This window comes from Methylobacterium sp. WL69 (genome assembly GCF_008039485.1).
GTDB lineage: Bacteria > Pseudomonadota > Alphaproteobacteria > Rhizobiales > Beijerinckiaceae > Methylobacterium.
Map to the genome: position 1 here is coordinate 1 of NZ_VRUZ01000012.1, position 55,433 is coordinate 55,433.

Below are 55,433 nucleotides of genomic sequence, written 5' to 3' on the forward strand. Positions count from 1 at the left end.
GATCTCCAGCTTCTCGGGGGCCGGGTACCTCATGCCTCGTCGCCCCCAGCCCCGCTCATGCTTTTTTTAAGCAGACGGTTCTCCAGGACAAGATCAGCTACGACCTCTTTGAGCGCCCCCGTCTCGCGGCGCAGATCCCGCACCTCGTCCGCCGTTGCCGCACGAGCCGTGTCGCCGGACAGGCGCTTCTTGCCAGCCTCCAGGAACTCCTTGGACCAGCCGTAGTACATCGAGGCGGCGATCCCCTCACGTCGACACAACTCGGCGATGCTGTCCTCGCCACGCAAGCCTTCGAGCACCACGCGGATCTTCTCCTCGGAGGAGAACTGCCGACGTGTGGCCCGACGGATGTCCTTGATCACCGCTTCTGCCGGCTTCTTGGCCGGTCCGGATGTCTGCTTCATCTTCGCTCCTCAGGGGCTACGATGAACCAGCCATCCTCCGTTCGTGAAGACCCTCATTCTGTCCCACAGGTGCTGACGTCGGACACCGAAGCGGACGGGGTCACCTGTTGAATCGCTCAGGAAAGTAAGAACGAGGCTTTATCGTCTCCTGCATGGGGGCGTTTCAACAGCCTGTACAAATCGCTGCGCGGATGGCGCGGCTCAGACGCATGTCGGCCGTCGCTCAGTGCAGCGAGGTACCAAGGCGCTGATCCACGGGCGCGCCCAGCGGCTTGGTGGTTCCATTGGCAGCCACGTGTTGGAACAGGGTCGTTGCCGTGGGAAGGAAGGTGCACGCGGATGGAACGGCCGCCTCCGGTGTGCGGGCCATGGCGAAGGGCGCTGAGCTCGTCAGGATTAGCGCGACGACGACGGGGCGAAGGATGGTGAGCATGGCGGGTCTCCAAGTACCGATGCTTGGAATTCGTGGCCCACCACGATGCGTTACCTGATCGACGGCCGCTTCGTGTGATCCCGCACCGTCATTATGCCCGCCCTGAGAGGGTGAGGACGGTGGCGTGCCGGCGAAACATCGCGTTCTCCACGTTTCCACCGCGTTCCGGCGTCATGCGTTCCCCGACACGATGCCCGAGATCCGAATGCCGAGACTCTCGGGACCACGCAGGGAGGCTCCAGGCCTGTAGGGCGGCGGGTCGACCATGAGCCGAGGGGCGACAAGGCGGCGGCAGAGTGCGACCAGGGCGATCTCCGCTTCGATTCGCGCAAGTGGGGCCCCCATGCAGTAGTGCAACCCGCCGCCGAAACCGAAATGCTGATTGTCGTCCCGATCCGGGTCGAAACGATCCGGATCGTCGAAGCGGGCCGGGTCGCGGTTCGCGGCAGCGAAGAGCAGGATGACCGGCGCGCCCTTCGGAATGGTTCGGCCGGCAATCTCGATGGCCCCGAGGGCTTTGCGGGTCCGGAAATGCACGGGCGGCTCGTAGCGGAGCAGCTCCTCGATCACGCGCGGCGCCCGCTCTGGATCGACGCGCAGGCGCTCCAACTCCCCGGGATGGCGCAGCAGGGTCAGCATGCCGTTGGTGATCAGGTTCACCGTGGTCTCGTGGCCCGCCACCAGCAGCAGGATCGCCGTCGAGATCAGGTCGAAATCGCCCATCACGGCCTTGCCATCGGGGCCCGGCGCGGCAAGGGCGCCGAGCAGGTCGGCGGTCGGGCGTCGGCGCTTCTCGCGGATCAGGGCGCGCATGTAGGCGGAGATCGCGTCGAAGGCCGCGACCGTCCGGTGCCGGCCGGCTTCGTCGTGGCGGGCATCGGGCTCGAGGGCGGTGGCAAGCTGCGTCGCCCAGGCCTGGAACTGCGGCTCGTCCGCCTCCGGCACGCCGAGCAGGTCGCAGATCACCGAGACCGGGAGCGGATAGGACAGGTCCTCGACGAGGCAGACTTCCTCGCGTCCGGCACAGGCGTCGATGAGGGCGTCCACGTCCCGCACCACGCGCTGCCGCAGCGCCTGCACCCGCGCCACCGAGAACTCGCGCATCACGGCATGCCGCAGGGTGTCGTGGTCGGGCGGGTCGCGGAAGATCAGAGGGCGGTGAGCCGTGGCGATCCGGTCCTTGATCGGATTGAGGAGCCAATCCTTGAGCGGGTTGCCGGTGCGCGGGCGGCGGGAGGGCGGCAGGTCCTCGGAGCTGAGGCGCGGGTCGAAGATCAGGCTGCGGATCGCCGCATGCGTGCTCACCACCACGCTGCCGTCGCGCTGGCGCGCCACCGGGTTCTCGCGAAGCCGCGCGTAGATCGGGTAGGGATCGGCCCGGTTGGCGGGGTCTAGGACCTCGGAAAACAGCGTGTCCTCAGCCATGGCGAGCCTCAATGGGGGTGGACGCGGCGCGCGGTGGCGGAAAGCCCGGTGGCATGGCGAGGAAGCCACCCTGGTCGCTCGCCTCGCGGATCGGCGGAAACGCCTGGCCGGCCGTGATCGCCTCGGCATAGGCGGGGAGCCAGCGCGCCTGATCGAACGACACGGCCGCGATGCTGCGTCCGGCGCGGCCATAGACGGCGAGGAAGCGCCGCGACGCGCGCGAGCCCTGCACGATCGCGACGGCGTCGGCGCCCTCGCTCAGGCCCACGGCCTTGATGTTGATCCCGAACTGGCTCGACCAGAAGGCCGGCAGGTGGTGGTAGGGCTGCTGGTCCTCGGCCGGCGCCAGCATGTTGCGTGCGGCGTGCGCGGCCTGCGCGACGGCGTTACCCCAATGCTCCACCGACATCAGCCGGCCGCCGTAGAGGGGGTTCGGCCAGCGCGCGACGTCCCCGGCGGCGGAGATGTCCGGGCACGGCGTCCCATCGGCGCCGAGCGCCCGGCAGGCACCGTCGCAGGTCACACCGCCGGAATCGGCCAACAGGTCCGCGCCCGAGAGCCAGTCCGTGGCGCGCGTCGCGCCGAGGGCCACGATCACGAGATCGGCTTCGACCGCGCGCCCGTCCGCGAGATGGGCGCGAACCACCCGGCCCGAGGCGTCGCCCTCGAAGCGGAGTACCTTTGCGCCCCCATGAAAGCTAACGCCGGCATCCCGCAAGCACTCGGCGATCACGCCGCCGATCCAGGTGCCCAGCGAGCGGGCGAGCGGCGTCGGGTTGGGATCGACCAGCGTGACGGGCAGTCCGAGATCGCGGCAGCAGGAGGCCGCCTCGCAGCCGATCAGGCCGGCGCCGACGATGAGGACGCGGGCGGGCCCCTCGGCCAACGCGGTGCGCAGGCGGGTGGCATCATCCTGGCCGCGTAGGGTGAAGATCCCGGCGAGCCCACCGCCCGAGGCGGCGGGCCAGGGGCGCGCCTGCGCGCCGGTGGCCACGAGGAGGCGCTCGTAGGCGAGCCCCGTGCCGTCCGCGAGGGTGATCGAGCGTGCAACCCGGTCGAGGGCGACCGCCGCATGACCCAGCCGCCAGTGGGCATCGAGGGTGACCAGTTCCGGCAGCGCGGTGGCATCCGCCGCCAGTTCGCCCGATAGCACGTGCTTCGACAGGGGCGGTCGGTCGTAGGGGCGATGCGGTTCGTCGCCTACGATCGTGAGCCGGCCGGCGTAGCCGTGGCGGCGCAGGGCCTCCGCGCCCCGAAGGCCGGCGAGCGACGCGCCGACCACGACGATCCCGGCCGCTTCCCCGGCGCTCACGGGGTTTCTCCACGATCGGCCTGGAGGCTGATGGCACGGACGGGGCAGGCCTGGACGGCCCGCTCGATCTCACCCCGCCGCGCGCGCGGTGGTGCGGGATCGTAGAACAGGATCTCGTGGCCCCGGACCTCGAAGGCACTGGGGGCCGCGTAGCAGCACTGGGCGTAGCCCTGACACCGGTTGAGGTCGACCACCACGCGGAGCGGCGCGGCCATGCCAGGAACGGGTTCGTTGGGGTCGGTCATGACGGTCCCTCGCCGATGGTCAGAGGCCGCGGAACGAATCGGCCGGATCGTCCGCCTGCGGCATCAGGTTGGCGACAGACGCCAGGGGCAGGCCGGTGACGGCGGCGAGCACGAGCGTGGCGACGAACGCCAGCGCTTGCCCGCCGTCGCGGTCCCGGCGGTTCCAGGGCGCCGTCGGTCTCGCTCGGACCCAGTCACGGCCGAAGATCGGGATGGCGGTCATGCGGCGATCCCCCGGATGCCGGCGCGGGTGCGAACCGCATCGTCGATGCCGGCCAGCACCACCGACCCGGCGTCCAGCCCAGCGAAGGCGCGCGCCAGGGATGCGGCACGTGCGCGGTAACGGGATTGGGCCAGCACCGTATCGATCGCCTCCCGCAGCGCCGGGATCGCCGGCGTGTTGGTCGCCAGATTGATCCCCGCGCCCGACCAGCCGATGCGCGCGCCGATCTCCGCCTTGTCCTCCGTCAGCCCGGCCGAGACGATCGGCACGCCGGCCGCGAGGGCCTGCGAGACGCTGCCGTACCCGCCATTCGTCACGAGCAGGGAAACCTCCGGCAGCATCGCGTCGAAGGGCAGGAACGGTGACACCCGGGCATTCGCCGGCAGGGCTCCGCGCAGGGCCGCGACGGGGCGCCCGCCCGTGGTCGCCACCACGAGCAGATCGTTGCGGTCCGCCAGGGCCACGAGGGTCGGCTCGATCAGTTCGCCGAATTCGGCATTCGCGAGGGTGCCCTGCGTGACCAGAACGACGGGCTTGGCCCTGTCGCGCGCCTGCCACCAATCCGGGAGCGCGACCTGGGCGCTCAGTGCCGGCAGCAGGCCGGTGAAGCGGAGGTTGGGCGGCAGCCTCCCGAAATCGTACTCGAAGTCGGGTACGGTCGGCTGGAGGAACAGGTCCGGCAGGACGGCGATGGAATGCGGGAGCGCCGCCGGCAGGGGCGGCACTCCGAGCCGCGCCAGCTGCGCATCCGCGTAGGCGCGCACGGGATCGACGAAGGCGGCATCCATGCCGGCCTTCAGGACCGCGTAATGAGCGCGCTCCGCCGCATTGCGGGCCGGCGGTAGGCCGAGGCCGACCGGCGCATCGTCGGGTCGGTTGAGGAACAGGAAGCTGACGTTGAGCACCACGATGGGCGGACGCGGCCGGGAGTCCAGCAGCAGGGGCAGCACGCCGAGGAACAGGCTGCCCGCGACGATTACGTCGGGCCGCTCCGCCTGGACGAGCCGGCTCAGGGCCTCGGCTTGGACCGGGATCGGGTCGATGAAGCGCCGCGCGAATTCACGCCGATAACGCTCGGGGCCGGCCGGCAGGCCGGTCTCGCGAAACTCCGCGGCATGGCCGTCATCGTAGGCTGAGAAGCGCAGGCCCGCGGCCTCGATCTTCCCTCGGAAACGCTCGGCGGTCGTCATGACGACGCTGTCGCCGCGTGCGGCCAGGAGCCGGCCGAGGGCGAGCAGCGGATTGATGTGCCCGGTCAGGGCCGTGGCGGCGATCAGCACCTTCATGGCTGGACGTCCTCGATGCGACGGTTGCGATGCAAGGTAATCGCTGCGGTGCACCCCATGGTTACGGGCCGCGGCCGCGGCCGGGTGCGCCTGCACACCGGGCATGGCCTGCCCAAACTCATATCCGACGCAGGCCGTCGCCCTCCGCCCATGCGCGCAAGCGGCCCTGCGCGATCGCCTCCTTCGTATGGCGATAGCCGATCTCCGCGATGGCCTCGAAGCTCGACCAGGCCCGCAGGTCGATGCCGGCCAGCGGCGGCTTGAGCAGGGCGGCGGCGTGGCCGACGGCCATCGTCGCCTGCGCATCGCTCGACACCGTCGCCGCCCGGAGCAGCAGGGGCGCGATGCCCGGCATGGCGTCCGGCACGCCGAGCATCCGCCGGATCATGCGCCCGCGCCAGGACCGCGTCGGCATATCCCCGAAGGCGCGGTCGCTGCCGACATCGATGGCGAGCACCGGTCCCCGTTCCAGGCCGGCCATCACGTCGGCCGGCAAGTTGTTCATCATGCCCCCGTCCACCAGGACGCCGTCGTCGGTGCAGACCGGCGGGAGCAGGCCCGGGATCGCGATGCTGGCGCGCAGGGCGCCCGGTAGGTCGCCGCTGCGGTGGACCATCGCGGTGCCGGTCGTCAGGTTCGAGGAGACGCAGAGGAAGGGGAGCCAGAGATCCTCGATCCGGGCGCCGCCGAACCAGGCGGCGAGACCCGCATCGACCTTCGCCCCGCGTGTCAGCGCGTGGTAGGGCAGCGTGTAGTCGTTGAGGGGATTGTTGCCGACGAAGAACGCGACCGTCCGTGCGCGGATGTGGTCGACTCCGAGGCCCATGGCGAGGCTGGCCGCGACCACCGCGCCCATGCTGGTGCCGCCGACGAAGTCGGGGGCGCAACCGGCCTCCTCCAGGGCCTGCAGCACCCCGAGATGGGCAAGGCCGCGCGCGCCGCCGCCGCCGAGGACGAGGCCCCGGGCCGAGCCGCTCGCGAGACGCGCGAGCCGCCCGAGATCGTTCGTATGGCCGGCCCGCACCGGGATGCGCAGGGCGGCGGGCAAGGCCGCGACGTCGGGATGGAGGGGGTGGGGCAGAACCGCATCCGCGTCCTGCGGGACGACGAGATCTATCCGGATACAATCCGATCGCAGGCTCCCGAGCCAGGCGGCGGCCCCGGCGCGGGCCGGCCGGCCAGGCTCGGCGAGCAGTAGGACGTGGTCCGCGTGGCGCAGGCAGAGCCGGCACCACGGGCAACCGACCTCGTGGGCCACGAAGATCGTGCGGGCGTGGCGGGTCTCGTAGTCGTGGAACCAGGTCTCGTCCGCGCCCTCCGGCCAGCGTGTCAGGCAGCCGGTGCGGCCCGGCAGGGTGGCGTCGAAGGCGGCCGCCAGGGCGTCCCCGAATGCCGCCGCATCGAGCCCTTCGGTGACCGCGAGCACGGCGAAGCTGCGCGGCCTGTGCCGCACCGCCTCGCCCTCCTGGCCGGCCCGGATGCGCTCGGTGAGTGCCTGCGCGAAGTAGAGCAGCATCCGGGGATGATCCGCGACCACCGCCTCGAAATCCGCGCGGGCCAGCCGCAGCAGGCTGGAATCCCGCAGGGCCGTGGCGGTGGCGGATCGGGGGGCCGGCGAGAGCAGCGCCATCTCGCCAAAGCTCTCGGGCGGGCTCAGCCGGGCGATCCGGCGCAGCGGCCCCCTGGCACCTTCGGCCGAGATCCCAATGGCGCCGGAGACCAGGGTGTAGAGCGCGTCCCCGGCCTCGCCTTGCGCGAACAGCGTGGTTCCCCCGGCCACCGCTACCGGAACCATGCGAGCCCGCACCGCAGCGGCGGCCTCCGGGTCCAGACCGGCCAGGAACGGGATGTCGGGTTCGGTCATGGCTGCCGCTTGAGCATGGCGGCGGCCCGGGCATATCCGCCGTCGGCGCCATCGACGAAATGGACATGGTCGTCGCGCAGCACGGAGGGCGTGATGCAAGTTACCACCGCGGCCTCCTGGCGGTGCAGGCCGTACCGCACCAGCCCTGCCGTCTGTGCAGTGGCGAGCCGTGCCTCGATCCGATCCGCCGTCGCGACCGGACAGGTCACGGTCAGGCGGAGCCCGTCCTCGTATTTCCGGAAGTCGGCATTGGCGGCCAGCCGCCGTCGATAGCGGCGCGGCGAGAAGCGGCCGAAGGGCACGCCGAGGCGGAACAACGCGAAGGTCGCGCTGCGCGACAGGAACAGGCTCGCCAGGCGAAGCCAGCGCGACCCCGCCAACGGATCTTGTCCGCATGCGTCCTCCCGAAGGCCCGACCAGGGCGGCCGCATCGTGGGACCGGAATCCGGCATGGGGCGCCCCATGCCGGGGCTTGCCTCGACGACGGCCAGAACTTCGCCGAGGCTCGCCATCACGGCGCCCCGGTCGGCGCCCGCCTCGGGCAGGACGATGAGGGAGAGAACCAGGCCACCGCCGGCCGGTACTGCCTCGAACCGGCAGGACAGGCCGGTGAGGTCGGGCTTCGCGCCACTTGCGGCCGCCGGGATCGCATGGAGCCCACCCTTCAGCGCAGCCTCCGCGTAGGCGAGGCCGCCGCCGGAGAACATCGCGTAATCGACCCTGGGAGAGGCGGCGTAGCGCGCGATCCGAAGGTCGTGTCCGGCGGCCCGCACCGCCGAGACCGGCATCAGCCCGGCCCGCAAGGTGAGGTCGAGCGTCTCGCCGACCCAGGTCACCGTCGCGGCCAGAACCGCCGCGACCGTCTGACGATGCTCGGGTGAGACCAGCAGGGTCGCACCGTCGCCCCCGAAGACGAACGGCGTGTCGGCCTCCGGCAGGGCGTTGCGCACGCCCGCGATCAGGGCGGCCCCGGCGATGTTCACGGACCGGTAGCGCCCCTCCTCGATCGCGCGGGTGGACATCACCACGTCGCAGAGGGCGATCCACCATGTGTCCGGCACCGGAACGTAGAAGGCTTCATCGAGCACGTCCGAGAACCGCGTCAGGCGCGGAACGGCGGCGTAGCGGAACGGGAGCGGGGCGAAGGTTTCCTCAGGCTCCATCGGCAGACCACGGGGCATGGCGGAAGCGGATACGCCGTCGGGGCGGACTTGCTGCGCAGGCATCGCCGAGCATCCCTTCTCCTCCGATGGCGATCGCCCCCTCCGGAGACCTTCGCAGGGCGAGACCTTCGCAGGGCGAGCGTGCGTCCCTGACGAGGTTTCGCTGACCGGCCCGTCACGGTTACATGGAAATCGGAAGTTCCACCCGCGTGTCGCGCGCGGCAGACGGAGATCCGCCGCCCGGACGCGATTTGGTCAGCTTCGCTCAAATGCGTCGTCGAGAACAGCGTTACGGTCCTTTGACATCAGGACTTCGGCGAACCGGGCCCTGCGACCCGTACAGACCCGCCGATAGACTGTAACCGGGCGTCGCCCGCGACGAATGACGGATATCCCGCCTCGTCACGGAGTACGCCATGTCGTCCCGCCTCACGTCTCTTCTCCTCGCCCTGACGTCGGTTATGCTCGTGTCCGGGCCGGTGCTTGCCCGGCCCGTGGTGGTGGAACTGTTCACGTCGCAAGGGTGCTCGTCCTGCCCGCCGGCGGAAGCGCTGCTCGGTGAGTTGGCCGGTCGCGACGACCTTCTGGCACTGGGATTCCACGTCACCTACTGGGACGATCTCGGCTGGAAGGACACCGCCTCCTTCGCGGGCGCGACCGAGCGGCAGGCGACCTATGCGGGGCATCTCGGCGAGGGAAATTTCACGCCGCAGCTCGTGATCGACGGCCGCAGGAGCGTGGTGGGATCGCGCCGTGCGGAGGCCGCCTCGGCCGTCGCGGCGGCCCGGGCCGAGGTGAGCACCGGAACCGAGATCGCGATCGCGCGCCGAAACGGCCGCATCGCCGTGACGGTCGGGTCCGGCAAGGGCAGCGCCCGGGTGATCCTCGTCGGCTTCGACCGGTCCCTGCGCACCCCCGTGGCCCGGGGCGAGAATAGCGGACGGACCCTCGTGCAGGCCAATGTCGTGCGCTCGCTGCGCAGTCTCGGCACCTGGTCGGGCGAGCCCATGCAGTTCAGCGAGGCGTTGCCGGCCGGGCAGGATGCCGCCGTGATCGTGCAGCAATCGGACGGCCGCATCCTCGGAGCCGCACGCCTCTCGCCAGGGGCTTGAGACATGCCACTTTGGAACGACGAGCCAAGTCCTGGCGCCTTGCGTCATACCCGCCTGATCGACGCGCTGGCCCGCGGCCTCGTTCCCGTCCGGCGCCTGCGCTCACCGCTCCGGCGGATGCTCGGCTGGCTGCTGGTCGTCGCTCTCCCCGGCGCCGGCCTCGCGGCGGTCGCCGACCTGAAGGGGGCACTTTCACGCCACGCTGGCGAGCCAGACCTCGTCCTGGCAGCCGTCGGATCGATTGCCACCGCCGTCACCGCGGCGGCGGCCGCGATCCTCGCGACGCTGCCCGACCGTGATCCGCGCTGGGCCCTTTTACCCGCGCCGAGCCTCGCGCTCTGGATCGGGGCGAGTGTCTCCGGCGCAGGCGCGGAGCATGGAGCGCTGATCGCCCTGTCGGAAGCCTGCGCCTGCGTCGGATTCATCCTGGGGCTCGGCGTTCCCTTCGCGCTGCTTCTCGCCGCGATCCTGAAGGGCGGCTACGCCCTCCATCCATCCTTGAGCGGCGGCCTCGCGGGTCTGGCGGCGGCCTCCGCCGCGGCGTCGATCCTGGGCCTGTTCCACCCCTTCGCCATGGCGCTGAATGACCTCGCCCTGCACGCGCTCGCGGTGGCGCTGCTCTCCGGAGCCGGGGCCGGGTTCGGCCGGCGCCTGCTTCGCGCGAGTGCCTGAGGATGGTCCCGATCGCTCCCGTCCGGCGCAGTCTGCTCGCCTGCTTCGCGCCGCTCTTCCTTCTCGGAGCTTTCCCCGCGCAGGCGGCATCCACCGCGTGGTTCGGCGACGACCGAGCGGCGGTGCGGCTCGTGACGGCCACGGACGCCGTGGACAACAGATCGCCCGTCGAAGCGGGCCTCGAGTTTCGGTTCGGTGAGGGCTGGCACGGGGCGTGGCGCAGCCCCGGCGATGCCGGCTTGGCCCCGACCTTCGACTGGAGCGGATCGGACGGGCTCGTGCTCGAATCCATCGCCTGGCCCGCACCGCGACGCCTCACCGTCGGCGACCTCCAGACGTTCGTGTACGAATCCGGCGTCGTCCTGCCCCTTCGCTTCACACGGCGTGGCGACGGGGCCGCGCATCTGCGCCTGCGCCTCGTGCACGCGGTCTGCGGTGAGGTCTGCGTGCCCTATCGCGCGACCCTCGAACTCGCGCTGCCGGCGGTACCGGATCGCCCCTCGGCGGAGGCGGGACTGATCGATGCCGCCCGCGCGCGCGTTCCCGGGCCGCCCGAGGCTGCGGGCTTCGCCCTCGTCGGGCAGGCCCGCGAGGGACCGCCGGACGATCGGCGCCTGGTCCTGCGGGTGACCAGCGAAGGCAGCGCCTTCATGGCGCCGGACGTGTTCGTCGAGGGTCCGAAGGGGGCCGTGACCGCCCCTCCGGAAATCGCCCTGGCCGACGGTGGCCGTGCGGCCCGGCTCGCCCTGAGCCTGCCCCCGGACGCCGCGGATAGCGCGCTGCGCATCACCCTGGTCGATGGCCTGCACAGCGCCGAAGTCACGCTCCCGGCCACGGCCGGCACCGGCTTGGGTGCGTGGCTCGCCATCCTGGCGACGGCCCTGCTCGGCGGTCTCGTCCTCAATGCGATGCCCTGCGTCCTGCCGGTCCTATCCCTGAAGGCCTTCGCGTTGACGCGGGCAGCCGGAGCACAGCAGGGGAGCGTCCGGGCCGAACTGCTCGCGACGGCGGCGGGCATCCTCGCGTCCGTCCTCGCCATCGCCCTGTTTCTGATCGCCGTGAAGGCCTCGGGGGCCAGCGTCGGCTGGGGCATCCAGTTCCAGGCACCGTGGTTTCTCGCCGGCATGGCCCTGCTCACGGCGCTGTTCGCCGCGAGCCTGTTTTCGTGGGTGACCCTCGGACTGCCCCGCCCGCTGGCCGCCCTCGGATCCCTGCGCGGGTCCGGGCTCCTGTCGGAGGCCTTCCTCACCGGCGCCTTCGCCACCCTGCTGGCCACGCCCTGCTCGGCACCGTTCGTCGGAAGCGCGGTGGGCTTCGCGCTGACCCGGGGACATTTCGAGATCCTGACGGTCTTCGCTGCGCTCGGCCTCGGAATGGCGCTCCCCTTCGTGCTTCTTGCGCTGAGACCCGGATGGACGCGCCTGCTGCCGCGACCCGGCCCCTGGATGATCCGGCTACGAAGCGGGTTCGGCCTTCTTCTCCTCGGAACGACCGTATGGCTCCTGACGGTCTTCGCCGCGGTGGCCGGCATCCCTCGGGCGATGGGGTTGGCGGGCATCCTGGCCCTTCTGCTCGGCTGGCTCGCCCTGAGCCGACGGCAGCGCGTTCCCGATCGTCGCCGAAGCCTGGTCACAGCGGCCCTCGTCCTCGCGCTCGTCTCGGTGACGGTGTGGCCGCGCAGCTCCGGAAGGACCCCGGTGGCTCAGGTGGAGGACGGACCCTGGCGCGCCTTCGCCCCCGAGGCGATCCCCGCCCTGGTGGCGGAGGGCAAGGTCGTCGTCGTCGACGTGACGGCGTCCTGGTGCCTGACCTGCCGGATCAACGACGTCACCACCCTCGATCGCGCGGAGAACCGCGCGCGCCTGTCGGCGCCCGATGCGGTCGCGATGCGGGCGGACTGGACCCAGGCAGACCCGGCCATCCTCGCCTTCCTGCGCCGCTTCGGACGCTTCGGGATCCCGCTCGTGGCCGTCTACGGGCCCGGCCTGCCGCGCGGCAAGGCGCTGCCGGAACTTCTGACGCCGGCAACGCTACGGGCCGCCATCGAGCGAGCGGAGCGCGAGAGCCCAGACAAGATCACGACGGATTTTTCGCCCTGACCTGTAACCGTCGTCGGCACCCCTTCGAAAGACAATCCAGTACCGCCAAGATTTTCGGTACACCCCAGAAGGATCGCCTCACATGAGCACTCTCTTCCGCGTCGCCGCCGCTCTCGTCCTCGCCACCGCCGTCTCCGGTGCTCCGGCTTATGCCGTCGATTCCATGGCCAAGGACGGGATGGCTAAGGACAGCATGTCGAAAGACTCCATGGCCAAGGACGGGATGAAGAAGGACGGGATGAGCAAGGATTCCATGGCCAAGGACGGCATGGCCAAGGACTCGATGGGTAAGGATTCGATGGGCAAGGACGGCATGGCCAAGGACGGCATGGCCAAGGACTCGATGAAGAAGTAAGTTCGGCCTCATGCGGACGGTGCGGGTCGGCCATTCGGGCCGCCCGTTCCTCATGCCGGGTTCTTCCCAGCTCTCCCCGCAGCGTCCGGAATCCCCGATCCCATGCCCGTTCGATCAGCGGCCTTGTCCGGCGAGGCAGCCCTGTCCGCCGCGATGCAGGCGGCGCAGGTCGGCGATGCCGCCGCTTACCGGGCACTCCTGCGCGATTGCCTGCCGGTGATCTCCGCGATGGCACGGGCCAAGGGGGTTCAGGGAGCGGCGCTCGACGACGTGGTGCAGGACACCCTGCTCACCCTTCATCGCGCGCGGGCGACCTACGATCCGGCCCGGCCGTTCCTGCCGTGGTTGCGCGCCATCACGCAGCGGCGGGCGATCGACGCGTTGCGCCGCAAGGGGCGTCGTCCGCAGGAAGTCCACGAGCCGCTCGCCTATGAGGCGCGTGCCGACGACGGCCCTGGGCCGGGTGACGACCTGGCGCGTCGCGAGCGTGCAGCGATCCTCGCTGCGGCCGTCGCGCATCTCCCCGAAGGACAGCGGGAGGCGATCGAGCACATCGCCCTGCGCGAATTGTCCCTCGACGAGACCTCGACGCTCACCGGGCGGACCAAGGGGGCGCTCAAAGTCAACTTCCACCGTGGTCTCAAGGCCCTCCGCGTATCGCTCTCATCCCGCAAGGAAGACACGGATGTCTGATCCGGCCACCCAGGACCCGTCCAGCCGAGACCTTTCCACCCACGATCTCGTCGAGGATCTGGCCCGGTCGCTGACGCCGGTCCGCCGGCTCCCGGGCCCGGGGCGCCGGACCCTGGTCTGGTCCGGCGCGGTGCTCACGGTGGGCCTCCTCCTCGTGCCGATGTCCGACGTCTCGGGATTGCGGGCGCGTCTTGGTGTGCCGGACCTGCACTGGGCGGCCCTCGGGGCGATCCTCACGGCCATCGCGGCTGCGCTGGCGGCCTTCCAGAGCAGCGTGCCCGGCCGAAGCGCGGCCTGGTCATGGCTGCCGCTCCCCCCGCTCGTCCTCTGGCTCGGCGCCAGTGGCCTCGGCTGCCTTCGTGGTTGGCTCGCGCCGGCCGCCAACCTCGCCGAGCCGGAGGAGATGAGGGGCTGCTTCGTGTTCCTGATGGGAGTCTCGCTGCCGCTGTCCGTCCTGCTGGTGCTGATGCTGCGGCAAGCCTGCCCGCTCCGCCCCAATCTCACGGGGGCCCTCGGGGGACTCGCCGCAGCCGCGGCGGCCGCGGCCCTGCTTGTGCCGTTCCATCCGCACGACGCCACCGCGACGGACCTGCTGGTCCACCTCGTCGCCGTCCTCGTCGTTGTCGGCCTGAACGGTCTTTTCGGCGGCCGCCTCCTCGACAGAAATGCCGGACCGCGAGGCCGGCCTGTAACCGGCTCGATCCGCAAGGCGAATGACTGACCAGAGCCTCCGGCAAGGAGCCCGGCATCAAGGAACTCGGCACCATGGACCGCAGACAGATCCTCACCGCCGGCGTCTCGGCACTCGGCATCCTGACATTCCTTCGTGCCGCCGGAGGGTCCCTGGTCGGCGGCCCCGCTGCGGCCGAAACCTTCGCCGTCGCGAAGAGCGAGGCCGCTTGGCGGGCGCAGCTCGGGTCCGACGGCTACGCGGTCCTGCGCCGGCACGGCACCGAGCGCGCCGGCTCGAGCCCACTCAACGCCGAGAAGCGCGCCGGTCGTTTCGCCTGCGCCGGGTGCGACCAGCCGCTATTCGCCTCCAGCGCGAAGTTCGAGAGCGGAACCGGCTGGCCGAGCTTCACCGCCCCCCTCGCGGAGGCCGTGGGGACGACGACGGATTCCAGCCTGGGGATGAGCCGGACGGAGGTGCATTGCCGCCGCTGCGGCGGGCATCTCGGCCACGTCTTCGCCGACGGACCCGCCCCCACGGGACTTCGCTACTGCATGAACGGCGTCGCGCTGCGCTTCGAGCCCGCCTGACCGATCGCGTCTTTACCGTCCCGCAAAGGACCACCCCAAAGGACCACCCCCATGTCCCAGACCGTTAAGCCCGCGACCGTTCCCCCGTATCGCTCGCGCCTGACGGGGGCTTTCGGCGGCGGTGTCCTGGCCCTGTTCGGCCTCGTCCTCTCCATGACGATCGAACGGGCCGGCGCCGAGGAAGCGAGCCGGCGCCTGCCGGCCGCCGCGACACCGGCGCGTGAACCCGCCCGGCTTCAGAGCGCGGTGTTCGCCGGTGGATGCTTCTGGGGCGTGCAGGGGGTGTTCCAGAACGTCCGCGGCGTCACCCAGGCGGTTTCGGGCTATGCCGGCGGAGACGGAGCAAGCGCGAACTACCAGGCCGTCTCCAGCGGGCGTACGCGACACGCCGAGGCGGTCCGGGTGACCTACGATCCACGCGTGGTCTCCTACGACACGTTGCTCCGGGTCTTCTTCTCCGTCGCCCTCGATCCGACGCTGGTCGATCGGCAGGGGCCGGATCATGGCCCGCAATACCGCTCGGCCCTGTTCCCGGGCAATGCCGAGCAGGGCGCCGTGGCCCGCGCCTACATTGCGCAACTCGACGCCTCCGGAGGCTACGGTGCGCCGGTCGCCACCCGGATCGAACTCGGTGCTCCGTTCTACCCGGCCGAGGCCTACCACCAGGACTTCATGGTCCTGCATCCCGCACACCCGTACATCGTCGCCAACGACGCCATGAAGGTGCGCGACCTGAAACGCTTCTTTCCCGAATTCGCCGCGCCGGCTCCGGCCCTCGTCGGACACGACCCCGCCTGACGCGATCCCACGCCTCGGGCTCGACGGTCCGACAGCCACCACCTCTTCAGGACGGTCCCGATGTATCCCTCTTCGCCGCGGGCCGAGCGCCCGATCCACCCCCTGGTCGTTCGGATCACCCATTGGGTGAACGCCTTGGCCATGCTGATCATGATCACCAGCGGATGGCGCATCTACAACGCCTCGCCGATCTTCGGCGATTGGGCGTTCCCGAAATCGGTCACCCTGGGTGGCTGGCTCGGCGGGGCCCTGCAATGGCACTTCGCGGGGATGTGGCTCCTCGTCGCCAACGGCCTCGTCTACCTGACCTATGGTCTGGTCTCGGGCCACCTGCGCCGGCGCCTCACGCCCCTGCGGCCGCGCGAGATCGGGCAGGATTTCGTCGCCGCCCTGAGGTTCAGGCTTCCCCACGACCCGGGCGTCTACAACGCCGTTCAACGTCTCCTCTACGTCGCGGTCCTGCTCATCGGAATCGTCATCGTGCTCTCCGGTCTCGCGATCTGGAAGCCGGTCCAGTTCGCGCCCCTGACGGCCCTGATGGGCGGCTACGACACGGCGCGGATCGTCCATTTTCTCGCCATGGCCGGCATCGCCGGCTTCGTGGCAGTGCATCTCGCCCTGGTGCTCCTGGTTCCCAGGACCCTGCCGACGATGATCATCGGCCGGGAGATCCATTTCGGCCGCAACCGCGTGGTGAAGCCATGACGCCCCTCGATCGCCTTCTGCGCCGTCCGCGTCCGGATCTCTCGGTCCCTGGGACGCCCCTCGTCCGGGCCGACCGACGCCTGTTCCTCCGGGGCGGCCTCGTCGCGACGGGGAGCCTCGCGCTCGGCGGTTGCGACATCTCGGACAACCCGCAGGTGGAGAGCATCCTCGGTGGGATCTCGCGGCTGAACGATCGCGTCCAGGGTGCCCTCTTCGGGGGCACGCGCCTGGCCCCGACCTTCGCCGTCTCGGAGATCACCCCGGACTTCCCCTTCAATGCCTATTATCCGGCGAGCAAGATCCGGGTGATCGACGGGTCGACCTGGAAGCTCGAACTCGCCGGTCTCGTTTCCGACAAGGCGCCGTGGACGCTCGACCGCCTGAGGACCCTGCCGCAGGAAGCGCAGATCACCCGCCACGTCTGCGTCGAGGGCTGGAGCGCCATCGGGCAATGGTCGGGGGTCCCGTTCCGGACCTTCCTCGAACGGATCGGGGCCGACACGACCGCACGCTACGTCCGCTTCGCCTGCGGGGACGACTATTGGACGAGCATCGACATGCCGAGCGCGCTTCACCCCCAGACGATCCTGGCCCTGGACTACGCCGGCGCACCCCTGCCGCCGAAATACGGCTTTCCGGTCAAGCTGCGCATTCCGACGAAACTCGGGTTCAAGAACCCCAAGCACATCATGGCCATCACGGTGACGAACGATTACCCGGGTGGATACTGGGAAGATCAGGGCTACAACTGGTTTTCCGGCCTGTAGTGAGTCTGAACGTGAATCGCCCGATATTCGCCGATCAATGTCATGTGGACCGCCGCTAAAACGGGTGTTGCCGAGCGGTTTGGCGGCCACAGGCTCCCGGAACGGCATGAGGTTTTGAAATGCTGAAATTCTTCTTCAACGGCTCTCCGAACCCGACGAAGGTCGCGCTGCTGCTGGAGGAGCTCGGGCTGCCCTACGAAGCCATCCCGATCGACACCCGCAAGGGTGACCAGTTCGCGCATGATTTCCTGGCCCTCAATCCGAACGGCAAGGTGCCGGTCCTGGTCGACGATGCGGACGTGATCTTCGACAGCAATGCCATCCTGCTCTACCTCGCCGAGAAGACCGGACGATTCCTGCCGCCCTCGGGTGGCGACCGGGCTCAACTCCTGTCCTGGCTGATGTTCGTCGCGACGGGCGTCGGGCCTTTCTCCGGCCAAGCGGTCCATTTCCGGCACTTTGCCCCGGAACAGGTGCCCTATGCCCAGGCGCGCTACAGCTTCGAGGCGCGCCGTCACTACGATATCCTGAATGCACACCTCGCACAGCGCCGCTACCTCGTGGGCGACGCCTACACTATCGCGGATATGAGCGCCTGGGGATGGGCCCGCATGATCCCCTTCGTCCTCGGCGAGGCGGCCTGGGCGGAGCTGCCCCACGTCAAGCGCCACCACGATGAGATTGCTGCCCGCCCGGCCGCTGCGCGTGCTGCCGGCCTCAAGGACCGCTTCCCCTTCAAGCCCGAGATGGACGACGAGGCGCGCGCCAACATGTTTCGGCACCTCAAGTCCTGACGATCGTCTTTGCCCTCGAACGCCGCCGTTGCAGGGGCATCGCCCCATCCGGCGGAGGCATCAGAGCGGGGATATAGGTCCTGCCCGCTGACGAGCCGCTTCGACCATTTGAAACGGTGATCAAGCGGCCAATGGTCTACCCGGTCACACGCACCCGCACCCGGTGCCAGCAGGCGCAGAGGTAGCCTTTGTGGTTCCAGGTATCGTCCGGCAGCGCCGGCTGCGTCTGCCCGGCCGCGTCCCAGGCACGGACAGCGAGCTCGTGCTCACCTGGGGGCAGATCGAGTTCCGCGCTCCAGAACGTCCAGGCGAACGGCGCATCCGGCTCGTGCTCCAGATTTGCCTGTAGCCAGGACCGGCCTCCGCTCCCAGACACATCGACGCGGACGATGGCCCTGTCGCCGCTCACCGCGTAACCGCGAACCCGATTCCTCCCGGCCGTGAGTGTCGCTCCGCGTTCCGGCTCGCAGATCGCGGCGTTGAGCGGCATCGTGTCGATGGTATGTCCCTTTGTCGGGTCCGCCGTCTCCGCGGTCACGTCGGGCGGGTACAGCTGATAATCGTCGGCCTGGATCGGGTTGTGCGACGGGTGGTCCTGCACGGTGAGTCGCCGGAGCCATTTGGGGCTGCGCACGCCGGCAAAGCCCGGCACGACCGCGCGGACCGGGAAGCCGTGCTCACGGAGCAAGGCCTCGCCGTTCATGGCGTAGGCGAGCAAGGTCTCGGGCGCCATGGCCTTGCCGAGCGGGATCGAGGCTCCGTACGGGTGCCCGTCCACCATGTCATGACTCTCGAAGGCCGCATGGAGATTCGCGCCATCCGCGACACCCGCCTCGCTCAGGATGTCGCTGAGGCGGACCCCGGTCCATTCGGCCGTCCCGATGGCACCGGCATCCCATGGATCGCCGGATACCGGGGCAACCGCTCGCATGTCGGCGCGCCGATTGCCGGCACATTGCATCGTTGCCGTGACCGTGACTTCCGGGAAGCGGGTACGGAGGTCGTGCAGCGAAAGTTCCAGCGTGACACCGGCTCCGCCGTCGACGGTCAGGCGCCAGGTTTCCGGGTCGAGGTCCGGTAGATCGCCGTGCGAGCGGACATAGAAGTCCTCAGCCGGGGTCCGGTAGGAAGCACGCAGTCGGCCAAGAGGCGGTTCGGCATTGTAGGGCTGATCGCCATGGACGATCAGGCGCGCCTTTCGCTCGGATAGGCTCGACATCGCGGCTCCCGTCCGGGTGAGGACACGGGAGTGAACGCGCCGGCGGCGGTAAGGCTCAATCAACGACCTTAAAGCAGCCGAGGCATATTCGTCATGTGCACGTTCACCCGAACCCGCATATCGGATTTGGGCCGGGGGAGCTTGAACGACTACTTCGCGGAGTGGATGTTCGGCGGCCCGAGATGCTGCAGAAAATCCGGTTTGCCGAGGCTCACGCCAGCGCTGCGGAGGATCCCGTAGGCTGTGGTCACGTGGAAGAAGAAGTTCGGAAGCGCGAAACCGGTAAGATAGGCCTGCCCATTGAAGCGGTATCCCATGCCGTTCGGGAACTTCAACTCCACCGCGCGCTCCGCACTTGAGGCCAACGCGGCCGGATCAATGCTTTCGACGAAGGCAATCGTCCTGGCGCAGCGCTCCTTGAGTTCGGCGAAGGTGGCCTCGACGTCTGGCATCGAGGGCGCTTCGATCCCGGCGAGCCGTGCCACCGTGTTCTTCGCGCTGTCGGACGCCATTTGATACTGAGCAGGCAGTGGCTTCATGTCGGGTGCCAGCCGCTGGACGAACAACTCGGCTTCCGGCTTTTCCGATGCCGCCTTGTCGAGCCACGCGCTCATGTTGCGAAGTGCGTTGACGAAGACCGGGACGCTGACGTCGTGGATGCTGATGCTCATCCGGGTTGGCTAAGGCACCTGCCATCGAAGACGCAGTGAGATGGCGCACACCGTGGAAGTGTGCGTCGAGCGAATATGCCGGACGCCCGACGAACGACCGCTTCTGGGACGCGACGTGGATGGTCTGGGCGTCTGGCATGGGTCGTGTTGCGACTGTCCGCTCATAGCGAGAGTTGGCAAAAACGGACATCGCCGTTGGGCCCGCTCGCGCTCCATGGCTGACCTCGCGATACGAACAGGGTACGCTGTCGGTATGCTCCTACGTCCCGAAACCGCTTCCGACGCTTTCGCAATCCGTTCCCTTGTCACCGATGCCTTCCACGATGCGCCTCACGCAAGTGGCACCGAGGCGGACATCGTGGACGCCCTCCGTGAGGACGGCGCGTTGACGGTCTCCCTCGTCTGCACGGAGGGCGATGAAATCGTCGGACATGTCGCTTTCTCCCCGGTCGTGGTCGGGCTTGCGTCGGAAGGTTGGTTCGGGCTCGGCCCTCTGGCCGTACGGCGCGAAAACCGGCGACGACGCATAGGCCAGCGCCTGATCGATGCGGGGTTGGGCAGCCTGCGGGAGCGTCGTGCCGGGGGCTGTGTCGTGTTGGGTGACCCTGCCTATTACCGACGTTTCGGCTTCGCTGCCGACCCGGCAATCGTCCTCGCCGGAGTGCCCCCTGAATACTTCCAGTCATTAAGCCTGTCCGGAAACCGCCCGGAGGGCGAGGCTCGGTATCATCTTGCCTTCGGCGCGGCCTGACTTCTGCAAAACACCTTTTGTCTAAGCTGCCGGATGACCGACAAATAGCCGCTTCCTGGAAGCGTTAACTGCGGTCCCGATGACCGGGTTGGGTTGGTACCCGTCCGTTTTACGATCGTTTCGGGTATAAATTGGCCCAACTGCTTACAGCTGGAATTTGTCCGAAACTGGACATTGGCAGCAACAGGTATTAGAGGTTTAAATCCTCTAGTGCCTATACTAACGAGGCATGAGACGGGCTGGGCCGCGTTCACGTCCGACTGATACTCAGGACGGCAGGGTCACCTCCGCACGTAATCCGCCACCGGTCCGGTTCGCCAGCACCACGTCGCCCCCATGGGCGCGGATCGCCGACCGTGTGATGGCGAGCCCAAGACCGGTCCCGCCCGTGTCGGCGTTGCGCGAGCCCTCTAGCCGCGCGAAGGGCACGAACATCTCCTCGATCCTGTCGGGCGGCACCCCCGGCCCATCGTCGTCGACGAGGATACGGATCAGGTCGTCGGCTCGCTCCAGCGAGATCCGTGCCCTGTCGCCGTAGCGGACGGCGTTCTCGACCAGATTGTCTAGGGCCCGGCGCAGCGCCAGCGGCCGGCCCTGGAAGGGAACGGTGGCCGGGGACGTGACGGTGACGTCCCGCCCGAGCACTCCGTGGTCGTCCGCGAGCGCCCGGACCATCTCGGAAAGATCCAATGCGCCGCTGTCCTGGGCGAGCGCGTCATCCCGGGAGAATGCCAGGGTCGCGTCGACCATGCGCCCCATATCCGAGATCGTACGGACCATCGCGTTCCGGAGCTCGCCGTCCTCGACCATCTCGGCCCGAAGCCAGAGGGAGGCGATGGGGGTGCGCAGGTCGTGGCTGATGGCGGCCAGCATCCGGGTGCGGTCGGCAACGAAGGCCCCCGAGCGTTCCTGCATCTGCTTGAACGCCGCCGTCATGGTCCGCAACTCGCTCGGGCCGCGCTCCGGCAGCGGCTCGAACCCGGCGCCGCGACCGGCCTTCTCCGCGGCCCTGGCGAGGTCAGCCACCGGACCGACGATCCCGCGCCTGGCGACGGCGACGACCACGAGCACGGCGACAACGCTCGCCAGGACCTGGATGAGCGCGATCCGCATCCACGGCGGGGTCCGCGACGCGAGCGGGGCCTCGGCGTTGAGCCAGCGCCCGTCGTCGAGCCGGACGGAGACCCGCAGGGCCTGGGTCCTGTCCGACAGGCGGCCCCGGGGGGCATTCTCCCCGACGTCGCGCTCGACCAGGGCGATCCGCGCCTGGCTCGCGTCGTCCTTCATGCGACGGTCGATCCGCCGCGCGAGCCGTGCCTCGTCGGCTCCCATCGCGCCTTCCGGGACGAGGCTGCTGGCATCGATGGTGAAGCGGTGGCGGGGGGAGCCATACGCCGCGACCACGCTCGGGACGGTGTCGGGCTGGACCGCGTCGAGCAGGCGAACCAGCGTGGCGATGCGGTCGACCACCTGGGTCCGGGCCGCCGCGCGACCGACCCGCGACGACTCGTGCGCGAACATCGCGAAGGCCACGGCCTGGGCGCCGACGACGGCGAACACCAGCAGGATCGCCAGCCGTCCGCCGAGCGAGTGCGGCACCAGCCTCAAGGCACCATCCTCACCTCGGCCGCCAGGACGTAGCCGCCGCCCCAGACCGTCTTGAGGAGCCCCGGGTTGGCCGGGTCGCGCTCCAGCTTGCGCCGGAGGCGGCTGACCTGGTTGTCGATGCTGCGGTCGAACCCGTCGGCGGTCCGGCCGCTGGTCAGGTCGAGGAGCTGGTCGCGCGAGAGCACCACCCTCGGATGCCGGGTCAGTGCCGACAGCAGGCGGAACTCAGATGTGCTGAGCGCAACGGGGGTGCCGGCGTCGTCGACGAGCTCGCGCCGGTCGGTATCCAGCGTCCAGCGGTCGAACGTCAGCTTGCGTCCGTCCGCCTCGTCCCGGGTCCGGGGAAGCGCGCGCGTGCGCCGGAGGAGGTTCTTGATACGGGCGAGGAGCTCGCGCGGCTCGAACGGCTTCGTGACGTAGTCGTCGGCCCCGATCTCCAACCCGACGATCCGGTCGGTCCCCTCTGCCAGGGCGGTGAGGAGGATGACGGGCGTGTCGTAGGCTTCCCGGATGTGGCGGCAGAGCGAGAGTCCGTCCTCGCCCGGCATCATCACGTCGAGGAGCACCAGGTCGATGGCGCTTCCGGCCAGGACGACGCGGGCGGCCGCCGCGTCGGCTGCGACGGTGACCTTGAGTTCGTGCCGCCTGAGGTAGGCCGCGAGCGGATCGCGGATGTCGCGATGGTCGTCCACCACCAGGATGTGTGCGTCGTCCATGTCCCGAACCTTTCGTACCGGACCCTAACGCGCGGCGGCCTCCCCCTCCCGGGGGATTCTGTCGCGAAATGTATCGGGACCTTCGAACCCGCGACGGTTCGCGACGAAAACGGGGTTTCCCGGCAAATCCCTGCGACAGGCCGGCGGCAAGGTGCGGGCAGTTCAAACCCCGCATCGGGAGACGAAGCGATGACGAAGCAAGCGGTACGCGCGCCGACCCTGTTGAGGCGGCTCCTGCCCGCGGCCCTGCTGGCGGCCGGCCTGGCGGCGCCGTTGGCCACCGCCGGCACGGCCGAGGCCCGCGACGGCTGTGGCCTCGGGGGCCACCGCGGGTTCTACGGCTACTGCCGGCCCAACCTCGGACCGAGGGTATTCTACCGGCCTTACGCCTTCCGGCCCGCCTTCTACGGACCGCGACGGTTCGGTTGGGGCGGTCCTCGCTGGGGCGGCTACCGGCATGTCGGCTGGGGCCATCGCGGGTGGGGCCATCGCGGGTGGGGCCACCACGGCTGGCATCACCGTTGGTGACCCTGCCGAGGCTAGGGGTCGTGCCATCCGGCGCGGCCCCGGGACGACCCGGTGACGCGAGAGGTGCGATCATGACGAAGGCTATCGCCTCCCTGACCCTATGCACGTTCCTGGCGGTTACATCCGCATCCGCCCAGACGCCTGCGGTCACCGACCCGCCGAAGGGAGCGGGAGCCGCCCTCGCGACCTTCCTTTCGCGGAACCGCACACGGATCATGCGGGCCGATGCCGATCACGACGGGCGCGTCAGCCGGGCGGAATGGGCGGCCTGGTGGGACGCCCGTCCCGGCAAGGGACCCTACGACCCTGCCGGGCGGTTCCGGGCCATCGACGCGGACGGCGACGGCTTCCTCACCGCGGAGGAGATCGACACCACGTCCAGCAAGCGGTTCGCACGGCTCGACGCCGACCACGACGGTCGCGTCGTCCGCGCGGAGCGACCCTGCCGCGCCAAGTGAACTGAACGCCCTGGATCGGGGTTCGGATAGCGATTTTACCCCAGGACACGGTCCGTATGCCGCGTCCATCAGAACGAAAGAATCAGAATGAAGCTCACAGGTCTCATCGTCGGCGGTTTCGCGACGCTGCTCATGGCAGGCGGAGCTCAGGCCCTTCCCATGCCGGCCGGCGGTCTCGGCGTGGACGCTCCCATCGTCCAGGTCCGCGCCGGTTGCGGCTTCGGCGCCCATCGCGGCCCGTTCGGGGGCTGCCGCCTGAACCGCGGGCCGCGCGGCGCTATGCGGCGGGCCATCACGGGCGCCCCGCGCGGTTGCCCGCCCGGTCTCTATCGCGGTCCGGGCGGTCGCTGCCGTCGCTGACGACGGCAGCTCGTTCGGCCTCGTACCGAACTTCATGCCTTCCAAGCACTCGCCAGGTCGGTGGACTGGGCGAGGGCTTGGCCTTCATAAGGCTTGGACGATTCAGCATTTTCGCAGGGGCTAAAGGCTCATACCCACTCTCGGAGGACGCTTCGTATGCCTCGTGAAAATCTGTCGTCCGTCAGCTGCGCCGATCAGCCCACGTCTCGCGTGAAGGCGTCGAATGCCCGGGCGCTGTAGACAAGCGCCGCGCCGGCATTCAAGGCCACGGCGACACCCAATGCCTCGACCATCTCCTCCTTGCTCGCGCCCGCCTTGCGCGCGGCATCGGTATGGAAGGCGATGCAACCATCGCACCGGGTCGTCACCGCCACGGCAAGGGCGATCAATTCCCGCGTCTTGGCGTCGAGTTTCGGCTCCTTCGGCTTGGCCGATGCCAACTTGTCGTGCGCGCTTAGGAGTTCGGGGCTGATCTCACCCATCTGGCCCAGGGTGGACACCAACTCGCCGCGGTAGCCATTCCAATTTTCCATCTCGGATCTCCTCCAAATGCGGCTCTCTCGGGAGCCGTCCTTGATCGGACGCGGAGCGTTACGCCTACCATCTAGTAGGTAGTTAGGTGTTACAGGCATGGCAACCCGGCCGACATCCTCACGGTAGCCGTACGGGACGACGTCCTCTGGTGCGCTTTCCGACGACTGCCGGCGCGGGCTCCTCCGGCGGATCGGGCGGCGGGGTGGAAATCAGCGCGGCGATCCGTCGAAGCTCGGTCCGCGCCCTCCCGCAGATGTCGGTCACGTCGTCGTGCCCGTGCCCCGGGACGATGACCGTGCAAAGGTGCTCGTAACCGCTGGACGCATGGAGCGCGAAGGTCACCGACCAGACTGGGGCCTTCCCCGGTCCGTAGGTCGTAAACTCGATCTTCCGAGGTTCGACGCGAAGGGCGATGTCCATGTCGATGGCGTCCGAACCCGATTGATTGATCAGCAGGGATTCCGCCTGCCGGCCGCCAGGCTCGCCCGGTCGATGACCTGCACCTGGCCGCGCCGGATCTCGACGAGGCCGTCGTCGGCCCACTCGCCCAGGAGGCGGCTGACGACCTCGCGCACGCTCCCTACGTCGGACGCCAATTGCTGGTGGGTCTTCCAGACGATCCCCTCGGCATCGGCCTCGACCAGCAATCGGCGGGCGAGGCGTTGCTCCAAGGGGGCGAACGCGATCTCCTCGACCAGGTCGAACATTCCCGACAGGAGCTTGGTGTAGTCGTCGAGGACGAAGGTCCGAAACGCGTCGCTCTCCCGCATCAGCTGGCGGAAGGTGTCGGATGGAAGGGCGGCCAACTCGGTCCGGGCCTCGGCGACGCTCTGCGCCGGGAAGCCCCCGCCCGACAGCAGGCACTGGGTGGTCAGGACGCAGGTGCCGCCGGCGCCGACCTTGTAGATCAGCATCTCGCGGCCGCCCTCGGACATCCGGAACACCCGGGTGCGACCGTCGATGCACATCAGGTAGTTCGCGCAGGCGCCCTGGAGCTCGTAGGCAATCGCGCCGGCCTCCAGCACGGGGAAATGCACCGTGCCGCGGGCGACCTGGAGATGGCTCGCGCTGAAGTCCCGGACCAGCGGGAAGCGCTCGACCCAGCGCTCGACCTGATGGGCGTTCTGCATGGTCTTCCTCCTCGGGCTGGCGGTCATTGAACGCCACCATGCCCCGGTCGATGCGTAAAGGCCTGGGGATCCGCAACCTTCGGTGACCTGGGTCACAGACGCTTGGAAAGGACCTGGGTACCACCGTCGTCAGAGAACAAAAAACTCCGCTTCGGCGACAAAATGAGGAAGCGTAGGCTTCCCGTGGGTCGGGGCGAAACAATCGGGAGAAACCATGCGCCGCATCGCCACCCTTCTACTCGCCTCCATCCTCCTGGCCGCCCCGGCCCATGCCGAGCAGGACCTGCTTCTCGGCGCCGACATGGGCTCGGCGGCGATGACCAAGGCCGAGATAATCCGCGCCGACGTCGAGGCGCTGATCGCTAAGGCCGACGGCAAGCCCATTGACCTCTCCGACAAGGCGCTCGCCGGCCTCGACCTGTCGGGCCTGAACCTCAGGGGCGCGAACCTGCGCACCGCCCGCCTCAACAAGGCCAACCTGCGGGGCGCCGACCTGACCGGGGCGAATTTGGAACAGGCCTGGTTCATCAAGGCCGACCTCTCGGGGGCCAAGCTCGTCGGCGCCAAGATGTTCGGCATCACCGCCCGGGACGCCAACCTGAGCGGAGCCGACCTCAGCCGGTCCATGCCCATCGGCGATTTCAAGGGCGCCAACATGGCTGGGGCGACGCTGGTCGACCTCAAGGGCGGCGCCGACATCAAGAACCAGTCCATGGGCCTGATGCGGGCCGTGTTCGTCTCGGTGAACCTCAGGGGCGCAAACCTGAAGGGGGCGAACCTCGGTCGCTCGCGCCTGGAATACGCGGACCTCACCGATGCGGACCTGACCGACGTGGTTCTGATGGGCTCCGACCTGTCGGGGGCGAACCTGACCGGGGCGACCGTGTCGGGCGCCGACTTCAAGAACGTCGACGTCAGCGGCGCCCGCCTCGTGTCCCTGAAGGGCCAGGACAGCGCCAAGGACTGGTCGGCCCGCGTGAACGTCGACCGCGCCATTACCCAGGCGTCGAATTAACCACTCGCCCTTCCATCCCGCATCCGGTCACGGATATCCGTGCCTCACCCGGTTGGCTGACGAACCTCACCACCCACCTGTAGTAGTCGCAACCCGACGACTGGTACCCACTCGTACGGCACCCGCAAGCACCAGGCACGTTATCCGGCGACGCATCCGTCAGGCGGTGTGCCCAGCCAGGAAGCCAACGACACGATGATCCACAAGGCGACGCGAACCAAGGACGATGCCATCGACAGCGACGGGTTCGTGGCGCGGGCCAATTTCCCGGGACACCTGGAGCCGGGGAGCCCGGACCATGGCCTCGGACCGCTGGCGACGATCATGGAATCGTTCCTCGCGCCAGGCACCCACATTAAGCTGCACGAGCACGTCGTGGACGAGATCGTCTCCTGGGTCCCAGCGGGCGTGATGCGCCACGACGACCCCCAGGGCGGCCACCTGACGGTCGATGCCCACCATCTCATGGTCATGAACGCAGGTCGTGGTTTCCGGCACGAGGAGCGAACCCGCGACGACGACCCGCCGCTCCGGATGCTGCAGATCTTCGTCCGCCCGCGTGCGGAGGGGCTAGAGCCCGGCATCCAGCACGGCCGGCTTCCGGCACCGCTTGCGAATACGTGGCGCGACGTCTTCGGGCCGACGGGAAGCAAGGCACCCTTCCACGTTCGCAACGCCGTCCTTTGCCGCGATATCCGGCTCGGGGCCGGAGCGACCGCGACCGTGCCGACGGAGCCCGGCCACAAGACCTACTTTTTCGTCTTCGAAGGATGCGTGTCGTTCGACAACCAGACCTTCGGCGAGGCCGAGAGCGGCCTTCTGGCGGAGAGCGGCGATATCGCCTTGGAGGCCGTCGAGGATTCGGTGGTGCTGGCCTTCGTGATCGACCCGCACGCCCCGGTCTGCCGCGGCGGCACGGTCGGCGACGGCGAGACCGTCCATGCGATGGCCTCACGCGCGCGCCGTGCATGCTCTCATTGAGGCTCGGTCGACGACCGTGAGGTTGAGCAAGTCGAACTTGCGGGGATGCAGTTTTCCTATCCCACCGGCCTCAGCTTCCGGGGACTTCCCGACCGACTTCACACTCATGATGCCATCATGCCCGTCCTCGTATGACGGAAAGCTACGCTCAAGTGAGGATTGCGTTCCGTCCTCTCATGATGCGTGGGGGGTAGTCGAAGATGGAGGAGCAACGGGCCGGCTGATTCAGGCTTCGACTGAGGCAACCATTCGGGGGGCCGGCTCGTCCCCACGACTCGACCGTCACAGCCCGAGTTGCGCTTTCCGTGTGAGATGCCCGTTGCGGAAAGTCAGGGTGACGTTAGCGCCATACCGACCCGCCCCACGCCAGGAATAGGTTGCCCTGTGCGTGGCGCCGATTGTCATATGGGTTACCTGCCGGCCCTCGCATCCAAAAATCGTCCGGACCCGCGCCATGCTCATGCCCGTCTCGATGCGGTCGTAGGCCGACCGCGTGGCACGGCATTCCTTCGCCAATGCGTCCGTGGCGAAGCAGCCGGACGTGAGGAGGGCTGCCATCAGGATGACGGGACGGTCGTTTGGCATGGTGTCCGGTGTCACTGGGGTGGATCGACGAGGTTCGACGATTGCGGGGGGCATCGACCCTATCCGGGTCCGTTCACGGCGTGACCGGCCTTGCCTTCCTGACCGGCGTCGGCGTCCGGTCGGACGACGACTTTCAGGTTCTGACGCATGTCCTGGAGATGGTCGACCACCACCCGGTCACCGTCCGAGAGCCCATCCAGGATCGCAGTATCGTCGCCATGGGCATCGCCGGTGGTCACGGGCCTCTGCTGCACCGTGCCGTTCCCATCGACGACGTAGACGATCTGCTGCGCGAGTTGCGCATCAAGGGAAACGGTGGGGACCAGCAACCTGTCCTTCGTACCGGTCTGGATCTTGGCGCGGACGAACTGCCCCGGCAGGAAACGCTCGTCGGTGTTGGGCATTAACGCCCGGACGAGACGCCGGGCGGTTCGGGGGTCAAAGCGGTTGTCGAGCTGGTAGATGCTGGCCTCGCGAACGGTCTTGCCCTCAGCGTCGAGGACGGCGACTGTGACGCTTCCGTCCTTCATCGCCGCCCGGATGGCTTCGGAGTCCTCCGAGGAGAGGGCCATCTGGATGTCGATCGGATCGAGTTGCACGACCGAGACGAGCTGGGTCTGGTTCTCGATCACGAGGTCGCCGGGATTGATCGTCGACAGGCTGGCGCGCCCGTCGAAGGGCGCGTTCACGATGGCGTAATCGAGGTTTAGGTTCTGCCTGGCAATCGCGGCCTCGGCGCCCTGGACCTGGGCGACGGCGGAGGTCCGGTTCGACTGCAACTGCTGGAACCGTTGCTCGGTGGCATAGCCCTTGTCGGCCAGGGACTCAGTGCGGTCGACCTCCGCCTGGGCGAAGGTCAGCTGCGCCTGTGCCTGCGACGCCTGGGACTTCGCTGTCTGCAGCGCGACCTCGAAGGGCCGTGGATCGATCCGGAACAGGACCTGCCCTTTCTTCACGTGTCCGCCCGGCTCGAAGGGCCGCTCCGTCACGTTGCCAGTCACCCGGGCCTGCAAGGTCGCGTCCTGCTGCGCGATGATCGTGCCGGTGTACGTGAAGGCGATAGGCACCTGACGCTTACGGGCGACGATGACCCGGACCTCCAGGGGTGGCTCCTCGGCCTTCACGCCTTCCTTCTTGCCGACGAATGGCAGGGCGGCCACGATCCGGTCCGGCGAGGGGCGCCCGGCCATGTACCAGCCACCCGCGCCCAGCAGGACGATCAGTCCCGCCCCGACACCGTATCCGACTGCTGCCCGCACCAACAATGCTCCTTAAGATCGATGAGGCCGGCCACCGCGCCCGCCCAGCGCGAGAGGAACACGCCTGGGGACGAGACGTTGCATCGCGGGGTCCACGCATCCGGCCCTGGACCGGAAGCCACGTTCCTGCATGTTTGCCCACTTCGTCGACCGGCCGGTGCTCGCCGGCGTCATCTCTGTGCTCATCACGCTGATTGGCGCTGTCGCGGGTCTTACCCTGCCGATTGCGCAGTTCCCGGAGATCGCCCCGCCGATCATCAACATCCAGGCGACGTATCCCGGCGCCAGCGCACAGCAGGCCTATGACGCCATCGCGATCCCGCTGGAGCAGGAGATCAACGGCGCGCAGAACCTTCTCTACATCAGCTCGACCAGCAACACCGACGGCAGCGTCAGCATGGACGCGACCTTCGACGTCGGTTCGGATCTCGACGCCGCAGCCGCGGAAGTCCTGACTCGCGCCAACCGGGCGGAGGCCAAGCTGCCCCCCTCGGTGAACGCGCAAGGCCTCGAAATCACGAAGAGTTCGCGCCAGCGCCTCGGCAACATCGTGCTCTACGCTGACGAAGGCTCCCCCTACGACGAGCTGTTCCTAGCCAACTGGGCCGAGACCCAGGTGATCAAGCCGCTGCGCCGGGTGCAGGGCATGGGCCGCATCGTCAACTTCTCGAACAAGCGCTACGCCATGCGCGTGTGGCTCGATCCGATGAAGATGGAGGCCCTCGGGATTAGCCCTGGTGCGGTCACTGCCGCCATCAGCCAGCAGAACGCGCAGATCACCACCGGCACCCTCGGCAAGCCACCGGTCGACCAGGCCACCGCCTTCGAGTTGCAGCTCGTTACCCAGGGACGCCTTCATAAGCCAGAGGAGTTCGGCAACATTCTCCTGCGTGCCAATCCGGACGGGTCCGTGGTGCGTATTCGGGACGTCGCCAGGGTCGAGCTGGGATCCGAGCAATACGGAGTCCGGTCGAGCTTCGACGGTTCGGCCTCCGCTACCCTCGGTCTTTACCAGAACCCCGACGCCAACGCGGTGCAGGTGATGGACGGCGCCCGCGAAACCATGAAGGACCTGGCCAAGCGCTTTCCGCCGGGGCTGAAGTATCGCATCGCCCTCGACCGGACCGAGTTCGTGAAGGAGGCGATCTTTGAGGTGGTGCGGACCCTGTTCGAGGCGCTGGCACTCGTGGTCATCGTAACCTACCTCTTCCTCCAGAACTGGCGCGCCACATTGATCCCGGCCATCGCGGTCCCGGTGGCTCTGGTCGGCACCTTCGGGCCGATGGCTCTGCTCGGCTTCTCGTTCAATACCCTCAGCCTGCTCGGCATGGTGCTGGCGGTGGGCCTCGTCGTCGACGACGCCATCATCGTCGTCGAGAACACCGAGCGCCTGATGGACGACGGCATGGCGCCGCGCCAGGCCTCACGGGAAGCCGTCACGGAGGTTGCAGGGCCGGTCATCGCCACCACGCTGGTCCTGGCCGCCCTGTTCGTACCGGTGGCCTTCATTCCCGGCCTCACGGGCAAGCTCTACAATCAGTTCGCCCTGACCATCGCCATCTCGGTGATGATCTCGGCGGTGGTCTCGCTTACCCTCACACCGGCGTTATGTGGCCTGATCCTTAAGCACCGCGACCATGACGCGAAGGACGAGAGCCTGTGGCGGGCGCCCCTGCGTTGGTTCAATCGCGTGCTGGATGGGGCGAGCCGTCGTCTCGTCAGCTCGATTGGTTGGCTGACCGGTCATGTCGCCCTCGTCGTAATCGCCTTCGTCGCCTTCGCGGCCCTCACCGTGTGGATGACCATGGCGCGGCCCTCCGGGTTCGTGCCGGACGAGGACCAGGGCTACTTCTTCGCCGACGTGGTCTTGCCCAAGGGGGCCTCGGTGGCCCGTACCAACGTGATGGTCGACCGTCTCGGGCAAGCGCTGCGCGAGATCCCGAGCGTGGAGCACACCATCGGCGTGACCGGGCGCAGCATCCTGGCCGATGCCATCGCGCCGTTCTACGGTTTCCAGATCCCGACGCTGAAGCCGTGGGGTGAGCGTACCGAGAGCGTGAACGACGTCATCGCCACGGTTCAGGAGCGCTTCAAGCACGATCCCGACGGCAAGGTCCGCGTGGTGAACCCGTCCCCGCTTCCCGGCCTCGGCTCGCGCAGCGGCCTGACCCTGGAGCTCCAGGATCGTAGCGGCACCGGCGGTCTGAAGCTGGCGCAAGCCGCCAACCGCTTCATCGCGGAGATGGAGAAGCTGCCGTCCGTCGGGCGTGCGATTCCGACCACGACTTACGGCGTTCCGCAAATGCGCCTGGAGATCGACCGGGCCAAGGCGGAGCAACTCGGCGTGCCCCTGCAGAACCTCTTCGACGCGTTGGGCACCTACGTCGGTTCGAGCTTCGTGAACCTCTTCAACCGCTTCGGATACGTCTATCAGGTCTATGTCCAAAGCGAGGCCTCCGGCCGCCGTACCATTCAGGACGTGGAGGCGCTGACGGTCCTTAACAACCGCGGCGAACCTGTGCGGGTCGGCTCGCTGATCCAGACCAGCTTCGTCACCGGTCCGACGGCGGTCCTGTCCTACAACACCTACCCCACCATCGAGATCGCGGTGGACACTGCCTCGGACGCCAGTTCCGGAACGGCCATCGCGGCCATCGAGGCGTTGGCCGACGCCAAGCTACCCTCGACCTACGCGGTCGAATGGACCGATGTCGCCTATCAGGAAAAGATTGCCGGCGGCTACGCGCCCCTGATCTTCGGCCTCGGTACCCTGATGATCTTTCTCCTCCTGGCCGGGCAGTACGAGTCCTTGCGCCTGCCCTTCGTGATCCTTCTCGGGACACCGATTGCAATTTTCGGCGCCGTCGCCTTCCTGGCGATCCGGGGCCTCGCCCTCGACATCTTTGGGCAGGTCGGGCTGCTGCTCCTGGTCGGGCTGGCCGCCAAGAACTCGATCCTGCTCGTCGCCTTCGCCGAGGACCTGCGCAAGCAGGGCGAAGACGTGCTCAAGGCCGCTCAGGACGCCGCGCGGTTGCGCATGCGCCCGATCCTGATGACCTCGTTCGCCTTTATCATGGGGTCGGTACCGCTCGCCATCGCCAGCGGCGCAGGCGCCAACGCCCGGGTGTCGATGGGCACCGTGGTCATCGGCGGCCTGCTGGTGGCCACCTTCGTCACCCTGTTCGTGACGCCGACCTTCTACGTCGCCTTCGAGCGCCTGTTCGGCAAGGACCGCGAGGAAGCGGCTCATACCCCAGACGACCGGGCATCCTCTCAGACCTCTGAGGCAGCCGGAGGCTAGCGGTCGTTGATTTCCATGGCTCGGCACGAGGCTCATCATGCCCGAAAAGCGCGGGACGGAGCACGGCTACGCCATCAGGCCGAATGCTCGGTAGACGGGAACTCCTATATTCCCACGAGTGTCGACCAGGGCGAGCACTTCCTTCGTGTCCGGCCTATCCCCCATGCGCCATCGCTGAAGGTCCGCTCACGGGCAGCCGACATAAAAGCTTGAATGACCGCACTGGGTCGGGATCCGCTGGTCCGTTCTTCGGCTGGAACGGGTGGTTATGCGAAGGTCTGCTTTCGGGCCGAATTTTTGAAAAGCGGACGCTGCATAGCGCCGAGGCAAACCTTCGTAAGTGCTGACCTGTAACCTTCCAGGCACACATCGTCGGAAAGCCTTTGCGTGCCATTGACGGCGGACGCTTTGATCGCGCTCCTTATCTCCGACGGTTCCTCCCCGGAGGATCAAAAGGGAACGCGGTGAGGATGAGGTCCGAAAGGGCCTCCCCGAAGCCGCGGCTGCCCCCGCAACTGTAAGCGGCGAGCCCATCATCAACACGTCACTGGGTCCTCGGGCCTGGGAAGACGATGAGAGGGCGGTGACCCGCGAGCCAGGAGACCTGCCGTCAGTCGTGGTCACACGCGAAACGCATCGGGCGGGGTGTCCTGATGGGTGTCGAGGCGTTCGGCTGTCCTCACGACAGGCAAGCGCCCAGGCCTCGTTCGCGGTGACGTGCCACAGACGTCGCCCGAGGCTTGTCCCGTGTCCTTCCCCTCCCGAACCGCGTGCCTGCGCATGCTCGCGCTCGCCTGCGCCTCCCTTCCCGTATCCGCCCTGGCGCAGCAGACCGCCGCCCCCTTCGCCGACGTCCCGCGCGGGGCAGAGGCGGCCGTCACGCTCTCCGAGCTTTCCGTCTCCGCCACCGGCGTGCCGACGCCCGTCGACCAGGTCGGATCGAGCGTCACCGTGCTCACCGCCGCCACTCTGGAGGCCCAGCAGCGCCGCACCGTCCCGGATGCCCTCCAGCAGGTGCCGGGCCTCAACGTCGTGCAGACCGGCGGCCCGGGCGGTCAGACCTCGGTATTCATCCGCGGCTCGAACTCGAACCACGTGAAGGTGCTCATCGACGGCATCGACGCGACCGACCCGTCGAACCCGAACGGCTCCTTCGACTTCGGGCAGCTCCTGACCGACGACCTCTCCCGCATTGAGGTGCTCAGGGGTCCTCAGAGCGGGCTCTACGGCAGCGACGCCATCGGAGGCGCGATCTCCTTCACGACGAAGCGTGGCGAAGGACCGGCCAGGGCAACTGCGCGGATCGAGGGCGGGTCGTTCGGGACGTTCAACCAGAGCGGCCGGATCAGCGGGTCGGAAAACGGCTTCGACTACTCGGTGTCGATCCAGCATCTCCGGGCTGCCGCAACGCCTGTGACGCCGCCCAACCTCGTCGCCCCAGGAACGACGACCCGCCCGAACTACTACGACAACGAGACCGTCTCGGCGAAGTTCGGCTACCAGTTCACCGACACGTTCCGAATCAACTCGATCACGCGGTTTATCAACTCGAAGCTGCTCTTCAGCGGCGACGACTATGGCACCTTCCCGGTGACGCTGGGCGGCCTGCGCAGCCAGGCGGACGTGCAGCAAGTCTTCACCCGCAACGAGGCCGAGTGGACGCCGTTCGCCGGTTTCCACAACGTCTTCGCGATCAACTACTCGAACCTCTACAACCGCCAGGTCCAGAACGCGTACGACCCGTTCAACCCGCTCCCGACCGCCGGCCTCGGCGAGCGCACGCGGTACGAGTACCGCGGCGACTACCAGCTCTCGCCCGGCAACCTCGTTCTGTTCGGCGCGCAGCGTGACGACGAGAGCCTATCGACTACCGATCCGAACCCGTTCGGTTCCGGCAACCTGCGGGCCAGGAACGGCAATACCGCCGGCTACGGCGAGATACAGCTGACGGCGTTCGACCGTGCCTCTTTCGTCGCCAACGTTCGCCACGACGAGAACGACGCCTTCGGACCGGCCACCACGTTCCGCGTCGCCCCGAGCTACATCCTGCCGTTCACCGACACGCGGGTCAAAGGCAGCGTCGGCAACCGGCTTCAAGGCGCCGACCCTGAGCCAGCTGTTCCAGAGCTTCCCGGCGTTCAACTTCTTCGCCAACCCCAACCTCAAGCCGGAAGAGAGCCTCGGCTACGATGCCGGCTTCGAACAGCCGCTCGGCGAGCGCGTTCTCGTCGGCGCGACCTATTACGCCAACGACTTCAAGAACCTGATCAACACCAACGCCAGCTTCACCTCGAACGAGAACGTCGGGCGAGCCGAATCCTACGGGGCCGAGGCCTTCGTTGCGGTCCGGTTCACCGACACGCTCTCGGGCCGGGTCGACTACACCAACACCGTGACCAAGAATGAGATTACCAACCAGGAGCTCCTGCGCCGGCCCCGCCACAAGGGCAGCGCCACCGCTCAGTGGACGCCGATCCCCGGCCTGAGCTTCAGCGGGACGGTGATCGTGCTTGGCCACTTCGTAGATGGAAACCGAGACTTCTCGATCCAGAGGCTGAAGAACCCGGGCTTCACCCTGGTCAACCTCGCGGTCAACTACGACGTGAACGAGACGGTGAGTGTGTTCGGCCGGATCGATAACCTGTTCGACCGCCGCTACGAGAACCCCACCGGCTTCCTCGGGCCGGGCCTCGCCGTGTACGGCGGCGTCCGCGTGACGACGTTCTGAGGATTGCGATGTCGATGCGATGGACGCTGGCTGCGCTAGCGATTGCGGTCTGGCCTGGTCTGTCAGGTACGGGGTGGGCGGCAGACGAGCCGGTGCATCCGGTCCACGTCGTCTCGATGAACCTCTGCGCCGACGAGCTGGTCCTGCGGCTCGCCGACCGCGACCAAGTCACCGCCGTGACCTACCTCGCCCATGACCCTCGCGGCTCCACCGTCGCGCGGGAGGCCACCGGCATCGCGGTGACCCGTGGCCTGTCGGAGGAGATCGTCGCGCTCCGGCCCGACTTCGTCGTGGCCGGAGCCTTCACGACGCGGACCACGGTGGGCCTGCTCAAGCGCGTCGGCTTCCCCCTTCTCGAACTCGGCGTACCCAACGACTTCGAGGGGGTGCGGGCCCAGATCCGGACCGTCGCCGCGGCCCTCGGGCACCCGGCGCGCGGCGAGGCGATGGTCGCGGACCTCGACGCGCGGCTGGCGCAGGTGGTGCCGGCGGCAAAACCGTTGCGGGCACTCGTCATGCGCCCGAATGCCTTCACGGTCGCACCCGGCAGCCTTGGCGATGCGATCATCCGCGCCGCCGGCCTCGTCAACGTTGCGGCAGAACTCGGTCGCGACCGCTTCGGCCAGGTCCCGCTGGAAGCGGCGGCCTTCGCCGACGCCGACCTCATCGTCCTCGACGAGGGGGAGCCCGGCGCGCCGTCGCTGGCCGATGCCCTGCTGCACCATCCCGTCCTCGACGCGCTACGTCGGCAGGGGCGTACCGTCTCGATTCCGAACCGGCTCTGGACCTGTCCAGGTCCGCAGGTCGCCGAGGTCGTGGCCTTGCTCGCTGCGGCGGCACACCAACGGGCGGCACGATGAACGCTCCCCTCCCGCCTCCCATGCGGGTCGACCGGGCGGTCGTCGGACCCCGCGCGGTCGTCTCGATACTCGGCCTGCTTGTGCTCGTCCTGACGGTCGCGTCCATCGCGGTCGGGTATGCCCCTTTCGACGTCCCGGCGGCGGCTGGCGACCTCATCACCGGACGGGCGACCCTCCCGGCGCTGGTGCTCTGGGAACTGCGCCTGCCTCGTGCCTTGCTCGGCAGCCTTGTCGGCTTCAGCCTTGGGCTGAGCGGGGCGGCGATGCAGGGCTACCTGCGCAACCCGCTCGCCGATCCCGGCATCCTCGGCATCTCCTCCGCGGCGGCCCTCGGGGCCGTGGTGGTGTTCTATGGCGGCTTCGCAGCCTCGCTTAGCCTAGCCCTCCCGCTCGGCGGGATCGCCGGCGCCGCCGTGGCGGCGCTCGCCCTGAACCTTGTCGCCGCCAGAGGCGGCACCACCCTGGGATTGATCCTCGCCGGCGTCGCCCTGTCGAGCCTCGCCGGCGCCATGACGGCGCTGGCGCTCAACCTGTCGCCCAACCCCTACGCGGCCCTGGAGATCGTGTTCTGGCTGATGGGGTCGCTCGCGGACCGCAGCATGGACCATGTCTGGCTATGCCTGCCGTTGATGGCGGTCGGCTGGGGCCTGATGCTGTCCACCGGCCGCGCGCTGGATGCCCTGACGCTGGGCGAGGACACAGCTTCGAGCCTCGGCTTCCATCTGGTCTCAGTCCGTCTGCGCCTCGTCACGGGCGCGGCGCTGGCCATTGGCAGTGGCGTCGCCGTCAGCGGCGCCATCGGCTTCGTCGGCCTCGTGGTGCCCCACCTCGTGCGACCACTGGTAGGCGCGCGTCCCGGCGCCAGCCTATGGCCGAGCGGCCTCGCCGGGGCCGCTCTGGTGCTTGCCGCGGACTTGGGCGTTCGTCTCCTGGCGACGCGCCCGGAACTCAAGCTCGGTGTGGTGACTGCGCTCGTTGGGGCACCGTTCCTGATCGTGCTCCTCCTGCGTGAGCGAGGGCGCGGCGCATGAGCCTCGCGACCGCAGCCCTCGATGTCCGCCTCGGCGGGCGTGCCATCCTGTCGGATATCACCCTGTCCCTGGAACGCGGGACCCTCGTCGGTCTGGTCGGTCCGAACGGCGCTGGCAAGACCACCCTCCTGCGCACCCTCGCGGGCTTGGTCGCCCCGACCAAGGGCCGCGTAAATCTCGACGGTATGGCGCTCAAGGGCATCTCCCGCGACGCGCGCGCCAAGCGCATCGCGGTGCTGTTCCAGGGCACGGGGGCCGGTTGGCCGATGCAGGTGCGTGACCTCGTCGCCCTCGGCAGGCTGCCGCATCGACGCGCGTTCGGTGGTCTCGATGGCGCCGATCACGCCGCCATAAACCGAGCGATGACACGGACCGACGTCGCGCGCTTCGCCGAGCGGACCGAACCGACCCTGTCCTCGGGCGAGCGGATGCGCGTGCTGCTGGCGCGGGCGCTCGCCGTCGAAGCGGAGTGGCTTTTGGCCGATGAACCGATCACCGCACTCGACCCGGCCCACCAGCTCGACGCCATGACGCTGTTGCGGAGCGTGGCCCTGGCCGGCACCGGCGTCGTCGCCGTCCTGCACGACCTCTCCCTCGCGGCCCGGTTCTGCGACCGGATCGTGGTCCTTGGCGAGGGACGTGTCGCCGCCGATGGACACCCGGACGTTGCGTTGACCGACCGGCTACTTTCGGACGTCTTCGGCGTCACGGTTTGCCGTGGAGCTGGACCGGACGGAACCGCCTACATCCTGCCCTGGAACCGTTCGGGGCCTCTCACGGAGGAGATCGATGCAACCTTCCCCAAACAGCCCTGATGCCACCGTCGCCCTTCTGCGCGGTGCACTGGCCGATCCGACCACGGCCTGGAGCCTGGGCAGCTTCGGTGCCATCGCCGAGTTCATGCGCGATCCCGACGAACCCGTCGTGGCGCTGCCGGACGAGCGCCTGGGACTTGCGACAGCGCGCGGGGCCATCGCCCTGACCCCGAGCTCCGACCTGCGGCCCGTCGCCTACGAGACGGCCGTTTCGTCCGGCTGGAACCACGCCATCGCGCTTTGCTTGCCGGAGGCGACCTGCGCGATGAACCGCAGGACCGTGGTGACGGAGCTCGGGCCCGACCGGAACGCCGCCCGGGTCGAGGATCGCGACGGCATCCTGTTCGACCTCGGCCTCGGCCTTCTCGCCGTGGATGCCTGCGTGCGGGTACGCGATCCGGAGGCCGTCGAGCGGCTGCGGGCCGGCGTCGGCATGCCGCTATTCGACCACGCAAACCCCATCGGGCCGCATCTCGTCGCCATGAGCCCGCACCGGGTGTTCCTGGCGCAGGTCGGGCGCGTCGAGGTCTATGCCCCGATCCCTGGTCCCGGCGGTACCAGTCCTGAAGGTCCGCATACGCACGTGCTGCCCAAGCTCCTGCGCAGCGGTCGGACCCATGCCGCCACGACGCCAATCCCGGCGGGCTGGGTCCCCTGCGCCGGCCTGCACCCGGCGCACCCCTACAAGAACATGATGGGCGACCGCATCGCCTTCGATACCGACCGCTACGAAGCGTTCCAGGCGATGCTCGACCATTGGGGTGATCCGGAACTCGTGGCGATCAAGCGCGGCGGGCCCGAGGCGCCCGGCGGCACGGTATCGACCCGCCACGCCCAGGGCGCACGCCGCGTCGCTGAGGCCCAGGCTCGTTACCTGCGCGGCGAGATCATCGAGGGCTCGGCGAGCGACGACGAGGATGCGGAGGCGACGGCCTGACCGTGACCCGGACGGTGCCCGGCAGGAATCGTCCGGGGGCACCCCAGAGGGTGATCGGCCTGATCGGCTGCCCGGGTGCGGGTAAGACGACCTACGCCCGCCGCTTCGATCCGCTCGACGGCTGGGTCCACCTCACCCTCGACGACTTCCGTCAGACGCTCTGGCCGCCGCACCGGCAGGTCTACTGGGAACTCAGGCAGGGCTCACATGACGATGCGGCCCGGGACGTCCTGCACCGGGTCAAGGAAGCGGCCCTGGATGCCGCCCTGACGAACGGCTTCAGCGTGGTGATGGCGGACACACATCTCACCAGACCCGTGTTCGAGCGCGAGCTCGGGATCGTCGCCCGACACGGGCTCACCGTGGAGTGGAAAGTGTTCGACGTGCCGTGGGAGGTCCTGAAAGTCCGCAACGCGGAGCGTGGTCGCGTGGACCCGTCGCATCGCCAGCCGGATGAGGTCCTCCGGTTCACCTACGAGGTTTTCCAATCCCCGGACGCTTGGTGGCGTAGCTTGCCGCCGCAGCAGGTCGAGGTCCTGACCTGACGGACGCAGCGTGCGATCCGTGTTCCCAAGTGTTGCCGGCAGGGCATAACCCCTCGTGCATTGCACTTGGTCCGTTGACGGGCATGGGCGTCGGCATGTTAGCTCGGCCGTGACGGTTCCTCCCCGGAGGATCAAAAGGGAACGCGGTGCGGGGGTAGCCCCAACGCCGCGGCTGCCCCCGCAACTGTAAGCGGCGAGCCCTTCGCCACCGACGTCACTGAGCGGCCTCGCTCGGGAAGACGGTGAAGGGCGATGACCCGCGAGCCAGGAGACCTGCCGTCAGTCGTGGTCACACGCGAGACACGCTGGGCGGGGTGCCCCGGCGGGTGCGGAAGCATGCGCGCTGCGCGTGGTTCGGCCTCGTTCGCGGTGACGTGCCACTGCCGTCGCCCGAGGCCCATCAACGTGTCCCGTTCACCGTCCATCCCGCTGATGTCCGTGCTGGCCCTGTCCTGCGCGATCCCCACCGCCGTGGCCGCCCAGGGGGCGCCCGCCAGGGAGACCGCCGTGGTGCTCGATGCGCTGTCGGTCGAGGGGACCCTCACCGCCACGCCGACCTATCGGGTGCCGGAGCTCTACAGCGGCACCAAGACGGTGACGCCGCGCCGCGACCTGCCGCAGCAGGTCGACGTTGTGCCCCGGGAGGTCCTGGTCGACACCGCCGCGACCCGGGTCGAGCGCGCCCTCGACTACGTGCCCGGGGTCGGCAAGCAGAACGACTTCGGCGCCCAGAACCTCGCCCTGTACTCGGTGCGAGGCTTCGCAACCCAGGATATCTTCCAGAATGGGTTCAACATCGCCCGCGGCTACAACGGCGCCCCCGACACCCAGAACGTCCAGTCCATCGAGGTCCTGAAGGGCCCGGCCGGCGCCCTCTATGGCCGCAGCGATCCGGGCGGGACCGTGAATATCCTCACCAAGCAGCCCGTGGCCCGGCCCTTCGTCGAGATGGGCACACTGTTCGGAAGCTTCGGCACCGCCCGCACCACGGTCGATGCCGGCGGGGCGCTGAGCGAGGACGGCCGCGTGCTCTACCGCTTCAACGGCGCGCTCGCCCGCCAGGACAGCTTTCGCGATTTCGTCGACGGCGACCGAGTGCTCCTGGCGCCCGTGGTGAGCTGGCAGGTGACGCCCGACACCAAGATCATCTTCGAGGCGCAGTACCTGCGCAACCGCCAGACCTTCGACCGAGGCACCGTCGCGGTGAACAACCGCCTCGGCCTCGTCCCGCGCTCACGCTTCTTCGGCGAGCCGGGCGACGATTCCGTGTCCGAGAGCGCTCTGTTGCAGGTCCGTCTGGAGCACGCCTTCAACACCGACTGGCAACTGCGTGTCGCCACCCACCTCAACACCGGCAGCCTCACCGGCCTGCAGACCGGCGCGACCGGGATCCTCGACGACGGGCGCACGCTACTGCGCGAGTTCCGCCAGCACGACTTCACCTGGGGCGTTGCCATCGGCCAGGCCGAACTCGTCGGGCGCTTCGAGACCGGGCCCATCGCCCACACCCTGCTGCTCGGCCTGGAGCACGAGCGCTACAACAGCACCGAGAACCTTCTGCGCTCGACCCCGCGCCTCGACCCCTTCGCCATCGACCTGTTCAACCCGGTCTACGGGCAGGCCAAGCCCTCGTTCACGCGCCGCTACGGCGCCAGCGAGAACGTCGGCAACACAGCCGTCTACCTCCAGGACCAGATCGCCCTCAGCCCGGAATGGAAGCTGCTGCTGGGCAACCGAACCGACTTCTACAACCAGACCTTCCGGGACAAGGTCGCGGGCGAGCGCACCGAGCAGGACCGCACCGGGTTCTCGCCGCGGGCCGGCCTCGTCTACCAGCCGCTGTCGTTCCTGGCGCTCTACGGCAATGTCGCCGCCTCGTTCCGCCCCAATACCGGCTTCGACAGCGCGACGCGGCCCTTCGCTCCCGAGACCGGGTTCGCCTACGAGGTCGGGGCCAAGCTCGACCTGTTCGACGGCCTCAGCGTGACGGGCGCCGCCTTCCACATCGAGAAGGAGAACGTGCTCACCACCGATCCGGCGGACTTCTTCTTCCAGATCGCCGCCGGGGCCGTGCGCAGCCAGGGCTTCGACGTGAGCCTGGTCGGACAGGTCACGCCTGAGTTCAGGGTCATCGGCGGCTACGCCTTCATCGACGCGGCCGTCACCCGCGACGAGGTGCTGCGTCCCGGGTCACCCCTCCTCAACATCCCGCGCCACAGCGGTTCCCTGCTCGGCATCTACGAGGTCCAGGCCGGCGACTGGAAGGGTTTTGGTATTGGCGGTGGGTTCCGGGCCGTCGGCTCGCGACTCGGCGACAGCGGAGTCGAGAGCTTCCGGCTGCCCGGTTACATCCTGACAGACGCGCTGGCCTACTACCGCTACGAGAATCTGCGCTTCGGCCTGAACGTCGACAACATTTTCGACGAGACCTACTACGAGCGCTCCTACAACACCTTCTGGGTCGGCGTCGGCGAGCCGCGGCGGGTCACCGTCAGCATGACGGCGCGGTTCTGATGGGCGAGCGTCCGGGAAAACCTGAGGCGTCGGCCTGCGCACCGGCCGTGTCCAGCCGCATCGCCTCGATCGATGCCCTGCGAGGGCTGGTGATGGTGCTGATGCTCCTCGACCACCTGCGCGAGACCTGGTTCCTCCACGTTCCCGTGGCCGACCCGGTCGACGCCCGGACCACCCTGACAGCCGTGGCCCTGGCCCGCCTCGTCGTCAGCCTGTGCGCGCCCATCTTCATCGCGCTGACCGGCGTGGCAGCCTTCCTGTTCGGCACGAGGCACACGCTGTCGGAGACGCGAGCCTACCTGCTGAAGCGTGGCCTTGTTCTAATGGCACTGGAGGTTATCTACCTGTCGGAACTGTACTGGGGCGTGGCCATTCCAACGCTCTGGCTGCAGGTGATCTGGTGCATCGGCGTCTGCATGATCGTCCTCGCGGCCATGATCGGCCTGCCACGTCCGGTTCTATTCGCGGTAGGGCTGCTGATCGTCGGTGGCCACAACCTCCTTGACCCGATCCACTTCCAGCCTGACCAACCGTTTTTTGCGGTCTGGGCGATGCTGCACCAGCGTGAAGTCATCGCGCTGCCGTTCGGGCTGGTCGCCAAGACGACCTATCCCGTGCTCCCGTGGATTGGCGTGATTGCGCTCGGCTACGCGGTCGGCCCGTGGTTTCTGCCCACCGTCGCGGCGCAAACCCGCGAGCGCCGGTTTATGGCTCTCGGCTGCGGAATGCTCGTCGCTTTCATGGTCCTACGTCTGGCGAACGGCTACGGCGACAAGCCCTGGTTCGTCGTCGAGGGCGACGCGCTTCGAACCACGATGAGCTTCGTTTCGCTGACGAAGTATCCCCCTTCGCTGCTGTTCCTGCTGCTGACGCTCGGGATCGGGGCGCTGCTCGTCGTCGCGCTTGAACGAAGGCGCGACGCCCCAGTCGTCGCGGCCTTAGCAGTGTTCGGCGGTGCGCCGATGTTTTTCTACTTGCTCCACCTGACGATCCTGCGGCTCCTGTATCACGGTGCCGCCGCCATCTGGGGCCCGACGCAGGGCAGCGTGTTCGGCGTGGCAGATTACGGCTGGGTGCTGGTCTGGTACGTCGGCTTGGTCGTGCCCCTCTACTGGCCGACGGCCTGGTTCTCGCGCTTCAAGGCATCCCGACGCGAGATCGCCTGGCTCAGGTATCTCTAGTGGAGGAAATCTGACGGATAGAACCCGTTCCCTGGGCCCACTCCCGGCCCCTTGCCGACCCTCAGAAGGTCCGCGCCCAGCCTGTTGAGGCAGAGGTCAACGACTGGGTTGGGTGGAAGCGGCGAGACCGTTTTCGGTCGCCAAATGCTTCAAGCGGACATCAACATCGTCCGCTCAACAGGATCTCGGCGACTTCGGGCACGTCTCGGGTCGCCCGCTCGCACAACCCGGAAAGGTCTGCACCGGAGAAGGCGTGCATGTAGAGGGGGTGGAGGGCCATCTCGACGAACCGCACCGCCGTCGGGGTGGCCTCGGCCAGCGCTGCGTCGGAGGCATCCGTCGCCAGGCATTCGGCGATGCAGCTGACGCACCCCCCGAAACCGATCCGGAATCCCTCACGACCGAGCTCGGGAAATGCCTTCGCCTCGGCGATGGTTAGGCGCATCAGGGCGATGCTCTCCTCGGCAAGGGTGAGGTTCGCGAGCTCGATGCCGACCTGGACGAGACGCTCCTTCAACGACCCACTCGTGGGCACGATGGCCATCCGGGCCTGCAACACGTCGACGTAGCGGAGCACCACCGCCGAGAAGAGGGCCTCCTTGGTCGGGAAGCGCCCGTACAGCGTCGTCTTGCCCGTGTGGGCGAGCTCCGCAATCTGGTCGACCGTCGTGCGACCGAACCCCTGCTCCAGGAACAGGGACGAGGCGACAGTGATGATGCGTTCCTCGATCTGCCCGGCCTGGTCGGCGCGCGGGCGTCCACGCCGCGGGCGGTCCGGCGACGAATGGACGGGGGTACGCTTGCCGGATTGGTCCAAGATCGGAGCCGATTTCGCTGGGGGACGCATGCACCGAAGGTGGTGCGTGCGAACGGCCAAGCCAAGGCGTCCCGCACGGCCGTCCATCTGTGATGGTGAGCGGCGAGCGACCTGCGCGAGGGGGCGGAGCGCCGGCCGGTCGCCGTCATCACGAGGCCGAAGGCCCCGTGATCCCTATCGCCCGAGTGCTAGGCGGCCTGCTTGCCGACCGCGGCCTCGGCGGCCTTTGCGTAACGCTCTTCCAGCGCCTTGCTCTCCTGGCCGAGGCGCTCGAACTCCTCGGCCTGCTTCGAGAGGCCGAGTGCCTTCGCGTAAATCACGTGGCACTGGAACGCTGTGGCCACGTAGGTCAGGCCGGCTCGGGCACCGAAGCCGATGGCGACGTCGCGTGTCTCGTCGTCCTGGGCAGCCTTGACGGACATCTCAGTGCCTTCGGCGATGCCGGCCTGGATACGGTCCTTGAAGTCGTTCGGCTGGGTGTCGAGCTCCTTGAGGAAGTCGATCATCGCCTGCTGCTGGCGGCCGCACAGCGCCGCGCCTTCGCCGGCCAGCTTCTTGAACTCCGGATCGGTGAACTGCCCCTCGGCCTGCGAGGCTGCCGCCTTGCCCTGCTCGGAGGCCGAACGGTAGGCCTGGAGGCCGGCGATGTACCAAGTCTTGATCGTCTCGCGGGACATTCGAACTGCCTGTCTGTTGGGTCGTGTGGTCCGCCACGCCGGGAGCGGAGCGGTCCGCGCACCATGCTTGGAGCATTAAAAGGACGATGTCGTCCTATTATGAGAAGTCGCGTTTCGGCCCATGGTTCCTGGCCGGTTCCGGTTTTTCGATCAGGGCCGTCAGCCGACGATGGCGTCGTTGAGGTAGGCCACGAGGGGCTGGGCCGCCGCGAAGGTCTCGACGACCACATCGAGGGCGTCGTCACCCTGGACTTGCTTGTTCGTCAGTTTGCGGTTGGCGCAGAACCCCTTCATGCGCAGGTACTCGATGGCCGGGTGGTCGGGATCGTACCCCTGAGGCGCCCGCTTGAGCTCGCCAGGGCTCGTCAGCCCGTCGGGGAACATCGCCTTCATCTCGCGGGCTTCGACGACACCGGTCCATTTCGGCACCGAGGCCGCGATCCGCTTGCGGATGTTGTCGAGCGCCTTCGGCTCGGTCGTGAAGATGCCCCCACCCGCGTAGCAGGCCCCGGGCTCGACATGGAGGTAGTACGAGGCCGACCCCTGGTAGTCGCCGACACCGTTGAGCATCACGAACAGGTCCGTCTTGTACGGCGGCTTGCCCTTGGCGAAGCGCATGTCCCGGTTGATGCGGGTCACGCACTTCGTCGGCTCGGCGTTCGCCTTCTTCACCTTGGGATCGAAGCGTGATGCCGCGTCGATCAGGAGACCTGCCACCTCGACGAGGTTGGACTTCGCACGCTCGTAGTCGTCCCGATGTTCCTCGAACCATTCTTTGTCGTTGTGGGCCGCGATGCCCTTCAGGAAGTCGAAGGTGTGCTTCTCAATCATCTGGGGGCATTCCTTTCACCGAAATCGAACGATGGCGTGTCGTGCACCGGACGCGCCCCGAGAGCTGGCGACTTCGCCCCCCAAGCCGCGCGAGCCGCGCGAGCGGCGGCCAGGTGGTCGACCAGGGGCGGCGGCAGGGGTGATGCGGGATGCAGCCATGGCTCGTGGGCGAACCCGGCCGGAAGGCTGGCCAGTTCGGGCAACCAGGCGCGGACGTAGCTCTCGTCGGGGTCGAGGTCGCGGCCTTGCTTGACCGGGTTCAGGATGCGCGGCCCGCGATCCTGATTGACCCGGCCGTCGTTGATCGCGACCTGAAGCCAGGTGATACCGGGCTCGTAGTCGTCGAACATCTCCGCCAGAGCCGTCCCGACCTCGAACGGAGGCAAGCCCAGGAGCTGCACCGCATAGGAGGCGGCAAGCTGGCGGAGGCGGAAATTGATCCAGCCGGTCGCCTTCAGCTCGCGCATGGCCGCATCAGGCATGGGAATGCCAGTGCATCCGTCCCGCCAGGCTTTCACCCTGCGCCGCATCTCCGGCGTGATCGGGAGCGGACGCAGATCGTCCTCATAGCGGGAGAAAGTCGTGAGGAAGCCTGGCCGGCAGCGAACGCGCACCTTGAAGGCGCCGAAGGATTTCCCCGCGACTGTACGGGCCTGGCCCGGGTTCGCGCGATGCCAGGCGCGTTCCGCCGCCTCCGTTTCGACCCTCGCCCTATCGCTGGACAAGGTGCCCGCCGCAAAGTGGGTCGATAGTAGGCTTGTGCTCAGCCGGTCTCGGCCCGGCATCCACATGCTAGCCAGGTAATCCCGCTCCGGCAGGACCCTCAGGAAGGCCCGCAACAAGGCTATCGGGTGATCGTCCGGCAGCGCCCCCGGTGCGACCTCGACCGCATCGGACAGGAACGGCACGTCAGGTCTAGCTCCGCCCGCTCCCTTGCGACGGATCATCTCGCCGTTGACGGTCAGCAACGGGATGTAAGCCGCCGCCAACTCGTCCGCCCATCGCCGGTGATGGGCAAGTTCCGCGGCCATGCCATCGGCGGCGTTGCGGATGACCACGGAACATCCATGCCGCCGACAGGCCGCCGCGACGGACGTGTCGTCACCAGGGCCGCGCACCTCGAAAGGTATGCCTTTGGCCGAGAAATGCGCCTCAAGTCGCGCCTCGGCTGCCTCCTCAAGGGTGCGCCGATGCGGAGTCCGCCTGGGTCGCCCCCGCGCCTCCGGGGCGATGCGCAGCACCGTGAAGCCCCCGTAGCCGGTCATGGCCCGCCGGAGGGCAAGGTTGTCCTCAAGCCTCAGATCTTCGGCAAGCCAAAGAAGGACCCTGCAATCGGATTGTCGGACGGTCGTAGCATGCATCGGAATGAAATGGGACGATGGCGTACTATTTCAATATCGGGGTCGCAGGTATGATGCGGATCGTCCGCTTCTTGCCCAAAAGCTAAAGTCCGTTCCTGTCCCGAGCCGAAGTGGCCGGACGGCCGACGGTCGACCGCTTATGGGAAGCGCTCATGACGAGTTTGGCGGCTGGGTTGGGTCGGCATCTGCCGGACCGCTCTACGCCCGGGATGGGTGGAATGCGGTCCGGCTGCTTTCGATCAGAAGACGCCATTAGGCAGCCAATCGTGGAGGTCATGGAGCATCGGCCGATTGCGCCACGAGGTGCAGCTTGCCTAACCTCTCACCCCGGATGGACCAGAGCCTCCGCTCCTGAAAACCGCAGACTGTCCCGAATCATCTGCCGACGGACATGCGTCCGCATACGGACCGAGCTGGGAACGTTCGGGCCCGCGGAACGTCGGGCGTCGGGGGAATGCTGAGAACCATGGCCGGACTGAAGGGAACGCTGAGGGAACTCTACGAGGGCGACGACGACCGGGCTTACCGGTTCCGCTACGCCCTGCTCGCCTTCGACCTCGCGACCTTGCTGTTCATCGTCGTATCCTCGTTCATGCCGCGCGAGCCGCTCGTCGAGGGCGTCGACGTGCTGATCGGAATCGCGGTCACCGCCGACTTTCTCTCACGCCTCGCCATCTGCCCGAAGCCGGCCCGCGAGTTCCTGCGACCGACGACCTGGGCCGACGTTGCGGCAATCGCCTCGTTCCTGGCACCCATCGTCGGCGAGGGCGCGGGCTTCCTGCGCATCTTCCGGACGCTGCGCTTCCTGCGCACCTATCAGGTGCTCGACCGCCTGCGCTCGGACTTCGCGTTTTTCCGGCGCAACGAGGAGGTCATCGTCGCGGCGGTGAACCTCGCGGTGTTCGTCTTCGTGATGACGGGCATCGTCTACGCGACGCAGCACGGGCGGAATCCGGCCATCGGCAACTACGTCGACGCGCTCTACTTCACGGTCACCTCGCTGACGACGACGGGCTACGGCGACGTCACGCTCAACGGTACGGGTGGGCGCCTGATCTCGGTGGTTGTGATGATCTGCGGGGTGACGCTCTTCCTGCGCCTCGCCCAGGTGCTGTTCCGGCCCCACAAGGTACGCTTCCCCTGCCCGACGTGCGGGCTGCAGCGGCACGAGCCGGACGCGGTCCACTGCAAGGCCTGCGGCACGACCCTCAACATCCCTGACGAAGGAACGTATTGAGACGAGTGGAGACTTCCCAACCGCAGTTCCCGGCGCCTCCGGCGATCTGTCCGCTTCCCGGACAAGGTCACGCCAGACGCCACCGTGAAGGTGCCAGGGCGTCAGGGTTAATCTGAACAGCAAGCCCTTCCGAGTCGCGCCCTGACCGCGAGGGCCGTCAGGGCCGAACCAGCATCCAGACGGCCATGCTGACCATCATCAGGTTCTCGGTCAGCGAGACGAAGCCGAGCGGCACGTTAGCCGAGCCGCCGACGCAGGCGCACTTGATCTCGCGTTTGTCGATATAGACCGCCTTGAACACCGAGACGGCGCCGACGGTGCCGATGAACAGGGCAACGGGGATCGAGAGCCAGTTTAAGGCCCCCGCGACCATCAGGATGCCGGCCAGTGCCTCGCAGAACGGGTAGGCGTAGGCGTAGCGCACCCAGCGCCGGGCCAGCAGGTCGTAGCCGAGGAACATCGACGAGAAGCTCTCGATGTCCTGCAGCTTGAGGATGGCGAGCACGCACATGCTGAAGGCGATGAACCACTCGGCGGCCCGCATCGTCAGCGGCGTTCCGAATGCCGCGTAGCTCGCCGCCAGCGCCATCAGGGCGGTCATGGCGAAGACTGCGGCCACGGGCGTGTAGCTCGTGGCCTTCGGATCGGCGACGGGCTTGCCGAAGTGGCGGCGGAGGTCGTCGTAGCCACCGATGCGCTCGCCTCCGATAAAGGTCTGCGGCGTCGTCTTCACGTCGTGCTCGGACTTGAAGCGGTCGGTTTCCTCCCGGGTCGTGAGCCAATGGTCCTCGACCTGGAAGCCCTCCCGTTCGAGCAGGTCCTTTGTCTTCAGGCCGTAGGGGCAGACGTGCTTCTCCATCACCATGCGATGGACGATGGCTCTGCGGACGGTGTCCAGCATCGTGGAATCCCTCCCTGGGAAAATCGAGTTTCAGGAACGCCAATGCCCTGACAACGCGAGAACCCGGCATGGGCTTCCCTTGCGGCGCGTTCGACCCACAATCGGCAGGATGGGGCTTCCAACCGTGAGAAGGTCAAGCGACATGTCCGGCCCCATCGACCGGAACGGCCATGGGCGGCGGGTGTTCACTCTTCTCACGACCGATGCGGACAGCGTCCCGAGACCGTCCGCCGACCGAACCGCGATGTCTGCGGCCCCCGGGCCCCATCCGGCATCGCCCAAAGTTCAGGAGCCATCGCCATGAAGCTTTCCCTCACCCTCGCTGCTGCGGTCGCCGCATGCCTGCTCGGCCAGCCGGCATCGGCCGGTCCCGCGGTCACGCCGGTTGAGGCGCTCTCGGCCGGCGTCCTGCCGACGAGCTACGTCCAGTACCGGCGCTTCGGGCATCGGCACCACGGCTTCCGTCGTGGTTACGGGTACCGCCGCGGTTACGGCCGGGGCTATGGCTACCGTCGGGGCCCAGGCGTCGGCGCAGCGGTGGGGGCCGGCGTGGCGGGCCTAGCCGCCGGCGCCATCATCGGCGGAGCCATCGCCAACTCACAGGCGCAAGGTGCGCAGGGCGCGCCGGGCGCCGAGGCCGTGGCGGCGTGCGCGCGCCGGTTCCGGTCCTACGACGCATCGAGCGGCACCTATCTCGGCAACGACGGCGCCCGTCACGCCTGCCCGTGATCGACGCTTCGTTTCGACGGGGTTGCGTCAGCCCGTGACCCCGCTCAGGCCGTCGACGACGTTGGCGGCCATGATCAGGCAGAAGCCGGCAAGGAGCGCGATGCCCAGAACCCCCATCAGCAATTTGGACGTCCGCGGCTCCCCGCCGGGGTGAATGGCGAACGCGAGTTGCTTCCAGGGTCGTGACGCGTCGCAAGGCTGGCCTCGAAGATCATAGTGAGTTCGGGATAAACGGTTTCCAATCAATGGTAATTCGGGTGCCGTTGCCTCCGGTCACGAGGCAAGAACGAGGAGAAGGCAGAGGAAAAGGCGCCACCCGAGGGCGGCCAGGAAGACCGTCTGGAGGCGACCAGGCGCGTCATCGGCGCGGTTGTCGTTGGCCGATCCCGGCAGCTCCCGCGGCCAGCGTCGCCACTTCCGGCAGGCGGAGGGAGCTTGGGGCAAGGACCCTTCGGGATTTGGCCCAAGCTCACGTCGGCAGGACATGGGAGGAATACCGGGAGCGGCACTGGCTCGGCGCCGTATCCTCTGCCGAAAGCCCTCCGCCGTATCGGGCCCAGTCCTCGACCGAAGGTTCGGGTACCATCGGCGATCCGATCACGACGCCGACTGGCGGCAATGCTGCGGGCCGTCGCCGAAGTGTACGGACCAGACGTGCCGTTCGACCCATCGCTTCCCTCATGGCGCTCCTTGTCAGCTTGAACGATCAAGCTCCGGACCCAACCCTTCGCCGCGGGCGACCCGGACTCTTGGAACGATCTTTCGGGCTTCCTATGGCCCAGCACCGAATGCAAGCCGACCCTGCAGGGGGTCCCCGGGGTTGTCAGGTTTATCCCGACAAGACTGCGGGCTTCTCTGACTGAACGTCTGGCTTCGGCGACACAGATGATCCTCCGAGCCGGAGAGGTGATCCTGAATCGAAACGCATGAACGGCCTCTCCTCCGCCACGCATGGCCATCTCGGAGTAGCCCCATGAAACGCATCGCATTCGCCCTTGCGGCGGTATCGAGCCTCGTTCTGTTCGCCCCATCGAGCGAAGCGCGCCCCTTCGGCCGTGGACACGGCTTCCACGGACATCACGGCGGCTTCGGCGGTTTCCATGGACACCGTGGTTTCCGTGGACACCACGGCCACCGTGGCATTGGCTTCCGTTCGCACCACCGTGGGTTCGGGGGCTATCGCGGCATCGGTTTCCGCCATGCTCGTTACGGGTACGGACGCCACTACGGACGTTACGGCTACCGTCGCGGCTATCGCGGGTTCGGCCTCGCAGCAGGTCTTGGACTTGGGCTTGCCGCCTCAGCCATCCGTCCGGCCTATTACAGCGCCGGCTACGGTCGCCCATACGGTTATGGATATGGGTATGGCTACGCCCCGGTCCGCTATGGCTATGGCCGATCCCACCTCGGCTGCGGCTACTGAGACGCACTGGCGTGGGGCTCCAAGCCGGGGCCCCACGTCCACCTCACCGCCATTCCGGGGACGCGGCGCTGCGTGCTCGTCACGGTCAAGCGCATTCGGTCCGACCGCCCGTCGGGATTGCCCTGACACGCGTCGGTAAGACCGGCAGGAACGGTCGGGAAAGCTTGTAGGAAGGCCCGAACCACGCGTTACTCGGACGCGTCGAGGACGCCTCGGAACAGCGAAAGGGCGAGTACCGATGATTATGGAAGTCATCCGGCAGGGAGCCAGGGCCCGCACCACCGGTCGACCCAGGGATGCCTGCCCCTATCCCGCCGATACCCGTGAGCGTCGGGCCTGGTTCGAGGGTTTCGACGGATCGGCGTGGGAGCCGGGCACGAGGGTGGCACATCCAGCCGTGGTGTCGAAGGCTGCAGCAATGGCAAGCGCTGGCGGTACACCGGGTCTGGTGATGGCCTCTGCGTAGGGACCCCGGCGCCGAACTCCAAGACCGGGCGGTAATGCGCCAAGGACCGCGGGACCGTACACTCGGCGGAACCCGCGGCAAAGGAGCGGTTCGAGTACCCGTCGCATGACCACCCGGAATGAAGCCGCCGCAGGCCTGACCGGCCAGCCCCGGCTGGACCGCGGCAACCGCCGAACCTTCGTCGCGCTCGCACTCGCGGCGGCCATCCCCGTACTGTTGCTCAGCGGCTGGGTCGCCACCCTCATGGCCCAGCAGCAGCGCGAATTGACCCGCGGCGCGGCCGTGGCAAGCGCGACGCGGGTCGCCGAGCGCGTCGCTTCCGACATTGCCGCGCAGGTCGCCGTCCTCGAAGCCGAAGCCGCCTCCGCCACCCTCGACATGCCGGACCTGACCGCCTTCTACGCCGAGGCCAAGCGGCTCAAGGAAGGGCGCCCTCTTTGGGAGACCGTGGAGCTTGCCGGACCGGACGGGCGCCAGATCGTCAACTTGCTGCGCTCCCTCGACGATGAACTCGGCCCCACGGCCGACCGCGGGAGCTTCGACACCGTCGTGCGCACCCGTCGACCCGTGGTCGGCGGCATCGGTCCCATCGGGCCGGTCTCGGGCAAACGCCTCGTCGCCTTGCGGGTCCCGGTCGTCCGCGACGGGCAATTGCGTTACGTTCTCTCGGTCGGCCTCGCCAACGACGCGGTTGGCTCGATCCTGCGCGACGCCGGCGCGCCGGAGGGCTGGGTCGGAACCATCGTCGACGCCGACGGCAACACCATTGCCCGAACCCGCGCCGAGGCCGAGGAACTCGGCCAACCTGCCGACCCCGCACTGCAGGCCGCGATCCGGCGCGCGCCGAATGGCTTCTACATGGGTTCGACCCTTGAAGGCTCGAACGTCGAGGTCGTCTACCGCACCCTAAAGGACACCGGGGGCTGGTCCGTGCATTTCGGGATGCCGGCCGCGACGCTGAATGCCCCTGTCTTGCGCTCGTACCTCGTCCTGACCGGCGGCAGCGTCCTCAGCATCGGCCTTGCCCTGGCGCTCGTCGGCCTCGTGGGCCGTGACATGGCCCAACGGCGAGCAGGCGAGCGAGCCCGGTTCGCCCTGGCGCTCAGATCGAGCGAGGAGCAGGGCGCCGTCGCCGTCGAGGCGGCGGAGCTCGGCACGCTGCGATGGGATACGGTTCGGGAAACCGTGACCGGCTCACCGCGCGCGGCCCATCTCCTGGGCTGGAAAACCGCCGTTGCGGAGGATGGCGAGACCACGTCCGCCGCTGGCGCGGTGACCGAGGCGATCCACCCGGATGACCGCGCCCGGCTCGCCGACGACCTGCGCTGGAGCCTGGCAGACGGAGCGACGCTCGACGTCGAGTTCCGTGTCGTCGGTTCGGACCCCGAGCCGCGCTGGGTCCGCCTGACCGGCCGCGCCCCCCGACTGCACGACGCCGCCGGCCTTGTCTACGGCGTGGTCTCCGACATCGAGCCGCGCAAGCGGACCGAGGCCGAGCGTCTCGAACTTCTCCGCCGCCTCGGGGAGGCGCAGGAGAACGAGCAGCGGCGGATCGCGCGTGAACTGCACGATCAGGTCGGCCAGACCGTGACCGGCCTCTCGCTCGGCCTGAAGGGGCTGGAACGGCTCTTCGAGGCGCGCGGGATGTCACCCGAGGCGGAGCGCCAGGTCCAGTGGCTGCAGGCGCTGGCCGGCGAGATCGGCCGCGACATCCACCGCGCCGCCGTCGACCTCCGGCCCACGGCCCTCGACGACCTCGGCCTGCGCGAGGCCCTTGCCACTCTGTTGCACGAGTGGGGCCAGCGCCACGGCGTCCGTGCGGACCTGGAGATCCCCGGCGAGCCCGGTCGGGTTCCCGCCGCCACCGAGAGCGCGATCTACAGGATCGTGCAAGAAGCGCTCACAAACGTCCTCAAACACGCGCGTGCCGCCACCGTCAGCGTGTCGGTCGAGCACCGTCCGGAGGAGCTGCGGGTCATCATCGAGGACGATGGCGTCGGCTTCGATCCCGATGCGGTTAGGCGCCACCCTGCGGACGGATCGTCGGCCAAACCACGCCTTGGTCTGTCCGGCATCCGCGAGCGCCTGTCCCTTCTCGGCGGGTCGCTGACGCTGGAATCGTCACCGGGCGTCGGCACGACGTTGTTCATTACCATTCCCGTTCCGCAGGTTGCCTGACGCATGAATGACCTCTCTCCGGACCGCATCCGGGTCGTCCTCGCCGACGACCACCCCATCGTCCTCGCCGGCATCCGGGCGATGCTGAACGCCGATCCCGGGGTGGAAGTGGTCGGCGAGGCGACGAATGGCGGGGAGGCGCTGCCGCTGATCAGGTCCGTGGAGCCCGACGTCGCCGTGGTCGACGTCTCGATGCCCGGTCTCAACGGCCTCGAACTGACGGAGCGTCTCACGCGGGAGTGCCCCGGGACCCGGGTCCTCGTGCTCACGGTCCACGAGGACGCCGCCTACGTCCAGCCACTCCTGAAGGCCGGAGCCCGGGGCTATCTCCTCAAGCGCTCGGCGGCCGAGGATCTCCTGCGGGCTGTCCATGCGGTCGCCACGGGCGGGGTCTATCTCGACCCGTCCGTCGCCGGGCATGCCCTGGGGGACGGCGCCGCGGCTGTGACGGGGCCCAAGCCGGCCGAGACGGGCGAGGCGCTTAGCCCACGGGAGACGGAAACGCTGCGCCTGATCGCCCAGGGCCTCAGCAACAAGGAGATCGCGCGACGCATCGAGGTCAGCGTGAAGTCGGTCGAGACCTACAAGGCCCGGGCCGCCGAGAAGCTAGGATTGCGGTCGCGCGCCGAGATCATCCGCTACGCCGCCTCCCACGGTTGGCTGGACGCGCTGACCCTACGGTAGCGCAACACGCATCAGCGCAGTCGTACGATAGCAAACGTCTCACGAGGAGCCATCTGATGCGAAGGGCATCGCATTCACGTCCTTGATGCCGAAGGTTTCGCCTAGGAACCCGGAGCCGCGATACGTCTTGTCGACAACACGATAGAAAACTCTGAGGAAACGCTCATGAGAACATTCGCCCTTGCCGCCGTGGCCACCCTCGCCCTTGCCGTGCCGGCCCTTGCGGCCCCCTGCAACACGGGCGCCACGCGCTCGAAGGACCCGACGCCGGACCACGTGAACCCGAAGAGCTCGGACGTCGACAAGTCCAGCAAGAACCTGGCCGGCGGCCCCCAGCCGGCTTCTCCGGGCACGGTCGGGGCGATGAACAACGTCGGCACCAACCAGATGGTCGGCGAGAAGCCGGGCTCCGAGGCGAAAAACGATCAAGGCAACGGCGTAGGAACGTCGAGCAAGAACCTCGCCGGCGGTCAGCAGCCAGCCTCGCCAGGCACCGTCGGCGCCATGAACAACGCCGGCGCGAACCAGGGCCTTGGCAAGGACGACAACTGCTAAAGGTACGCCGGTTCACCGAAACTGCTGCAACGGGCCCGCCGAGCACCGTCGAGGCGGGCCCTTCCCATGTCTGCCCCACGTCATCGAAGACCTTGGCGGCCAAGGACCCGCACCGCCAATGACGCTTCATGACCTCGTGACATCCTCAAGCCCCAGGAGGTCCCACGGCGCTGGGCGTGTTGCATCAGGGGAGACGCCTCTTTCCGTTCTAATGGGGGTCGCACCGTCGCTTGCCTT

General features: G+C 68.2%; 54 protein-coding genes, 2 pseudogenes and 2 riboswitches. Of the genes and pseudogenes, 34 read left to right on the plus strand and 22 right to left on the minus strand.

Annotated elements, in window-relative coordinates; translation table 11 throughout:
- The 9 genes and pseudogenes from FV218_RS05705 to FV218_RS05745 form a co-directional block, all read right to left on the minus strand.
- Positions 1-404 (minus strand): annotated as a pseudogene (locus FV218_RS05705) (transposase); the annotation flags it as partial.
- A 223-nt stretch (positions 405-627) separates the two neighbouring features.
- Positions 628-837: a hypothetical protein gene (locus FV218_RS05710; protein WP_147709017.1), complete on the minus strand. Its 210-nt coding sequence runs from the start codon at positions 835-837 to the stop codon at positions 628-630.
- A 171-nt stretch (positions 838-1,008) separates the two neighbouring features.
- The gene (locus tag FV218_RS05715; RefSeq protein WP_147709018.1) at positions 1,009-2,262 is read right to left on the minus strand and encodes a cytochrome P450; all 1,254 of its coding nucleotides are present in this window, start codon (positions 2,260-2,262) and stop codon (positions 1,009-1,011) included.
- Positions 2,255-3,574, minus strand: coding sequence for an FAD-dependent oxidoreductase (locus FV218_RS05720; RefSeq protein WP_147709019.1), 1,320 nt, complete (start codon positions 3,572-3,574; stop codon positions 2,255-2,257). Before FV218_RS05720 ends, FV218_RS05715 begins: the two co-directional genes overlap by 8 nt.
- A complete protein-coding gene (locus tag FV218_RS05725; protein ID WP_147709020.1) occupies positions 3,571-3,819 on the minus strand; it encodes a ferredoxin in 249 nt (82 codons plus the stop codon). The genes FV218_RS05720 and FV218_RS05725 overlap by 4 nt, the downstream gene beginning before the upstream one ends.
- 19 nt (positions 3,820-3,838) lie before the next feature.
- Positions 3,839-4,042, minus strand: coding sequence for a hypothetical protein (locus FV218_RS05730; protein ID WP_147709021.1), 204 nt, complete (start codon positions 4,040-4,042; stop codon positions 3,839-3,841).
- The gene (locus FV218_RS05735) at positions 4,039-5,328 is read right to left on the minus strand and encodes a nucleotide disphospho-sugar-binding domain-containing protein (protein WP_147709022.1); all 1,290 of its coding nucleotides are present in this window, start codon (positions 5,326-5,328) and stop codon (positions 4,039-4,041) included. The genes FV218_RS05730 and FV218_RS05735 overlap by 4 nt, the downstream gene beginning before the upstream one ends.
- Positions 5,329-5,446: 118 nt before the next feature.
- Positions 5,447-7,192: a patatin-like phospholipase family protein gene (locus FV218_RS05740; protein ID WP_147709023.1), complete on the minus strand. Its 1,746-nt coding sequence runs from the start codon at positions 7,190-7,192 to the stop codon at positions 5,447-5,449.
- Positions 7,189-8,418 (minus strand): DUF3095 domain-containing protein, encoded by a 1,230-nt coding sequence (locus FV218_RS05745; protein WP_246685006.1) that lies wholly within the window; start codon positions 8,416-8,418, stop codon positions 7,189-7,191. The genes FV218_RS05740 and FV218_RS05745 overlap by 4 nt, the downstream gene beginning before the upstream one ends.
- 353 nt (positions 8,419-8,771) lie before the next feature.
- Here FV218_RS05745 and FV218_RS05750 point away from each other — a divergent pair, with 353 nt between their 5' ends.
- The 11 genes from FV218_RS05750 to FV218_RS05800 all read left to right on the plus strand — a co-directional run bounded on the left by FV218_RS05750 (position 8,772) and on the right by FV218_RS05800 (position 17,610).
- Positions 8,772-9,467: a DUF1223 domain-containing protein gene (locus tag FV218_RS05750; RefSeq protein WP_147709025.1), complete on the plus strand. Its 696-nt coding sequence runs from the start codon at positions 8,772-8,774 to the stop codon at positions 9,465-9,467.
- Positions 9,468-9,506: 39 nt separating this feature from the next.
- A complete protein-coding gene (locus tag FV218_RS05755; RefSeq protein ID WP_187272975.1) occupies positions 9,507-10,139 on the plus strand; it encodes an NrsF family protein in 633 nt (210 codons plus the stop codon).
- Between the two features lie 2 nt (positions 10,140-10,141).
- On the plus strand, positions 10,142-12,238 hold the full coding sequence (locus tag FV218_RS05760) for a thioredoxin family protein (protein WP_147709027.1): 2,097 nt from the start codon (positions 10,142-10,144) through the stop codon (positions 12,236-12,238).
- Positions 12,239-12,320: 82 nt separating this feature from the next.
- The gene (locus tag FV218_RS05765; RefSeq protein ID WP_147709028.1) at positions 12,321-12,593 is read left to right on the plus strand and encodes a pentapeptide MXKDX repeat protein; all 273 of its coding nucleotides are present in this window, start codon (positions 12,321-12,323) and stop codon (positions 12,591-12,593) included.
- A 153-nt stretch (positions 12,594-12,746) separates the two neighbouring features.
- Positions 12,747-13,286 carry a sigma-70 family RNA polymerase sigma factor gene (locus FV218_RS05770; RefSeq protein ID WP_246685012.1) on the plus strand — a complete coding sequence of 180 codons (540 nt, stop codon included), beginning with the start codon at positions 12,747-12,749 and terminating at the stop codon, positions 13,284-13,286.
- Positions 13,279-14,007, plus strand: a complete 729-nt coding sequence (locus FV218_RS05775) for an NrsF family protein (RefSeq protein ID WP_147709030.1) — start codon at positions 13,279-13,281, stop codon at positions 14,005-14,007. The genes FV218_RS05770 and FV218_RS05775 overlap by 8 nt, the downstream gene beginning before the upstream one ends.
- Before the next feature lie 44 nt (positions 14,008-14,051).
- Positions 14,052-14,546 carry a peptide-methionine (R)-S-oxide reductase MsrB gene (gene msrB / locus FV218_RS05780; protein ID WP_147709031.1) on the plus strand — a complete coding sequence of 165 codons (495 nt, stop codon included), beginning with the start codon at positions 14,052-14,054 and terminating at the stop codon, positions 14,544-14,546.
- Positions 14,547-14,699: 153 nt separating this feature from the next.
- Entirely contained in the window at positions 14,700-15,344 is a 645-nt protein-coding gene (msrA, locus tag FV218_RS05785; protein WP_147709077.1) for a peptide-methionine (S)-S-oxide reductase MsrA, read from the plus strand.
- A 60-nt stretch (positions 15,345-15,404) separates the two neighbouring features.
- Positions 15,405-16,049: a cytochrome b/b6 domain-containing protein gene (locus FV218_RS05790; RefSeq protein ID WP_147709032.1), complete on the plus strand. Its 645-nt coding sequence runs from the start codon at positions 15,405-15,407 to the stop codon at positions 16,047-16,049.
- Positions 16,046-16,816, plus strand: coding sequence for a molybdopterin-dependent oxidoreductase (locus tag FV218_RS05795; RefSeq protein ID WP_147709033.1), 771 nt, complete (start codon positions 16,046-16,048; stop codon positions 16,814-16,816). The genes FV218_RS05790 and FV218_RS05795 overlap by 4 nt, the downstream gene beginning before the upstream one ends.
- A 119-nt stretch (positions 16,817-16,935) precedes the next feature.
- Positions 16,936-17,610 carry a glutathione S-transferase N-terminal domain-containing protein gene (locus FV218_RS05800; protein ID WP_147709034.1) on the plus strand — a complete coding sequence of 225 codons (675 nt, stop codon included), beginning with the start codon at positions 16,936-16,938 and terminating at the stop codon, positions 17,608-17,610.
- 136 nt (positions 17,611-17,746) lie between these two features.
- Here the strand turns inward: FV218_RS05800 and FV218_RS05805 are convergent, their stop codons facing one another.
- Complete coding sequence (locus FV218_RS05805) at positions 17,747-18,829, minus strand: molybdopterin-dependent oxidoreductase (protein ID WP_147709035.1); 1,083 nt, start codon at positions 18,827-18,829, stop codon at positions 17,747-17,749.
- 149 nt (positions 18,830-18,978) lie between these two features.
- Positions 18,979-19,500, minus strand: a complete 522-nt coding sequence (locus FV218_RS05810; RefSeq protein WP_147709036.1) for a DUF1993 domain-containing protein — start codon at positions 19,498-19,500, stop codon at positions 18,979-18,981.
- 253 nt (positions 19,501-19,753) lie between these two features.
- Between FV218_RS05810 and FV218_RS05815 the strand changes: the two genes are divergently transcribed.
- The gene (locus FV218_RS05815; protein ID WP_055950154.1) at positions 19,754-20,251 is read left to right on the plus strand and encodes an N-acetyltransferase; all 498 of its coding nucleotides are present in this window, start codon (positions 19,754-19,756) and stop codon (positions 20,249-20,251) included.
- A 267-nt stretch (positions 20,252-20,518) separates the two neighbouring features.
- Here the strand turns inward: FV218_RS05815 and FV218_RS05820 are convergent, their stop codons facing one another.
- Together FV218_RS05820 and FV218_RS05825 are read right to left on the minus strand one after the other, a co-directional pair.
- Positions 20,519-21,850 carry an ATP-binding protein gene (locus tag FV218_RS05820; protein ID WP_246685013.1) on the minus strand — a complete coding sequence of 444 codons (1,332 nt, stop codon included), beginning with the start codon at positions 21,848-21,850 and terminating at the stop codon, positions 20,519-20,521.
- A gap of 5 nt (positions 21,851-21,855) precedes the next feature.
- Positions 21,856-22,575: a response regulator gene (locus tag FV218_RS05825; RefSeq protein ID WP_147709038.1), complete on the minus strand. Its 720-nt coding sequence runs from the start codon at positions 22,573-22,575 to the stop codon at positions 21,856-21,858.
- 189 nt (positions 22,576-22,764) lie between these two features.
- On the opposite strand from FV218_RS05825, the gene FV218_RS05830 reads away from it, so the two are divergent.
- From FV218_RS05830 to FV218_RS05840, 3 genes are all read left to right on the plus strand, one after another.
- Positions 22,765-23,103 (plus strand): hypothetical protein, encoded by a 339-nt coding sequence (locus FV218_RS05830; RefSeq protein WP_246685007.1) that lies wholly within the window; start codon positions 22,765-22,767, stop codon positions 23,101-23,103.
- A gap of 71 nt (positions 23,104-23,174) precedes the next feature.
- Positions 23,175-23,561 (plus strand): hypothetical protein, encoded by a 387-nt coding sequence (locus tag FV218_RS05835; protein WP_147709039.1) that lies wholly within the window; start codon positions 23,175-23,177, stop codon positions 23,559-23,561.
- 87 nt (positions 23,562-23,648) lie between these two features.
- Positions 23,649-23,921: a hypothetical protein gene (locus tag FV218_RS05840; RefSeq protein ID WP_055950163.1), complete on the plus strand. Its 273-nt coding sequence runs from the start codon at positions 23,649-23,651 to the stop codon at positions 23,919-23,921.
- Positions 23,922-24,115: 194 nt separating this feature from the next.
- On the opposite strand, the gene FV218_RS05845 is transcribed toward FV218_RS05840, so the two are convergent.
- The 3 genes from FV218_RS05845 to FV218_RS05855 all read right to left on the minus strand — a co-directional run bounded on the left by FV218_RS05845 (position 24,116) and on the right by FV218_RS05855 (position 25,585).
- On the minus strand, positions 24,116-24,454 hold the full coding sequence (locus FV218_RS05845; protein ID WP_055950165.1) for a carboxymuconolactone decarboxylase family protein: 339 nt from the start codon (positions 24,452-24,454) through the stop codon (positions 24,116-24,118).
- Between the two features lie 118 nt (positions 24,455-24,572).
- On the minus strand, positions 24,573-24,875 hold the full coding sequence (locus FV218_RS05850; RefSeq protein WP_147709040.1) for a hypothetical protein: 303 nt from the start codon (positions 24,873-24,875) through the stop codon (positions 24,573-24,575).
- A 29-nt stretch (positions 24,876-24,904) separates the two neighbouring features.
- Positions 24,905-25,585, minus strand: a complete 681-nt coding sequence (locus tag FV218_RS05855; protein WP_055950171.1) for a Crp/Fnr family transcriptional regulator — start codon at positions 25,583-25,585, stop codon at positions 24,905-24,907.
- Between the two features lie 214 nt (positions 25,586-25,799).
- On the opposite strand from FV218_RS05855, the gene FV218_RS05860 reads away from it, so the two are divergent.
- On the plus strand, positions 25,800-26,600 hold the full coding sequence (locus tag FV218_RS05860) for a pentapeptide repeat-containing protein (RefSeq protein ID WP_147709041.1): 801 nt from the start codon (positions 25,800-25,802) through the stop codon (positions 26,598-26,600).
- Between the two features lie 195 nt (positions 26,601-26,795).
- Positions 26,796-27,581 (plus strand): pirin family protein, encoded by a 786-nt coding sequence (locus tag FV218_RS05865; protein WP_055950177.1) that lies wholly within the window; start codon positions 26,796-26,798, stop codon positions 27,579-27,581.
- Positions 27,582-28,225: 644 nt separating this feature from the next.
- Here the strand turns inward: FV218_RS05865 and FV218_RS05875 are convergent.
- Positions 28,226-29,425, minus strand: coding sequence for an efflux RND transporter periplasmic adaptor subunit (locus tag FV218_RS05875; protein WP_246685008.1), 1,200 nt, complete (start codon positions 29,423-29,425; stop codon positions 28,226-28,228).
- Between the two features lie 130 nt (positions 29,426-29,555).
- Here FV218_RS05875 and FV218_RS05880 point away from each other — a divergent pair, with 130 nt between their 5' ends.
- The 10 genes and pseudogenes from FV218_RS05880 (at position 29,556) to FV218_RS05920 (ending at position 43,337) form a co-directional block, all read left to right on the plus strand.
- Entirely contained in the window at positions 29,556-32,726 is a 3,171-nt protein-coding gene (locus FV218_RS05880) for an efflux RND transporter permease subunit (protein ID WP_147709042.1), read from the plus strand.
- Between the two features lie 414 nt (positions 32,727-33,140).
- A riboswitch (cobalamin riboswitch) is annotated at positions 33,141-33,353 on the plus strand.
- Between the two features lie 153 nt (positions 33,354-33,506).
- Positions 33,507-33,917, plus strand: a pseudogene (locus tag FV218_RS23485) (TonB-dependent receptor plug domain-containing protein); the annotation flags it as partial.
- Positions 33,918-34,686: 769 nt separating this feature from the next.
- The gene (locus tag FV218_RS23490; protein ID WP_348642014.1) at positions 34,687-35,454 is read left to right on the plus strand and encodes a TonB-dependent receptor; all 768 of its coding nucleotides are present in this window, start codon (positions 34,687-34,689) and stop codon (positions 35,452-35,454) included.
- Positions 35,455-35,462: 8 nt separating this feature from the next.
- The gene (locus tag FV218_RS05890; protein WP_147709043.1) at positions 35,463-36,314 is read left to right on the plus strand and encodes an ABC transporter substrate-binding protein; all 852 of its coding nucleotides are present in this window, start codon (positions 35,463-35,465) and stop codon (positions 36,312-36,314) included.
- Positions 36,311-37,345 (plus strand): iron ABC transporter permease, encoded by a 1,035-nt coding sequence (locus FV218_RS05895; protein ID WP_147709044.1) that lies wholly within the window; start codon positions 36,311-36,313, stop codon positions 37,343-37,345. Before FV218_RS05890 ends, FV218_RS05895 begins: the two co-directional genes overlap by 4 nt.
- Positions 37,342-38,160 (plus strand): ABC transporter ATP-binding protein, encoded by an 819-nt coding sequence (locus FV218_RS05900; RefSeq protein WP_147709045.1) that lies wholly within the window; start codon positions 37,342-37,344, stop codon positions 38,158-38,160. Before FV218_RS05895 ends, FV218_RS05900 begins: the two co-directional genes overlap by 4 nt.
- Positions 38,135-39,097 carry a hypothetical protein gene (locus FV218_RS05905; RefSeq protein WP_147709046.1) on the plus strand — a complete coding sequence of 321 codons (963 nt, stop codon included), beginning with the start codon at positions 38,135-38,137 and terminating at the stop codon, positions 39,095-39,097. Before FV218_RS05900 ends, FV218_RS05905 begins: the two co-directional genes overlap by 26 nt.
- A 50-nt stretch (positions 39,098-39,147) precedes the next feature.
- Positions 39,148-39,642 carry an AAA family ATPase gene (locus tag FV218_RS05910; protein ID WP_147709047.1) on the plus strand — a complete coding sequence of 165 codons (495 nt, stop codon included), beginning with the start codon at positions 39,148-39,150 and terminating at the stop codon, positions 39,640-39,642.
- A 96-nt stretch (positions 39,643-39,738) separates the two neighbouring features.
- Positions 39,739-39,938: riboswitch (cobalamin riboswitch) on the plus strand.
- A gap of 109 nt (positions 39,939-40,047) precedes the next feature.
- A complete protein-coding gene (locus tag FV218_RS05915; protein ID WP_246685009.1) occupies positions 40,048-42,156 on the plus strand; it encodes a TonB-dependent siderophore receptor in 2,109 nt (702 codons plus the stop codon).
- Positions 42,156-43,337, plus strand: coding sequence for a heparan-alpha-glucosaminide N-acetyltransferase domain-containing protein (locus FV218_RS05920; protein WP_147709048.1), 1,182 nt, complete (start codon positions 42,156-42,158; stop codon positions 43,335-43,337). Before FV218_RS05915 ends, FV218_RS05920 begins: the two co-directional genes overlap by 1 nt.
- 160 nt (positions 43,338-43,497) lie before the next feature.
- Here the strand turns inward: FV218_RS05920 and FV218_RS05925 are convergent, their stop codons facing one another.
- From FV218_RS05925 to FV218_RS05940, 4 genes are all read right to left on the minus strand, one after another.
- Complete coding sequence (locus tag FV218_RS05925) at positions 43,498-44,154, minus strand: TetR/AcrR family transcriptional regulator (protein WP_056162276.1); 657 nt, start codon at positions 44,152-44,154, stop codon at positions 43,498-43,500.
- Between the two features lie 188 nt (positions 44,155-44,342).
- A complete protein-coding gene (locus FV218_RS05930; protein ID WP_056162272.1) occupies positions 44,343-44,831 on the minus strand; it encodes a DUF892 family protein in 489 nt (162 codons plus the stop codon).
- A 159-nt stretch (positions 44,832-44,990) separates the two neighbouring features.
- Positions 44,991-45,662: a DUF2461 domain-containing protein gene (locus FV218_RS05935; RefSeq protein ID WP_147709049.1), complete on the minus strand. Its 672-nt coding sequence runs from the start codon at positions 45,660-45,662 to the stop codon at positions 44,991-44,993.
- The gene (locus FV218_RS05940) at positions 45,659-47,023 is read right to left on the minus strand and encodes an FAD-binding domain-containing protein (RefSeq protein WP_147709050.1); all 1,365 of its coding nucleotides are present in this window, start codon (positions 47,021-47,023) and stop codon (positions 45,659-45,661) included. The genes FV218_RS05935 and FV218_RS05940 overlap by 4 nt, the downstream gene beginning before the upstream one ends.
- Positions 47,024-47,489: 466 nt before the next feature.
- Here FV218_RS05940 and FV218_RS05945 point away from each other — a divergent pair, with 466 nt between their 5' ends.
- Positions 47,490-48,260, plus strand: coding sequence for a potassium channel family protein (locus FV218_RS05945; protein WP_187272976.1), 771 nt, complete (start codon positions 47,490-47,492; stop codon positions 48,258-48,260).
- A gap of 157 nt (positions 48,261-48,417) precedes the next feature.
- On the opposite strand, the gene FV218_RS05950 is transcribed toward FV218_RS05945, so the two are convergent.
- A complete protein-coding gene (locus tag FV218_RS05950; protein ID WP_147709051.1) occupies positions 48,418-49,161 on the minus strand; it encodes a glutaredoxin in 744 nt (247 codons plus the stop codon).
- 300 nt (positions 49,162-49,461) lie between these two features.
- Here FV218_RS05950 and FV218_RS05955 point away from each other — a divergent pair, with 300 nt between their 5' ends.
- The 6 genes from FV218_RS05955 to FV218_RS05980 all read left to right on the plus strand — a co-directional run bounded on the left by FV218_RS05955 (position 49,462) and on the right by FV218_RS05980 (position 55,196).
- Complete coding sequence (locus FV218_RS05955; protein ID WP_147709052.1) at positions 49,462-49,890, plus strand: BA14K family protein; 429 nt, start codon at positions 49,462-49,464, stop codon at positions 49,888-49,890.
- 973 nt (positions 49,891-50,863) lie between these two features.
- Positions 50,864-51,313: a hypothetical protein gene (locus FV218_RS05960; RefSeq protein WP_147709053.1), complete on the plus strand. Its 450-nt coding sequence runs from the start codon at positions 50,864-50,866 to the stop codon at positions 51,311-51,313.
- A 244-nt stretch (positions 51,314-51,557) separates the two neighbouring features.
- Positions 51,558-51,779: an Rmf/CrpP family protein gene (locus FV218_RS23495; protein WP_348642015.1), complete on the plus strand. Its 222-nt coding sequence runs from the start codon at positions 51,558-51,560 to the stop codon at positions 51,777-51,779.
- Positions 51,780-51,884: 105 nt separating this feature from the next.
- Positions 51,885-53,957, plus strand: a complete 2,073-nt coding sequence (locus FV218_RS05970; protein WP_147709055.1) for an ATP-binding protein — start codon at positions 51,885-51,887, stop codon at positions 53,955-53,957.
- A gap of 3 nt (positions 53,958-53,960) precedes the next feature.
- Entirely contained in the window at positions 53,961-54,641 is a 681-nt protein-coding gene (locus FV218_RS05975; protein WP_147709056.1) for a response regulator transcription factor, read from the plus strand.
- A 165-nt stretch (positions 54,642-54,806) separates the two neighbouring features.
- Positions 54,807-55,196 carry an exopolysaccharide production protein YjbE gene (locus FV218_RS05980; RefSeq protein ID WP_147709057.1) on the plus strand — a complete coding sequence of 130 codons (390 nt, stop codon included), beginning with the start codon at positions 54,807-54,809 and terminating at the stop codon, positions 55,194-55,196.
- Positions 55,197-55,433: the final 237 nt, after the last annotated feature.

Excerpts from the sequence above, each read along its gene's own strand:
- FV218_RS05840 (WP_055950163.1), top strand. The coding sequence starts at position 23,649 with ATGAAGCTCACAGGTCTCATCGTCGGCGGTTTCGCGACGCTGCTCATG.
- FV218_RS05815 (WP_055950154.1), top strand. The coding sequence starts at position 19,754 with ATGCTCCTACGTCCCGAAACCGCTTCCGACGCTTTCGCAATCCGTTCC.
- FV218_RS05940 (WP_147709050.1), bottom strand. The coding sequence starts at position 47,023 with ATGCATGCTACGACCGTCCGACAATCCGATTGCAGGGTCCTTCTTTGG.
- FV218_RS05750 (WP_147709025.1), top strand. The coding sequence starts at position 8,772 with ATGTCGTCCCGCCTCACGTCTCTTCTCCTCGCCCTGACGTCGGTTATG.
- FV218_RS05800 (WP_147709034.1), top strand. The coding sequence starts at position 16,936 with ATGCTGAAATTCTTCTTCAACGGCTCTCCGAACCCGACGAAGGTCGCG.
- FV218_RS05905 (WP_147709046.1), top strand. The coding sequence starts at position 38,135 with ATGCAACCTTCCCCAAACAGCCCTGATGCCACCGTCGCCCTTCTGCGC.
- FV218_RS05730 (WP_147709021.1), bottom strand. The coding sequence starts at position 4,042 with ATGACCGCCATCCCGATCTTCGGCCGTGACTGGGTCCGAGCGAGACCG.
- FV218_RS05770 (WP_246685012.1), top strand. The coding sequence starts at position 12,747 with ATGCAGGCGGCGCAGGTCGGCGATGCCGCCGCTTACCGGGCACTCCTG.
- FV218_RS05850 (WP_147709040.1), bottom strand. The coding sequence starts at position 24,875 with ATGGACATCGCCCTTCGCGTCGAACCTCGGAAGATCGAGTTTACGACC.
- FV218_RS05725 (WP_147709020.1), bottom strand. The coding sequence starts at position 3,819 with ATGACCGACCCCAACGAACCCGTTCCTGGCATGGCCGCGCCGCTCCGC.
- FV218_RS05860 (WP_147709041.1), top strand. The coding sequence starts at position 25,800 with ATGCGCCGCATCGCCACCCTTCTACTCGCCTCCATCCTCCTGGCCGCC.
- FV218_RS05790 (WP_147709032.1), top strand. The coding sequence starts at position 15,405 with ATGTATCCCTCTTCGCCGCGGGCCGAGCGCCCGATCCACCCCCTGGTC.
- FV218_RS05845 (WP_055950165.1), bottom strand. The coding sequence starts at position 24,454 with ATGGAAAATTGGAATGGCTACCGCGGCGAGTTGGTGTCCACCCTGGGC.
- FV218_RS05775 (WP_147709030.1), top strand. The coding sequence starts at position 13,279 with ATGTCTGATCCGGCCACCCAGGACCCGTCCAGCCGAGACCTTTCCACC.
- FV218_RS05970 (WP_147709055.1), top strand. The coding sequence starts at position 51,885 with ATGACCACCCGGAATGAAGCCGCCGCAGGCCTGACCGGCCAGCCCCGG.
- FV218_RS05945 (WP_187272976.1), top strand. The coding sequence starts at position 47,490 with ATGGCCGGACTGAAGGGAACGCTGAGGGAACTCTACGAGGGCGACGAC.
- FV218_RS05765 (WP_147709028.1), top strand. The coding sequence starts at position 12,321 with ATGAGCACTCTCTTCCGCGTCGCCGCCGCTCTCGTCCTCGCCACCGCC.
- msrA (WP_147709077.1), top strand. The coding sequence starts at position 14,700 with ATGACGATCGAACGGGCCGGCGCCGAGGAAGCGAGCCGGCGCCTGCCG.
- FV218_RS05980 (WP_147709057.1), top strand. The coding sequence starts at position 54,807 with ATGAGAACATTCGCCCTTGCCGCCGTGGCCACCCTCGCCCTTGCCGTG.
- msrB (WP_147709031.1), top strand. The coding sequence starts at position 14,052 with ATGGACCGCAGACAGATCCTCACCGCCGGCGTCTCGGCACTCGGCATC.
- FV218_RS05810 (WP_147709036.1), bottom strand. The coding sequence starts at position 19,500 with ATGAGCATCAGCATCCACGACGTCAGCGTCCCGGTCTTCGTCAACGCA.
- FV218_RS05835 (WP_147709039.1), top strand. The coding sequence starts at position 23,175 with ATGACGAAGGCTATCGCCTCCCTGACCCTATGCACGTTCCTGGCGGTT.
- FV218_RS05900 (WP_147709045.1), top strand. The coding sequence starts at position 37,342 with ATGAGCCTCGCGACCGCAGCCCTCGATGTCCGCCTCGGCGGGCGTGCC.
- FV218_RS05710 (WP_147709017.1), bottom strand. The coding sequence starts at position 837 with ATGCTCACCATCCTTCGCCCCGTCGTCGTCGCGCTAATCCTGACGAGC.
- FV218_RS05735 (WP_147709022.1), bottom strand. The coding sequence starts at position 5,328 with ATGAAGGTGCTGATCGCCGCCACGGCCCTGACCGGGCACATCAATCCG.
- FV218_RS05920 (WP_147709048.1), top strand. The coding sequence starts at position 42,156 with ATGGGCGAGCGTCCGGGAAAACCTGAGGCGTCGGCCTGCGCACCGGCC.
- FV218_RS05805 (WP_147709035.1), bottom strand. The coding sequence starts at position 18,829 with ATGTCGAGCCTATCCGAGCGAAAGGCGCGCCTGATCGTCCATGGCGAT.
- FV218_RS23495 (WP_348642015.1), top strand. The coding sequence starts at position 51,558 with ATGGAAGTCATCCGGCAGGGAGCCAGGGCCCGCACCACCGGTCGACCC.
- FV218_RS05760 (WP_147709027.1), top strand. The coding sequence starts at position 10,142 with ATGGTCCCGATCGCTCCCGTCCGGCGCAGTCTGCTCGCCTGCTTCGCG.
- FV218_RS05950 (WP_147709051.1), bottom strand. The coding sequence starts at position 49,161 with ATGCTGGACACCGTCCGCAGAGCCATCGTCCATCGCATGGTGATGGAG.
- FV218_RS05960 (WP_147709053.1), top strand. The coding sequence starts at position 50,864 with ATGAAACGCATCGCATTCGCCCTTGCGGCGGTATCGAGCCTCGTTCTG.
- FV218_RS05825 (WP_147709038.1), bottom strand. The coding sequence starts at position 22,575 with ATGGACGACGCACACATCCTGGTGGTGGACGACCATCGCGACATCCGC.
- FV218_RS05890 (WP_147709043.1), top strand. The coding sequence starts at position 35,463 with ATGTCGATGCGATGGACGCTGGCTGCGCTAGCGATTGCGGTCTGGCCT.
- FV218_RS05830 (WP_246685007.1), top strand. The coding sequence starts at position 22,765 with ATGACGAAGCAAGCGGTACGCGCGCCGACCCTGTTGAGGCGGCTCCTG.
- FV218_RS05975 (WP_147709056.1), top strand. The coding sequence starts at position 53,961 with ATGAATGACCTCTCTCCGGACCGCATCCGGGTCGTCCTCGCCGACGAC.
- FV218_RS05935 (WP_147709049.1), bottom strand. The coding sequence starts at position 45,662 with ATGATTGAGAAGCACACCTTCGACTTCCTGAAGGGCATCGCGGCCCAC.
- FV218_RS05855 (WP_055950171.1), bottom strand. The coding sequence starts at position 25,585 with ATGCAGAACGCCCATCAGGTCGAGCGCTGGGTCGAGCGCTTCCCGCTG.
- FV218_RS05715 (WP_147709018.1), bottom strand. The coding sequence starts at position 2,262 with ATGGCTGAGGACACGCTGTTTTCCGAGGTCCTAGACCCCGCCAACCGG.
- FV218_RS05740 (WP_147709023.1), bottom strand. The coding sequence starts at position 7,192 with ATGACCGAACCCGACATCCCGTTCCTGGCCGGTCTGGACCCGGAGGCC.
- FV218_RS05745 (WP_246685006.1), bottom strand. The coding sequence starts at position 8,418 with ATGCCTGCGCAGCAAGTCCGCCCCGACGGCGTATCCGCTTCCGCCATG.
- FV218_RS05955 (WP_147709052.1), top strand. The coding sequence starts at position 49,462 with ATGAAGCTTTCCCTCACCCTCGCTGCTGCGGTCGCCGCATGCCTGCTC.
- FV218_RS05795 (WP_147709033.1), top strand. The coding sequence starts at position 16,046 with ATGACGCCCCTCGATCGCCTTCTGCGCCGTCCGCGTCCGGATCTCTCG.
- FV218_RS05895 (WP_147709044.1), top strand. The coding sequence starts at position 36,311 with ATGAACGCTCCCCTCCCGCCTCCCATGCGGGTCGACCGGGCGGTCGTC.
- FV218_RS05930 (WP_056162272.1), bottom strand. The coding sequence starts at position 44,831 with ATGTCCCGCGAGACGATCAAGACTTGGTACATCGCCGGCCTCCAGGCC.
- FV218_RS05880 (WP_147709042.1), top strand. The coding sequence starts at position 29,556 with ATGTTTGCCCACTTCGTCGACCGGCCGGTGCTCGCCGGCGTCATCTCT.
- FV218_RS05865 (WP_055950177.1), top strand. The coding sequence starts at position 26,796 with ATGATCCACAAGGCGACGCGAACCAAGGACGATGCCATCGACAGCGAC.